This is a genomic window from Streptomyces diastatochromogenes (genome assembly GCF_002242805.1).
Lineage (GTDB): Bacteria > Actinomycetota > Actinomycetes > Streptomycetales > Streptomycetaceae > Streptomyces > Streptomyces diastatochromogenes.
Genome location: NZ_MCGQ01000033.1, coordinates 1 through 56,057, shown reverse-complemented (window position 1 = coordinate 56,057; position 56,057 = coordinate 1). Strand labels below are relative to the sequence as shown.

Genomic DNA, 56,057 nt, shown 5'->3' with positions numbered 1-56,057 from the left:
CCGGCTCCGCGTGGAACACCGGCACCCCGCTGCGCCCCGAGGTGCTGCGCGCCAACATGCGCTACTGCGCCCGGATCACCGGCGAGCGCACCGACGCGCAGGCCAAGGAGGCGTTCGTCTACGACCGCCAGCACCAGAGCTACGCGATGATCGCCGGCCTCGGTCCGCTCGCCGACCTCTACAAGGCGGGCGCCAAGGCGGTCACGTCGATCACCGGCGCGCCCGACGGCACCCCGGCGACCACCGTCAGCGACGCCGTACCCGCGAACGCCCCGGCCGGCTCGGCGCTCGGCGCGGGCGCCCACGACTCCGCGCTGGGCAAGCTCGCCGAGCTGGTCGACACCGTGCGCGGCCCGTACGCCTCCGGCAACCCGGCCAAGTACGCCTACCAGTACCCGCGTCCGTGGCGCATGAACGAGGACAGCGAGGTGGTCGACACCGGTGCGAAGGACGCGCTCGGCTACCCGGTGTACGAGTCCGACGTGGTGGTCGCCCCGCAGCTGCTGCGCCAGCGCGGCACCTCGCCGACCGACGACGGCGGCTTCCCGAGCGGCCACACCAACGCCTTCCACCTGGCCGCTCTCGCGTACGCGTACGCCGTGCCCGAGCGGTTCCAGGAGCTGGTGACGCGCGCCTTCGAGCTGAGCCACACCCGGATCGTGGCGGGCATGCACAACACCGTCGACGTCATCGGCGGCCGCGTCATGGCCACCGCGCTGGCCGCGGCCACCCTCGCCGACCCGGCGAACGCCCCGCTGAAGGCCGCCGCCCGCGCCCAGGCTCTCGCCTACTTCACCGCGCAGACCGGCACCACCGCCGACACCCTGTACGGCTACGCGCACCCGGACACCGACCCGTACGCCGACCGGGACGCCAACGCCCGCTCGGTCCGGCCCCGGCTGACGTACGTGCTGACCCGGCAGGGCCACGGCGCGCCGCTGACCGTGCCGAAGGGCGCGGAGGTGCTGCTGGAGACCCGGCTGCCGTACCTGGACGCGGACCAGCGCCGCGAGGTGCTGCGCACCACCGGGCTGCCGGCCGGGTACGTGCTGCTCGACGGCGTCGAGCACTGGGGGCGGCTGAACCTGTTCGCCGCCGCCGACGGCTACGGCGCCTTCGACTCCGACGTCACCGTCACCCTGGACGCGGCCGCCGGCGGCTTCTCGGCGGCCGACAGCTGGCGCAACGACATCGACGGGTGCGGCGGCCTGACCAAGCGCGGCACCGGCACGCTGACGCTGACCGGCCGCAGCCGGTACACGGGCGGGACGGTGCTGGAGTCCGGCGCGCTGGAGGCCGGTTCCGAGGACGCCCTCGGTCACGGGGATGTGCGGGTCTCGGACGGCACCCTGCGGGTCGCGGAGCGGCTGCGGGTGCGCGGCGGCTACGCCCAGGACTCCGGCACCCTTGAGGTCACCCTGCGCGCGGGCCGCAAGGCGCCGCTGGCCGTGAAGCACCTCGCGGTGCTGGGCCGTTCGGCCGTGCTGTCGCTGCGCCTCGACACCGAGCGGCCGCCGGCCGCGGGCAGCACGCTGCCGGTGCTCGACGTGCCCCGGCTGCGCGGGCAGTTCGACCGCGTCGAGGTGAACTCCGACGCGCTGCGGGCCGTACCCGTGTACACGGCAGAAGGTCTGTCGGTACGACTCGTGAAGCGGTGACGCCCCCGGTGGCGGGAGCGGTGCGACAGTAGGGCTATGGTCCAGCCCCGGCCCGCTCCCGCCACCGCGTGGCCGGTGTCAGCGTGGGGCGGATGATGGCGCGCGCACAGGACACGGCCCAGGTTCTCGTACCCGAGGCACCCGAGGACGACGGCCCCGGGCCGAGTACGGCCCGGGGTCGTCGGCTCGCCCTGCTGAGCCGCCGGCGGCGGTGGCTGGTGCCGGTCCTGGTGGCGCTGCTGCTGGCTCAGATGGCCGCGGCGATGGTCACCACGGCCGTCCGGCAGACGCCCACCATCGACGAACCCGTGTACGTGGCCACGGCCACCGACTACCTGCGTGAGCACCGGCTGCGCTACAATCCCGAGCATCCGCCGCTCGGCAAGCTGCTGATCGCGGCCGGGGTGGCGGTGGCCGACCCGCACTACGACCCGTCGTACTCCGGCACCCAGGGCGAGGTGGGCCGGCATCTGCTGTACGAGTCGGGCAACGATCCCTGGCGTCTGATGCTGTGGGCGCGGCTGCCGGTGATCGCGCTGACCCTGCTGTTCGGGCTGGTGGTGTTCGCGTTCGCGCGTGAACTTGTGGGTGCGGCGGGCGGTCTGGCGGCGCTCACGCTGTACGCCTTCTCCCCGGACGTGATCGCGCACGGCTCGCTGGCCACGCTGGACATGCCGGCGGCCGGGTTCGTGCTGACGTCCGCCTGGCTGGTGCGGCGGGCGCGGGTCCGGCCCCGGTGGTGTCTGCCCCTGGCCGGGGCGGCCCTCGGGGCGGCGGTGGCGACGAAGATGAGCGCGCTGCCCGCGGTCCCCGTGCTGATGCTGCTCGCGGCGGTGTCGGTGTGGGGCGCCCGGCGCGGCGCCGAGCGGCGCCGGAAGGTGCTCCTGGGGCTCGCGGGGGCGGCGGTCGTGGCGCTGGTGGCGGTGGCCGTCGTGTGGGCCACGTATCTGGCGGTCGATCCCGGGCTGCGGTTCACGCCCGCCGAGCCGGTGCCGGCCGTGCACGGGCTGCGCGGGAGCGTGACGGACCTGCTGCCGCTGCCGGAGGCGTACCGGGCCGGGATGCGGGTGCAGTTCGGCCTGGAGGACTACCCCTGGCAGGGCTTTCTGTTCGGGCACCTGTACACGGGCTCGCGCTGGTACTACCTGCCGGCCGCCCTGCTGGTGAAGACACCGCTCGGGCTGCTCGCGCTGGGCGCGGCCGGTGCCGTGGCCGCCGTGGCGGTACGGCGGCTGCGGCCCGCCGCGCCGTATCTGCTGCTGCCGCCCGCGGTGCTGCTGGCGGCGGCGATGACGGGCTCGCGGGACTTCGGGACCCGGTACGCGCTGTTCGTCCCGGTGTTCCTCGCGGTGGCGGCACCCTGCGTGCTCGCGCTGCGGTGGCGCCGGTCGGGGGTGCTCACGGGGCTGCTGGTGCTGTGGGTGGCGGTGAGTTCGCTGCGGACGTTCCCGTACTACCTGCCGTACGCCAACGAGGCGTTCGGCGGCCCGGCGAACACCCACCGGCTGCTGCACGACTCCAACGTGGACTGGGGCCAGGACCTCGGCCGGCTCGCCGACCGCCTCCGGCAGCGGTATCCGGGCGAGCGGGTGTGGCTGGTCTACAAGGGCAGCGGTGTGCCGTCGTACTACGGCATCCACGCGTCCGATCCGCGCACGGTGCCGCCGGGCCGGGTGCACGGGCTGCTGGTCGTGTCGGACTCCGCGGCGGCCAAGGCACGTGGTCGACTGGCCGAATTGATCGAGTCGAGCCGACCGGTCGATCAAGTGGGTCATTCGATCACCTTGTACCGGCGATGAGCCTGTCTGCCCGTCACACCCCCTGGTCATGACGGTCGGTGAGCTATGTTGAGTGGTCGTGGGAGACAAAGGAGAAGGGTCGGTGCCCTCGCCGCAGCAGGCACGCGCCCAGGCATCAGCGATCACCTCGGGCAAGATCGCGCCGGAGGCCGGGGCCGCACCGACCTCCCAGCTCAGGGAACTCTTCGACGGCCCCCGGCTGTCCCCGGGGCAGCGCCGTGTCGCCCAGTACCTGATCGAGCACATCACCGAGGCGGCGTTCCTGTCGATCACCGAGCTGGCGGACCGGGTGGGCGTCAGCCAGCCCTCCGTCACCCGCTTCGCCGCCGCCGTCGGCTTCAGCGGCTACCCGGCGCTGCGGGAGAAGCTCCAGTCGATCGCGCTGAGCACGCTGGCGGGCGGCCCCCCTGAGGTGAACCGTGCCAACGAACTCCAGGCGGCCGTCGACGCCGAGATCCAGAACCTGGAGAACATGCGCCGCGACTTCGCCGACCCCGACCGGGTGATCCGCGTCGGCCGCGCGCTGTCCCGCTCCACCCCGCTGACCGTGCTGGGCCTGCGCATCTCGGTGTCGCTGGCCGAGTACTTCGGCTATGCCGCCCGCCGCATCCATCCCGACGTACGGCTGGTGACCCGCGGCGGCAGCGTGGCCTACGACGCGCTGCTGCAGTCGCGCGAGGCCGGCGGCACCTGGGTGCTGGCGTTCGCCATGCCCCGGCACGCGCAGGAGACGCTCACCGCGCTCCGGGTCGCGCGCGAGGCGGGCCTGAAGGTCGCCCTGATCACCGACCTGGCGCTCGGTCCGCTGGCCGACGAGGCCGACGTCACCTTCGCCACCGGCACCGGCTCCCGCCTGGTCTTCGACTCCTACGCTGCGCCCGGCGTGATGGCCGCTGCCCTGCTGCAGGCCATGACCGACGCCGATCCGGAGCGCACCCAGGCCCGTCTGGAGAAGTACGAACAGGTGGCGGACCATCAGCAGTTCTTCCTGAAGGACTGAACCTTCGCCGGCGGGAGACCCTTCCCGCAGTTCTTCCTGCCGCAAGCCCCCCGCACGGGGATCTTTCGCCGTCCAGGGATCATTCACCGCATATCCCGCATGAATGTTTTCATACGTCTTGCAAACCCGACGGCATATATAAATACTGCTCACGGATCGCGCCCGGTCGACTCCGGGCACGTTCCGCACCCGCGGGACTCACCGCTCGCACCCCGCCCCGAGAAAGCCGACGGACCGCCCATGCGCACGCAAGCACTCCAGCCGCGCAGGTCCTCCGCGCCCGGGGCCCCCGCACGGACACCCCTCAGCCGCCGTCCCTACCCACGTCGGCGATCAGGGTGTTCGGTGGCGCACCGCCCAGGCGATGCGCCCGTGGCGGCCCCGGTCATCCCCTAGGCCGGGGCCGCCCCACACCGTCGGACCACCCTCACGACGCCGCACACCGGAAGCGATTGCCCATGTCCTTGACCACCACCACGCGCCTCAGCCCCGACTGGCCCTGCCAGGTCAAGATGCCCGGCAGCTACGACTGGGAACGCTCGGCGGCCAAGTGGCTGCGCGACCTGGTCCCGGCGCGCTACGCCAGCTACCCGGCGCTGATCAGACACCCCGTCCTGCTCGCCCGGCACGCGCAGATCCAGGTCCAGCAGGAGATCCGGGTGGCCCGGACGGCGCTGCAGACCGCGCGGGCCGAGCTGCCCGTCCTCGGCCTGCCCGAGTCGGTCATCGAGCACACGATCAAGCTGTACGCGGCCGAGGTGCTCCAGCTGCAGCACATCGCGCGCAGTGTCCGTGCAGTCAGCGAGGCGCTGGCGGTACGCGGCATGAGCCGCTGAGCGACTCACTGCCGGGCCGTCGTCGGTCACCGTCGCCCTCGATCTCGTCGGCGTCGTCAATCGTCGTCGCGGTGCCGCACGTACCAGCAGATGCCGACGACCAGGGCCAGCAGGAAGACGGCGGGCACTAGCAGGCCCGGGATGCGGGAGCCGGTCATCGGCGTGGCCTTCGGTCGTGGTGCGAGGTGCGCCCGGCGGCGGACCGCGGGGCGAGTGCCCATGGTGGGGCCTGCCGGCCGGTCGTCCACGAAGTTTTTCAGAGCCGTTGCCCGGTGTTCGAGCGGGGGTGCTCAGCCGCCGCCGTCGAGGCTCGTCCGGGACTCCAGCGCGCGGCGGGTGTCGTTGCCGTAGACGCCGGTCTCGTCACCGCTGATGCCGTACCAGAGCTGGAAGCGGGCCACGGCCGCCGTGAGGACGGCGTCGTAGGTGCCGTCGGTCGAGCCGTCCCGGTAGACGTCCGGGATGCGCAGCAGGCGCTGCTGCAGTGCGGCGACCTCGGGGCCGGTGTCGCCCTGGCGGAGGGTGCCCGCGCCGTCCGGGTCGCCGTCCCGGTCGGCGGCCGGGGTGGTGGCGGGCGCGGCCGGGGTGGTCGTCGCCGGTGCCGTCGTGGCCGGGTGGGTCGGCTGTGGGCTCGCGTCCGCCTCCTGCCGCGTGGGGAGCAGGAGGGCGCAGCCGAAGCCGATGACCGCGGCCGCGCCGACGGCCACGGCGACGGCGGCCCGGCGGAGCCCCGGGGCGGAGCGGCCGGCGTCATGGGGTGAGGCCTGCGGGGTGGCCGCGAAGGGCGGCAGTTCCTGGGTGTCGTCCTCGGTGGCTGATGTCCGGGGCGTGCCGTCACCCGGCCGGGGCCGGGGTGCCGTGCCGAAGGACTCGAAGGTCTCCCGTTCCGGGAGCATCTCGCGCATCAGCTCCGCGAGAGCGTCGAAGCGGCGCAGTCGCACGACGCGGACGGGTTCGAGGACCGGTCCGGGGTGCGGCTGTTCAGGGTCGGGCGGTGTCGGCACCCTGGTCTCCTTCCGTCCCGTGCGTACGGGATCCGCGGTCCCCGTGCTGAGATACGGCGCGCACGCCGGGCCCGTTCAGCCCCACCCTCTCCCACAAACGCTCGAAACGCTCAACTCGGTAAGAAGCATTGAGCGTTTGAGCGAGTGCATGCTAGAAACCGCCGTCATGACGACTCCTTGGTCACGCCGTGGTTTCCTGACCGCTTCCGCAGGCACCGCTGTCGCCCTGGGGCTCGGCACCCGGGCGTCCGCGGACTCGGACGAGTTCGCGACGCTGCGTGCGAAGTGGCGCACCCTGATCCTCGGCGAGGGCTTCGACCCGGCCGCCGAACCGTTCGCGTCCCGGCTCGCCGACCTGGGCGCCACGGCGCGCGGGCTGCTCGCCACGATGGCCCCGGCCACCGGCTCGCTCTGGCCCGACCTGGTGTACGCCGATCCGGACCCGGACACCGACCAGGAGTCCTACGGCTACTCGGGCAACATGAACACCAGTTACACCCGCCTGAACACGCTCGCCCAGGCCTACTGCCGTCCGGGCACCGGCCTGACCGGCGACACCGGTCTGCGGGACGCGATCCTGACCGGCCTCGACCATCTCCACGACGACGTCTACAACGCCGGCCGGACCCGGTACGGCAACTGGTACAGCTGGCAGATCGGCGCCCCGCAGGCGCTGCTCGACGTCTGTGTGCTGCTGTACGACGCCCTGTCGGCGGCGCAGCTCGCGAACTACCTCGCCGCGGTTGACCACTTCGTGCCCGACTCGGCGGTGGCGAGCTACAGCGGGACCAGCACCGGCGCCAACCGGGTCGACCTGTGCCGAGTGCTGGCGCTGCGCGGCGTCGTCGGCGCGAGCGCGGCCAAGGTGGCCTTGGCCAGGGACGCCCTCTCCCCCGTCCTCCCGTACGTCACCTCGGGCGACGGCCTGTACACGGACGGGTCGTTCGTCCAGCACACCACCGTGCCCTACACGGGTTCGTACGGCTCGGTGCTGCTCGGCGGTCTGGGTCTGCTGTTCGCGCTGCTGGCGGGTTCGAGCTGGGCGGTGACGGACCCGAACCGGCAGATCGTGTTCGACGCGGTGGAGCACGCGTGGGCGCCGTTCCTCTACAACGGCCTGGTGATGGACGCTGTTTCGGGGCGGGCGATCAGCCGGGGGCTGTCGGCGTCGGACCCGAAGCAGGTCCAGCAGGACGACCATCTGCGCGGCCATCCGATCCTCGCCTCGATCGTCCTGCTCGGGCAGGGCGCGAGCGCGGCGGAGAACGCGCGCTGGCGCGGCCTGGTGAAGGGCTGGACGCAACGCGACTACTACAGCCCGCCGCTGAACGACCCGGTGCTCGGCCTGCCGCAGCTGGCCCGGCTCAAGGGAGTTCAGGACGACACGTCGGTGACCGCGGTCGCCGAGCCCACCGGGCACCGGCTGTTCCCGTCCATGGCGCGGGCCACGCACCGCAGGCCCGGCTGGGCGGCCGCGCTCAGCATGGCCGACCGACGGATCACCTACTACGAGACGGGCAACGGCGAGAACCTGCGGGGCTGGCACACCGGTTCGGGGATGCTGTACTGGTGGGGCGACACGTTCGCCAACGGCCAGTACAGCGACGCCTTCTGGCCGACCGTCGACCCCTACCGACTGCCCGGTACGACCGTCTCCCGCAAGGTGCTGGCGGACGCGGCGGGCGGGGACTGGGGTGCCTCACTGCCGGACGTGAACTGGGTGGGCGGTGCCACGGACGGGGAGCGGGCCGCGGTCGGGCAGTACCTGAAGGGGCTGCAGTCCACGCTGATGGCGAAGAAGTCGTGGTTCTTCCTGGACGACACGGTCGTCTGCCTGGGCGCGGGCATCAAGTGCACGGACGGCACGGCCGTGGAGACGACGGTCGAGAACCGCAACCTCGGCCCCACCGGCGGCGCCCCGTTCACCGTGGACGGCACGGTCAAGCCCGCGGCCTACCCGTGGTCCGAGACGCTCACGGGCGCGAAGTGGGCGCACATCGGCGGGCACGGCGGTTATGTCTTCCCGGGCGGGGCGACGGTGCGGGCGCTGCGCGAGGCCCGGGACGGCAGCTGGAGCACGATCAACAAGGGCGGCTCGACGACCGTCCTGAACCGCAAGTACCTGACCTTGTACGTCGACCACGGCACGGACCCGGTGAACGCGTCGTACGCCTACCTCCTGCTGCCGGGCGCGACCGCCGCTCGTACGCAGGCGCGGGCCGCCGACACGGGGTGGCTGACCGTCCTCGCCAACACCGACAGCCAGCAGGGCGTGACCGTTCCCTCGCTCGGCTTCACCGGCGTGAACTTCTGGTTCGGCGGAACGGTCGGAACGCTCACCGCGAGCGATCCGTGCTGCGTGATGATCACCGAGAAGGCTGATGGTACGGCGGTGATCGCGGTGAGCGATCCGATGCGCATGCGCACGAGTCTCACGCTGACCTGGCGGCGGGCGATCGCCTCGGTCACCTCCGCGCCGGCCTCGGTCACCTCGGCGGCGACGGGCTCCGCGCTGACCCTGACCTTCGGGGACCTGACCGCGACGGCGGGCGCGACGCAGCGGATCACCGTCACGCTGGGATGAGCGTCTCCCGCGCCTCCTGCGTCCCCTGGGCCGCGTGGACGAACCGGCTCAGGGACGCCGTCAGCGCGGTGACGAAGGCGTCCCGGGCCTCCTCCGGGAGGGCGTCCAGGGACAGGTAGGGGTTGAGGTCCTCCAGCTCGACCAGCAGCAGCTCGCCGTCCGGAGCGCGGCAGGCGTCGACGCGCTGGATGCCGTGGTCGAGGCCGTTCCAGTCGATGAAGTGGCGGGCGAACTCCAGGTCGGCGGCGGTGGCGGCGTACGGCCGCAGCTCCCAGCGGCGCTCCGGGTCGGGTGCGTACAGGGCGTACTGGAAGTCGTCGTCGACGAAGTAGAAGGACACCTCGTAGGCGAAGTCGACGCACGGCTGGATGAGGACGGTGCCGTCGGCGAGGCCGGCGAGCTTGGCAAGGCCGTCAGCGGGGAGGATCCGGAGGCCGAGGGAGTCGGCGCCGGCCTTGGGCTTGACCACGTAGCGCTCGGCCGCGGGCAGCTGGTGCAGGTGCTCGGCGCGGTCGACGGTGGGGATGACCGGGAAGCCCGCCGCGCTCAGGTCGAGCAGGTACTGCTTGCCGGCCATGTCGGCCTTGCCGCTGAGCGGGTTGTACACCCGCGCCCCGCTGCCCAGCGCACGCGCGCGGAAGGCGTCGTACTCCTTCTGGTAGCCGAGGACGGGTCCGCTGTTGCGTATGACGACCGCGTCGTAGGCGTCCATGAGCGCGGTCGCGTCCAGCGGATGACACAGGGCGAGGTCGAAGTGCTCACGCAGCCGCGAGGTCAGGAAGACGTCCTCGTCGCCGTAGCGGCGCCCGCGGGCCGGGTACGCCAGGTCGGTGACGTAGAGGACGCGGGGGCGGGCGGCGGACATGGGGATCTCCTCGGGCAGCTGGGGTGCAGAAAGGTTACGTCGAGGGGTGGACGCTCCCTTCCCCGGCCCGGTTCTCCGTACAATTTGAGGCCGAACGACCTCCCGTGGCCGGCACCCGGCCGTGGGTGTCCCGCGCAGTGACCCGAGGAGCGCCCGTGCCCGGCCAGCGATCCATCACCGAAGCCGAACGGCTCGCGTCAGCGAAGCTCGGCGGCGTCCCGATCCGCCGGGAGCAGATGGCGGCCGTGGCCAACATCTACCGGGCCGCCTCCGCGGTGCGGCAGCACCTGGAGAACTCGGTGCTGCGCGGCTCGGACCTGACCTGGACGGCGTTCGTCGTGCTGTGGGTGGTGTGGGTCTGGGGCGAGTCGGAGACCCGGCACGTGGCGGAGGAGGCCGGGATCTCCAAGGGCACGCTCACCGGCGTGGCGCGCACCCTGGAGTCGCGCGGGCTGATCGCCCGGTCCGGGCATCCGGACGACGGGCGGCTGGTGCTGCTGAGCCTCACCGACAAGGGCGAGGAGCTGATGCGGCGGGTGTTCCCGGAGTTCAACGAGGAGGAGGCGTTCGTCACCGCGGGCCTGAGCGACGCCGAGTGCCGCAGCCTCGCGGAGGGGCTGCGGCGGGTCGTCCTCCAGGTGGAGGAGCACGGCGAGGAGCGTCGCCGGGAGCTGCTCGGCGGGGCCGAGCCGGCGCCCCGCCGCAGTGGGCGGCGCGCCAGGAACTGACCTGCGGTCAGCTGCTCCGTCGCGCGGCGGCGACCAGGGCGTCGAACAGGCCCTGCTGGGCGGGGTCTTCGTGCGCGGTGTCCTCGGGGTGCCACTGGACGGCGGTGAACCAGCCCCGGGCGCCCGGGAGTTCGAGTCCCTCGACGGTGCCGTCGGCGGCGGTGGCCGTGACGGTCAGGCCGTGGCCCAGGCGGTCTACGCGCTGGTGGTGGTAGCAGGAGGCGTCCGCCTTCTCGGCGCCGGTGGCCCCTTCGAGCAGGGTGCCGCGCCGGATCCGTACCGGGTGCACGAGGTGCCGGTGTTCGTGTTCCGGGCCGCCCATGTCCTGTTCCAGGCTGCCGCCGAGGGCCACGTTGACGACCTGCAGTCCCCGGCAGACGGCCAGCAGGGGCAGGCCCGAGTCGAGGGCGTGGCGGGCGACCCGCAGGTCGAAGGTGTCCTGGAGGTCGTCGACGTCGTAGACGCTGTCGTGGGTGGTGGCGGCGCCGTAGCGGTGCGGGGCGAGGTCGCCGCCGCCGGGGAGCAGGACGCCCTCGAAGCGGGTGAGCCGGGCGGCGACGTCGCTCTCGGCGGGATGGATGCTCACGGGTTCGCCGCCGGCCCGCCAGACGGCCTCGATCAGGGCGCGGGCGTTGACCTCGGCGGCGTACCGCAGGGCGGAGGTGGTGGCGGAGAAGCGGGCGGGGACGGCGATCAGCGGGCGGGGCGTCACAGCTGGATCCAGGTCGTCTTGAGCTCGGTGTACTTCTCCAGGGCGTGCGCGGACTTGTCGCGGCCGTTGCCGGACTGCTTCATGCCGCCGAAGGGGACGGTCAGGTCGCCCTCCTCGTAGCAGTTGACCCAGACCGTGCCGGCCTTGAGCGCGCGGGAGACCTGGTGGGCGGTGGACAGGTCGGAGGTCCACAGGCCGGCGGCGAGGCCGTACTCGGTGGCGTTGGCGAGCCGTACCGCCTCGTCGAGGTCGTCGAAGATCAGGACGGAGAGCACCGGGCCGAAGATCTCCTCGCGGGCCAGCCGCATCCCGGGGTCGACCCGGTCGAAGACGGTGGGGCTGAGGTAGCTGCCGCCGGTGTCGGCGAGGGTGCGGGCGCCGCCGGTGCGCAGGCGGGCGCCCTCGGCGCCGGCGGTGGCGACGTGGTCGAGGACGCGGTCCAGGTGGGCCTCGCCGACGAGGGCGCCCATCTCGGTGGCGGGGTCGAGCGGGTCGCCGACGCGGAGTTCCCGGGCCCTTTCCACGACGGCCTCGGTGACGCGCTCGGCGATCGAGGAGTGCACGAGGAGCCGGGAGGGCGCGGTGCACATCTCGCCCTGGTTGAAGAAGATGCCCCAGGCGGCGGTGGCGGCCGCGCGGTCGAGGTCGGGGGCGTCGGGCAGGATGATGTTGGGCGATTTGCCGCCGAGTTCGAGCCAGACCCGCTTGAGGTTGGAGTCGGCGGAGTAGCGCAGGAAGTGGCGGCCGACGGCGGTGGAGCCGGTGAAGGCGAGGACGTCGACGTCCGGGTGCAGGCCGATCGCGCGGCCGGCGGTGGGGCCGTCGCCGGTGACGACGTTGAGCACGCCCGGCGGCAGTCCGGCCTCGGTGCCGATCCGGCCGAGCAGCAGCGCGGACAGCGGGGAGGACTCGGACGGCTTCAGGACGACCGTGCAGCCGGCCGCGAGGGCCGGGGCGACCTTCCAACTCGCCAGGGTGAGCGGGAAGTTCCAGGGGACGACGGCGCCGACCACGCCCGCCGGTTCGCGCGTGACGAGGGCGAGGGCGTCGGGGGCGGTGTGCGGGGACTCGTCGGTGAGCTTGTCGGCCAGCTGGCCGTACCAGCGGAAGGTGTTGATCGCGGCGCGCAGTTCGATGGCGTACGCGTCGGTGATCGGCTTGCCCATCTCCAGGCTGACGGTGAGGGCGAGCTTCTCCCGTTGTTCTTCGAGGAGTTCGGCGATCCGGAGCAGTACGCGGCCGCGTTCGGCGGGTGCCAGGCGCGGCCAGGGGCCGGAGTCGAAGGCGCGGCGTGCGGCGGCGACGGCGTGGTCGACCTCGGCCTGCCGCGCGTCGGGGACTTCGGTGAGGGTCTGTCCGTCGCGGGGCGAGACGACGGCGAAGGCCGTCCCTCCCCCGGGTTCGTCGGTCCCGTCGATGTGGTGCAGCGCGGGCAGGTCGAGAGCCTTGGCCCGGCGCAGCAGTTCGTCATGGGTGACGTCCAGCATGGTGGTCCTGTCCAGGGTAGGGGGCCCGGCTCCTGGCGGAGCCGGGCCTGGCGGGGTGTGTCAGCTGTCCTCGGCGGTCCGGGCGTGGACCACGCGCGCGGTGCCGGCGCCCAGCAGCAGCACGGCGGGGACGGCTGCGACGAGCCAGATGGCGGTGGTCGGGTCGCCGCCGATGAGGGTGGTGAAGTTCGCGAGGACCACCCAGATCACGGCGGCGATGCCGAGGGCGCCGAGGGTCGGGGCGATCAGGGTGTTCCAGCGCCGGGTGTCGAGGCGCTCACGGCGGAAGAAGACGATCACGGAGATCGAGGTCAGGAAGTACAGGAGCATGCAGGCGAGGACGCCGACGCCGCTGAGCCAGGAGAAGAGGGTGAGGACCGGGTCCTTGCCGGCGAGGGCGAAGGGGATCACCAGCAGCACCGCGATCGCCGTCTGCACCATGCCCGCCGCCCACGGCGAGTGGCGCTTGTTGAGCGAGCGCAGCCGGCGGGGCAGCAGGCCCTCGCGGCTGAGGGAGAACAGGTAGCGGTTGGCGGAGTTGTGGAAGGCGAGGATGCCGGCGAACAGGGAGGTGCCCAGCAGGACGGGCAACACGTCGCCTGCCCAGCCACCGAACAGGTCCGCGATGGGTGCGAAGACGAAGACGGTGGCGTCGCCGCCCTCCAGGGCCTTGCCCGCGGCCCCGGTGACCTTCGTGGCGCCGTACGAGGAGACGAGCATCCACGAGGTGAAGGCGAAGAAGCCGGTGACCACGGCGACCGACAGGTAGGTCGCCCGGGGCACCGTCTTGTGCGGCTGGCGGGCCTCCTCACCGTAGATCGCGGTGGCCTCGAAGCCGAACATGGACGCGACGGCGAACATCAGCGCCACGCCCGGGGCGCCCTGCAGGACGGCGCTCGGGGAGAAGGTGTCGGCGACGCCGAGGCCCTCGGGGCCGCCGCCCTTGAAGAGGGTGACGAGGGCGAAGGCGAGCAGGATGCTGAACTCGGCCAGCACGAACACGGCGAGCACCTTGGCGCCGATCTCGATGCCGGCGGCGCCCAGCGCCTGGACGACGACCATGGTCACCAGGGCCCACACCCACCAGGCGAGGTGCACGCCGGCGTAGTGGTCGACGAGGCCGGCGACCGTGAAGCCGTACAGGCCGTACATCGCGGCCTGGACCGTGCAGTAGGCGAAGAGGGCCACCGCGGCGCTGCCGCTGCCGGTGGTCCGGCCGAGGCCCTTGCCGATGTACGTGTAGAACGCGCCCGCGTTCACCACGTGCCGGCCCATCGCCACGAACCCCACCGAGAACAGCAGGATGACCGCGCCGGCGACGGCGTAGGCGGCCGGGGCCCCGGGTCCGTTGCCGACCGCGACGGCGATCGGGACGGCGCCCGCGATACCGGTGAGCGGCGCCTGGGCGGAGAGGACGAAGAAGAGGATGCCCAGGACTCCCAGGGCGTTGCGCTTGAGGGTTCCTGCGGGCTGTGGGGCCTCTCCGGCCCGGGGTGCTGCGTCGACCGTCTGACTGTCCACTCGGATCACCTGCTGAGGAGGGGAGGGAGGTTTTGTTTTGAGCCAAACGAGTTGCCTCATGGTGGGCCCGAACTATCCATCTGACAAGGGGTGCGGGTGCGGAATTTACGGTCCGGAAACCACCTGTGGGATCGCACGAGAAACCCCCCGCCGCAAGCGCGACGGGGGGTTCCCTGGCGGGCACGCTCAGTCGCGGTCCGGGGGCCGCTCGCCCAGGTCGCGCAGGAGGGACCGCAGCTCGGCGAGGCAGGCCTCGGTGTCACCGCGGTCGGCGATCCCGGTCAGCTGGTGCAGGACGAGACCGTCCAGTGCGGCGAAGACCAGCCGGTTGAAGGTCGGGCTCACCCCGGGCGGCAGTATCCGGTCCAGCTCGCGGTGCGAGGCACCGAAGTACTCGTCGTACAGCTCGCGCACCTGCGGCAGCAGCTCGGGGCGGCGGCGGGCCTCCAGCAGCAGCTCGTACTGGTACGCCTGCCCGTCCGCGTCCTCCTCCACCATGTCCGTGAGCCCGGCGACGAAGTCCTCGGGGCGGCCGGTGCCGGGTTCCAGGAGGCTGCTGCTGAGGCTGGTGCGGATCGCGTAGGCCAGGGACTCCTCGATCAGCGCGTCCCGGGAGCCGAAGTGGTGCACGACCAGACCGTGGGTGACGCCCGCCTCCTCGGCGACGGCCCGGTAGGTCAGGTGGCGCAGCCCCCGGGCCCCGACGACCCGCACGGCGGCCCTGAGCAGCGCCTCGCGGCCCTCGCCGTAGCCGAGCCGCTTGCGGGCGGACTGGCGGCGGTCCTGCGAGGTCTCGGCGGGTTCGGTCATGGCCGTGACCCTACCCGCCGCCCGTGCCGCGCAGGGTCCGCGGTTCACCGCCGCGGCGGCCGGACGCCGCGGAACTCCCAGTCGCCGCCCAGCGCGGTGGACAGCACCTCCTCGGACTCGGTGGGCTGCGCTCCGACGTCGGTGCGGATCGGGGTGGGTCCGGTGACGATGTGGTTGGTGAGCCGGCCGAGACCCTCCACCTCCACCTCCACGACGTCGCCGGGCCGGACCGGCCGCGAGTTGGCCGGGGTGCCGGAGAGCAGTACGTCCCCCGGGTACAGGGTGATCGTGCGGGCGATGTCGGCGACGAGGTAGTGCATGTCCCACTTCATCTCATCGGTCGAACCGTCCTGGACGACCTCGCCGTTGACGTACGTCCGCAGTCGCTTGCCGTGGAAGTCCCAGTCGGTGACCAGGCCCGGGCCGAGCGGGCACAGGGTGTCGGAGCCCTTGACCCGGAGCATGGAGCCCGCGTCGGTGTCGCGGAAGTCGTGCAGGCCGTAGTCGTTGGCGATCGTGTAGCCCGCGATGTACTCCCCCGCCTCGGCGGGCGAGATGTTACGGGCGGTCCTCCCGATCACGATGGCGACCTCGCCCTCGTAGTTGAGCCATTTGCAGCCCTCGGGGCGGACGATCGCGCCCTGGTGGGAGTTGAGGGACGAGGTCGGCTTGTGGAAGTAGGTCGGCGTGTCCGGCAGGTCGATCCGGAACTCCTCCACCCGGCTGCGGTGGTTGAGGTGGACGGCGACGACCTTGGAGGGGACCACCGGAGGCAGGTGCCGGGCGTCCTCGATCTTGACGCGGCGGCCGTCACCGGCGACGAGTTCGTCGCCGTCCACGGTGACCTGGACGGCGGCGCCGTCGAGGAGGATACGGCGGTATTCGGGCATGTCGGTTCTCCTGGACGCGGCTGGGCGGGGTTAGACGCGGCTGTGCGGGGTGCGCGGGGACGGTGCGGCGGGCAGGCCGGTGCCGGTCCAGCCGCCGGCCGGGCGGTCGAACCACAGGTGCACCTGGCCGGTGCCGACGGAGTTCTCGTACGCGCCGTACTGGCGGGCCCTGGCGACGCAGGCCTGTTCGCCGAGGGCGCCGGCCATCATCAGGTAGTGGAAGAACTTCGCCTCGGGCTTGAACTTCCAGAACTCGTCCATGGTGTCGAGGACCTTGTCATGGCGGCCCTCCTTGAACCAGGCGATGCGCTCCTCGTCGGCCGCGCGGGCCTCGGGCGTGAAGATGTGCACCGGGTCGCTGGCCTCGTGGTCGCGCAGCTCGCGCAGCGGCCAGAAGGTGTGCGAGAGCGCGCCGGAGGCGATGAGCAGCACCCGGCGCCCCGGGGTGGCGGCGATGCCGTCGGCGAGGGCGCGCCCGAGCCGCAGGTGGTCCTCCATGTCACCGGTCTGGCAGACGCCGATGGTCACCCACCGCTTGTCGGGCAGTCCCTCGCCGAGGAACTTCCAGAGGTTGATGGTGGCGTAGTAGATCGGCAGGTACTCGTCGTCGATCGGCGTGATCCACGTGCCGTGCTTGTCGGCGAACTGCGCGATGTTGTGGGCGAGTTCGGGGTCGCCGGGAAAGTCGTACGGCATCCGGCACATGCCGCGCGGCAGTTCCTCGGAGGTGAACAGGCCGGCCCGTCGCTGCTGGGCGGTGACGACGAACTCGACGGTGGTCGCCCAGTGGGAGTCGAGGACGACGACGGTGTCGTAGTCGTCCCGGCCGAAGACGTCCTTGCGGAGCTGTTCGAGGCCGGTGACGAGGGTGATCTCCTTGCCCTGGTTCAGCTCCAGCCGGTCGGCCTCCGGCAGCACGATGGTGGGGACGTGGGCGAGCAGCCCCGCCCCGACGATCTCACCCATGGTGCTTCCATCCCTTCGGGGCGGTGACGGTGTTCTTCAGGTCGCAGTAGAAGTCGAAGCTCCAGGTACCGCCCTCCCGGCCGACACCGGAGAGGCGGGAGCCGCCGAAGGGTGCCTGGAGGTCGCGCACGAAGAAGCAATTGACCCAGACGGTGCCGGCGACGAGCTGTTCGGTGACGCGTTCGGAGCGCGCGCGGTCGCCCGTGGCGACGGTGGCGGCGAGGCCGAAGCGGGTGTCGTTGGCGAGGCGGACGGCCTCCTCCTCGGTGGCGAAGGTCTGGAGGGTCAGGACGGGCCCGAAGACCTCCTCCTGCACGATCTCCGAGTCCTGGGCGACGTCGGTGAGGAGCGTCGGCGCGTAGTACTGGCCGTCGTTGCGGTGACCGCCGATGACCGCGCGGGCCCCGGCCGCCAGCGCCCGCTGCACGAAGCCGTCGATCTTGTCGAGCTGGCGGGGGTGGATGTTCGGGCCGATGTCGGTGGCCTCGTCCCGCGGGTCGCCCTGCGTGAGCGTGGCCGCCTTCTCGACGAAACGGTGTGTGAACTCCTCGGCGATCGACTCCTCGACGAGGAAGCGGGTGGCGGCGAGGCACACCTGCCCGGCGTTGTCGTACTGCTCGACGGCGAGGTCGACGGCAAGGTCCAGGTCGGCGTCCGCGAACACCAACAGCGGTGACTTTCCGCCGAGTTCGAGGCTGAGCGGGGTGAGGTTGGCGGCCGCGGACTCCGCGATGCGCTTGGCCGTGGGCACAGAACCGGTGAAGCTGATCCGGCGCACGTCCGGGTGCGAGGTGAGCGCGTCGCCGATCTCGGCGCCGTACCCCTGCACGACGTTCAGCACTCCGGCGGGCAGCCCCGCCTCGGCGGCGATGTCGGCGAGCAGCGAGGCGGTCAGCGGTGACCACTCGGCGGGCTTCAGGACCACGGTGTCACCGGCGGCGAGGGCCGGGGCGACCTTCCAGGTGGCCAGCATCAGCGGGGCGTTCCACGGCGTGATCAGCACGCACGGGCCGGCCGGGTCCCAGCTGACGTGGTTGCTGTGCCCCCGCGTCTCGAAGTCCTCGTGGCCGAGCTGGAGCAGCCAGTCGGCGAAGAACCGGAAGTTGTGGGCCACGCGGGGCATGACGCCCCGGCGGTGGGAGCGGAGCAGGGCGCCGTTGTCGGTGGTCTCGACGATGGCCAGCTCTTCGATCCGCTTCTCGACGCCGTCGGCGATGGCGTGCAGGATACGGGCGCGCTCGGCCCGGGGAGTGGCGGCCCAGGCGGGGAAGGCGGCCTCGGCGGCGGCGACGGCGGCAGCGGCTTCGGCGGGGCCGCCGCGGGCGATCTCGCCGAGGGCGGTTCCGTCGATGGGCGAGTGATCGGTGAACGTCTCGCCGGAGGCGATGCGTTGGCCGCCGATCCAGTGCCGGGTGTCGACGGCTACCCCGCCGACAGTGATCTTGTCAGACATGAGTAGGGCTCCTTATAGACAGGGGGGATGAACTTCCTAGGGGCGCGGGGAACTGCGCGACCAGCCACGACGAACCCGCAGCCGACCACGAACCTCACTCGGCAGACGCCCCCGACGTACCCGCTTCGAGCAGCCGCCCGCCGTCCCAGACCACCCCGACCTGCCGGTAGTACGCAGCGATCGGCTCCCGAATCTCCAGCAGGGCCAACTCCTCGGTCGGCGCCTCGAACAACTCCAACTCGGCATCCCCGACCCACGGTTGACCGCCTTCAAACGAAGCCGCCCCCGACTCGATCAACTCGTCGAGCGCAAGCCCCTTACCCTTCTCGACAGAGGGCAGCCAGCGATGATGAACCATGGGATGCCCATTGACGAACCCGTTGGTCTCGGAAGGCTCCCTCAGGGTCACAACCACCTGCGCCAACCGCCGGTCGGCAGCCGCGAGCGTCGCCCCGAACCGTGCCCCCGCCTCGATCCGCGGAGCGGGCCCGTACGGATGCGGCCGCGTCTGGTGAAGGGACCCGAGCTTCTTCGGATACCCCTGGTGCAGCCCCCGCGCGATCGCGAAGTCCTTGTCCACCCAGATGTACACGCACCGCGAGTACGTCTGCCCCCGGTACTTGCACCGGACGACCGCGAAGGCCTCCTTGTACTGCGACAGCACGGGATCGAGCAACTCCGAGCCCGGCTGGGAGCAGGACTGCCAGTCGGCCCAGATCAGGGCGACGGCACCCGGGTCCTCGTCCGCCAACTCCAGTGGCTCGGGCAGCAGTTCACGTACTCGCGAGGGATCCGTGCGGTATTCGACGGTGAGCAGGTCGCCGGAGTAGCGCCAGGGGGGCGAGGGGATGAGCGACGAGGTGCCCGTCGCCGTCTTGGGGTGGAAGTAACCGCGGACACTGGTCACTTGAGGCTCCTTACGCGGTGAGGGCGGGCTGCTTCAGCAGTTCGGCGCGGTAGCGGGCGGCGGCGGAGGCGACACCCGGGCCGCCGAGGGCGACGACGCCGACCAGGCGGCCGCCGGTGTGGTAGCCGGCGAGGACGTCCCCGTCGGCGTCGCCGTCGAGGATCCGGACGTCGGCGAGGCCGAGCGCGGGGGCGCCGAAGGACTGCAGCCGGAAGTCGTGCTGGTCGCTCCAGAAGGTCGGCAGCGGTGCGAACGGAGCGGGTTCCGTCTCGCCGCCACCGACGAGATGGGCGACGAGGGCCTTCGCGGCCTGCTTCGCGGTGTCCGTGGGGATGGACCAGTGCTCGACCCGGCGGGGTACCCCGTCGTAGCGGGCGTTGGGGAAGCGGGCGACGTCACCGACGGCCCCGACCTCCGGTCGGCCCCCGACCCGCAGCAGTTCGTCCGTGAGGACGCCGTCGGTCAGGTCGAGGCCGTTCCCGTCGAGCCACTCGGTGTTGGCGATCGAACCGACCGATTCGACCACCACGTCCGCCGGCACGACCGAACCGTCGTCCAGCACCACGCCGGTGACCGTTCGATCGCCCTCGAAGCCCTGCACACCGGTGCCGAGCCGGAACTGTACGCCTCGCTCCTCGTGCCGCTTGAGCAGCGCCCGGGCGAGCAGCTCGCCGAGCGGGCCGACCATGGGCAGGGGCAGCGGATCGACGACGATCACCTCGGCGACGTCGAGTCCGACGGCGGTGGCGGCGACCTCGCAGCCGATGAACCCGGCGCCGACGACGACCACCCGGGCGCCGGGCCGGGTCAGCGCCTCGCGCAGGCCCTGGGCGTCGGCGAGGGTGCGGACCGTGTGCCGCCCGGCGAGCGGGCCGGGGCAGCGCAGCCGGCGGGGCCGCATGCCGGTGGCGACCACCAGACCGTCGTACGCGAGCGCCTCGCCGCCGTCGAGCTGCACGGTCCGTTCGTCGAGCCGGGCCGCGACGGCCGTGCGGCCGAGGCGCCACTCCACGTCGGCGACGCTCGCCCGGGGGCGGAAGGCCAGCGACTCGAAGGGTGCCTTGCCCGCGAGGACCTCCTTGGAGAGCGGTGGGCGGTTGTACGGCATGTGGGGCTCGTCCCCGACGAGGGTGATCGCCCCGGTCCAGCCCGCCGCACGCAGCTGTTCGGCGGCGCGCAGGCCGGCCATGGAGGCGCCGGCGACGACGATGCGACCGCTCATGGGTCAGTCCTCGATCCGGATGGCCTGGAGCGGGCAGACGTCGGCGGCTTCCTCGACCTCGTCGCGCAGGGCGTCGTCGGGGTCGCTGACGTAGGTGAGGTGCCCGTCGGTGTCGAGCTGGAAGACGTCGGGTGCCGCGAAGACGCACTGGCCGTGGTCCTGGCACTTGGTCATGTCGACGACGACCTTCATGGCCGGTCCTCCTGAGGGTGAGGGCGTCGAAGCGGAGTGAAGGGAGAGAAGTGGGGCCCGTCCTGCGTAGGAAGGGCCCCGGCCAACGGGGTGCGATAACCGCACCCCGAACTCGTTTGGCTGCAAACAAGGTAGACAGGCGACCCCTCTCGGTCAATACCTATCCAGATGGATAAATTCTTGTCCCGGAAACCTTGCGGTACAGCACGACGCTCCTTACGGTTTGGCTTCAAACAACATGCCCCGGGGCCGCCCGGGAGCCGCCCCGCACGGGCCTCTCCCCCGCCGCGCCCCGGTTTTCTCTGCCACGCCACCCGCCTCCCGGACATGCACGTCCCGGAGGTGCCCGACGTCCGCCCCAGGAGACAACGGTGAGCGCTCATGACATCCCGGAAGTCCGCCGCCACATGGACCGGCTCGCCGCCGACGGCATCGACGTCGTCCGGGTGACCTATCCCGATCTGATCGGCACCGACCGGGCGCGCGACGTCCTGTTGGAGGAGCTGACCCGGGCCGTGGAGCACGGGCTGGCCTTCTGCCGGGCCGTCTACCACACCAGCCCGCAGGGGGACGTGGTCCCGGTCAGCGGCGGCCTGGACGCGGGGCTGCCCGACATCGCCGTACGACCGGACCTCGACACCCTGACCCCGCTCCCCTGGGAGCCCGGCGTCGCGACCTGTCTGGCGGAGATCGTCGACCCGGCCACCGGCTCCGCGGCGCCCGAATCGCCCCGCGACCTGCTGCGCAGGGTCCTGGAGCGGTGCCGGGAGCACGGGCTGCGCCCGGTCGTCGGACCGGAGCTGGAGTACTACCTGTGCGAGCCGGACCCCGCCGGCGGCTGGCGCCGCTACGCCCGCGACCCCGGCGTCGTCTACACCGCCGGGCTGCGCGCCGACCCGGACAACCACCTGTTGCGCACTCTGCGCCAGGTGCGCGATCTGAACATCGGGGTGATCAGCGGAAACCACGAGTTCGACGGTGGTCAGTTCGAGATCAATCTGATCCATTCGGACGCCCTGTCGGCAGCCGACCGTTCCTTCCGTTTCAAGGCCGCGATCAAGGAGCTGGCCCGCAGGGAGGGCAGGCTGGCCACGTTCATGGCCAAACCGTTCAACGACTCCGGCGGCTCCGGCTTCCACCTGCACCTGTCCTGCGACGACACCGACGGCCGCAACGCATTCGACGACCCCTCGGGGGCGTACGGTCTGTCCGCCACCGCCCGCCACGCCGTGGCCGGTGTCCTCGCCCACGCCCCGGCGCTCGCGGCGCTGCTCAACCCGACGGTGAACTCGTACAAGCGCTTCGGCCCGGACACCCTCGCCCCCTGGCTGATCGACTGGGGGCTGGACAACCGCAGCGCCATGGTCCGCATCCCGCCGGAGCGCGGCAGCGGAGCCCGCCTGGAGCTGCGGCTGGGCGACGCGAGCGCCAACCCGTACCTCGCGATCGCCGGCACGATCGCCGCCGCCCTGCTGGGTGTCCTGGCCGGCGAGGAGCCCGCCGCCCCGCTGGAGGGCTACGGCTACGACACGGCCAGGTCGGCCCTGCTGCCGACGACCCTGTCCGCCGCCCTGGACGCGCTGGAGGCGGACACCGCCCTGGCCGAGATCCTCGGCAAGGACTTCACCACGTCCTTCCTCACCTACAAGCGCAACGAGGTCGAGCGCTTCCAACGGTTCGTCACCGACTGGGAGTTCACCGAGTACGCCTACCACCTGTGACCCCGAGGAGCCACCTGTGACCACCGAGACCCCGGCCGCCGCCGCGAGCGAGCCGCTGCCCCTGGCGGACGTCGACCTTGCCGACCTCGACCACTTCACCGACGGCATCACCCCGTGGCGGATGTTCCACACGCTGCGCCACGAGGACCCGGTGCACTGGCAGCCGGAGGAGGCGCCCAACTCCGGATTCTGGGCGGTCACCCGGCATGCCGACATCGCCAGGGTCGACCGGGACGCGGAGACGTTCACCTCGACCCGGTTCGTCAACCTCGAAGAAGTCGACGACGACCAGATCAAGAAGCGGGCCTCCATTCTGGAGCTGGACGGCGTACGGCACCGGGCTCTGCGCAGCCTGATCCAGCGGCAGTTCGGCGCGAGCGTGATCAACAGCTACTCCGACTTCCTGCGCGGCCTGACGGCGAAGACCCTGGACGCGGCACTCGCGAAGGGCGGCTTCGACTTCGTCGCGGACGTCTCCGCCGACTTCCCCATCAACGTGCTGGCCCGCCTGCTGGACGTCCCGCCGGAGGACAACCAGCAGCTCATCGACTGGGGCAACCGCATCATCGGCAACACCGACCCCGACTACGCGGACGTCCTGCTGCACAGCGAGGAGAGCGAGAAGTACCGCGACCTGCCGTTCCGTTCCCCGGCGTCGCTCGAAGTCTTCGAGTACGGGCGCGAGTTGGCCCGGCAGCGGCGCGGCAAGGACGGTACCGACCTGGTGTCGAAGCTCGTCAACACCACCCCGCGCGACGGTGTCCCGCTGTCCGCGCAGGACTTCGACAACTACTTCCTGCTCCTGGTGGTGGCCGGCAACGAGACGACCCGGCACACCATCACCCACTCCATGCTGGCCCTGCTCCAGCACCCCGAGCAGCTCGCCCGCCTCCAGGAGGATCCGTCCCTGATCCCCACGGCCGTCGAGGAGTTCCTGCGCTGGGCCTCCCCGGTCTACCACTTCCGCCGTACCGCGACCCGTGACGTCGAGCTGGGCGGCAAGCGGATCAGGGAGGGCGACAAGGTCGTCATGTGGTACGCCTCCGGCAACCGCGACGAGGAGGTCTTCGGCAACCCGTACGACTTCGACGTGGCCCGCGAGAACAACGACCACGTCACCTTCGGCAAGGGCAGCCCGCACCTGTGCCTGGGCAACCTGCTCGCCCGCACCGAGATCCGGATCATGTTCGAGGAGCTGATCCCGCGCCTCGCCGGCATCCGGCTGACCGGTGAAGTCCCGCGTGTGCGCTCGAACTTCGTCAACGGCATCAAGAAGCTGCCGGTGGAGGTCACCCTGGCCTGAGCGCGGGAGGCCTCAGAGCCCCGCCGCCCACAGCTCCTTCCGGTCGATGCCGGTAAGGCCCCGGCGCACCGTGCGCCGGGTCCCTTTCCCGATCGGCGCGTACGACGGGACGGCAAGCACCCTGCAGCCGGCCGCCTCGGCCGCCGCGACCCCGGCGGCCGAGTCCTCGACCGCGAGACAGGCGGCGGGATCCACACCGAGGGCCCGGGCGGCGGCGAGGTAGGGGTCGGCGGCCGGCTTGGTGCGAGGCGTCTCGCCCTCGGCGAAGGTCGTACGGAACCTGTCGGCGCCCAGCACCTTGAGGGCGGCGTCCACCACGGGCCGCGCGGACGCCGAGACCAGTGCCATGGGGAGGTCCAACTCCTTTAGCAAGTCGAGGAGTTCGAGGGCGCCCGGGAGCGGGGTGGCCTCCCGCTGGACGGCATCCAGAAACCGTGCGTCGAGGTCGGCCGCGAGTTCCCGCGGGTCGGCGCCCGTCAGGCGGTGCAGGTGCCGGGCGGTGTCCGCGGTGGAGCGGCCGAGGACGTCGAAGAGGTCGTCGACGCCGATCCCGGGCACCCGCTCCCGGACCGTGCGCAGCCACAGCGACTCGGTGTCCACGAGCGTGCCGTCCATGTCGAGGAGTACGGCGTGCGGCTCGGCCGCGAAGGGGCGGCCGTCCAGGGTCCAGTGCCGGTCGGGGTGGCGGCCCACGGCGGCGAAGACCTGCGCGGCGACATCGGATTGCCGGACCCGCGGGGGTGCCTTGCCGATACCGGGACCCGCTGCCGCCAGCCAGGCCGTGCGCTCCTCGGCGGAGCGGCCGCCGTGGCCGCCCGCGTCGACGTGACCGTGGTCGGTGACCACCAGGTACGTCCACCGTTCGTCGGCGTACGCGCGGCGCGAGCGTACGGCTGCGAGCAGGCGGCCCAGGCGGGCGTCGGCGCGGTGGACCGACGCCTCGTACGCCTCTCCGCAGCCGAGGACGTGCGCGGTCTCGTCGGGCGCGCCGAGGTAGACGAAGGACGCCTCGACATCGTCCTCGGCGAGGACGTGCGCGACGGCCTCGGTGATCCGCTCGTCGCACTCCTCCCATGCCTCGGGGGTGTCGGCCTGCGGAGCGATGAACGTGGTCCGGGACGGCGCCCGGAAGAGGGGCCCGCCGTCGCGCGGCTGCAGCAGGGGCCGCCAGCCGGCGGCGACGAAGGTCCGCCGGCCGTCGTGGTGGTCGAGGCGGGTGGCGAAGTCGGGGAAGACGTCGAGGCGGTGGCCGCTGAGGTCGTTGCTCCACACCCCGTGCTTGGCGGGGCCCACCCCGGTGACGATCGTCGCCCAGCAGGGACCCGACAGGGTGGGTGTGTCGTCGCCGACCTGGACCGCCGTGAGGAATCCGTCGGCGGCGATCGCGTCGAGGTGCGGGGTGGGCCGGCGGTGCAGTACGTCGAGACGTACGCCGTCGATGCCGACGACGAGGACGCGGCGAGCGGCGACGGGCATGGCGCTCCTTACGATCGGTCAGGCGGACCGGGACAGTTCGTCCGGCCCCACTCCATAAGCGAACGGCAGGCCCTGCGCGTAACGCGCCACCTCGTCCGTGGCCCAGTCGGCCATGCGGCCCAGCTCGTTGCCGAGGGAGCCGGCGATGTGCGGGGTCAGCAGCACGTTCGGCAGGGTGTACAGGGGTGAGTCGGCGGGTGGTACATCCGGTTCGGTGACGTCGAGGACGGCGTGGATGCGGCCGGAGACGAGGTGCCGGGTGAGGGCTTCGGTGTCGACGAGGGAGCCGCGCGCGGTGTTGATGAGCGTGGCGCCGTCCCGCAGCAGGGCGAGCCTGCGGGCGTCGAACATGTGGCGGGTCTCGGGGAGTTGGGGGGCATGGATGGTGACCACGTCGCTGCGCCGGGCGAGGTCGTCGAGGCCGGCCGGTTCCGCGCCGAGAGCACGGGCCCCGGCCGGGTCGAGGTAGGGGTCGTGGAGCAGGACGTGCAGGTCGAGCGGGCTGAGGAGTTCGATGACCCGGCGGCCGATGCGGGAGGCGCCGACGACGCCCACGGTGCGGTGGTAGTTGCCGTAGCCGTCGAAATACGGGAGCAGACTGGGCTGTCTGCGGGTACTGGCGTAGCCGTGGGCGATGTCCAGGACGCGCTTGTTGGCGAACAGGATGGCGGCGAGGGTGAATTCGGCGACCGGCAGGGCGTTGGCGGCGGCCGCCGAGGACACGGTGATGCCGCGCTTCCAGACGGCGTCGGTGACGTGGTGCTTGACGGAGCCCGCGGCGTGGACGACGGCCCGCAGGCGGGGCATGCGGCGCAGCGCGTCCTCGGTGAGCGCCGGCGCGCCCCAGTGGGTGTAGAGCACCTCGGCGTGGGCGAGCCGGTGGGCGTCGGCCGAGCTCGCGTCGGTGATCGTCGTGATCGTTGTGGTCGTGTCGACGCGGGCGACCGTGTGGAGGCGGTCGAGGGTGCCGTCGGCGAGGAGGGAGCGGTGGATGTCGGCGCCCATGGCGAGGACGGTGCGCGGACGGCGGCGGGTCTGGGGCACGGTCACCGTCACTTCACCGCGCCGGCGGTCAGGCCGGAGCGCCAGAAGCGCTGCAGGCAGACGAAGGCGACGATCAGCGGGAGCACGGCGACCAGGGAGCCGGTGATCACGAGCGAGTAGTACTCGGGTTGCTGCTGGGTGACGCTGTTCCACATGAACAGGCCCAGGCTGACCGGGTAGAGGTGGTCGTCGTTGAGCATGACGAGAGCGCCGAAGAAGTTGTTCCAGCTGGCCGTGAAGGAGAACAGGAAGATCGTCATGAAGCCGGGGGCGAGCATGGGCAGTGCGATCCGGGCGAACGTGCGCAGTTCGCCGGCGCCGTCGACGCGGGCGGCCTCCAGGACCTCTGCGGGCACGTATCCCTCGGAGAAGACGCGGGCCAGGTAGACGCCGAAGGGGTTGACCAGGGCGGGCAGCAGCAGCGCCCAGTAGGTGTTGACGATGCCGGCCTTGCCGGCGAGCAGGTACATGGGCAGCTGGATGACGGTGCTGGGGACGAGGACCCCGCCGAGGACCAGCCCGAACAGCTTCTCCTTGCCCCTGAAGTCGTACTTGTCGAAGGCGTAGCCGGTGGCCACGCAGATCAGGGTGGAGGCGGCGGAGCCGACGACGGAGTACAGGACGCTGTTGCCGAACCAGCGCAGGTAGATGCCGTCGTTGACGGTGAACACGTGCCGCAGGTTGGCGAGGAGGTCGAAGTGGCCGAGGGTGAAGCCGGAGGTGGCGAAGAGGTCGCGGTGGTTCTTGGTGGCGGCGATGAGCAGCCAGCTGACCGGCATCAGGGTGTAGCAGACGGCGAGGATCAGCAGGCCGTTGACGACGCCCTTGGAGAGCAGGGCGTGCCCGGGGGTGCGGCGGCGGGCGGTCGCCTGCCGGCGGGTGTCCGTGGACGGCTGGGCGGGTGCGGGGGTGGAGTGGGTGAGGGTGCTCATACCGCCGCCTTCCAGCGGTTGCCGATCCAAGTGACGACGAAGGAGAGGGCGACGCCGAGCGCGGCGAGCAGCAGGGAGGCGGCCGCGGCCAGGCCGTAGTCGTGCTGCACGAATCCCGCCTTCCAGATGAACAGGGTCGGCGACCACTCGGTGTCGATCGATGGTGCTCCGCGCTGGTTGAGCAGCTTGGGTTCGGTGAAGAGCTGGATCGCGCCGACGCAGGTGAACAGGACGGTCATGACGATCGCGGAGGCGATCATCGGGATCTTGATGCGCAGGGCGGTGCGCAGGGCGCCGGCTCCGTCCACCACGGCCGCTTCGATCACTTCGCGCGGTACGGCCTGTAGGGCGGCGTAGAAGATGACCATGTTGTAGCCGGTCCACTGCCAGGCGGACAGGTTGACCATGGAGAGCAGGACGTGATCGTTCGCGTAGAAGTCCCAGCTGCCGCCGGCCGCTGAGATCCAGTCGAGCACGGGGCTCAGTCCCGGCGTGTAGAGGTAGATCCAGATGATCGAGGCGATCAGGCCGGGGATCGCGTGCGGCAGGAAGAGCGCGAGTTGGAAGAACCGTTTCGCCCGGGCGAGGGCGGAGTCGACGAGCAGTGCGAGGGCCAGGGAGCCGCCGATCATCACCGGGATGTAGAGGGCGCAGTAGAGCGCGATGTGCGCGAAGGAGGCGCGGAATCCTGGGTCGGAAAGGGCGGCGGTGTAGTTGGCGAGTCCGGCGAAGACGCGTCGGGTGCCGCCGAAGCCGAGCCCGGAGGAACGTTCCTGGAACAGGCTCATCCACAGGGCGTAGCCGATGGGCGCGACCATGACCGCACCGAACAGGACGAAGAACGGGGTGATCAGCAGGGCGGCGGCCCGGCGCTGACTGCGCCTGAGCTGCGTGGCCCCGCCGGGTCCGGCCGGGCCACGGCGGGCGTCGGGCGGTCCGGCGGTGCGGGCCAGGGGTGCTGCCACGGCGGCTCCTTCGGGGTCGGGGTGGCGGGAGAGGCGGGGCGGTACACAGGGGTCAGGGTGCTTCTTGGGCGCCCTACGGGCGCCGGGGCTGTGGCGGGTGCGACGCGCTGTGGTGGGCGCGCCGCACCCGCGCCCCCTCCCCTCGAGGGGCTACTCGGCGAGCTTGAGGCCGCGGGACTCGATGCCGGACTCGGCCTTGTGCTCGCCCGCCTCGACGCCCGCGGTGAAGCCGGACTTGGCGGTGGTGTCCTGGATGGCGGTGTAGACGTCCATCTGGTCGGGGCCCCAGGTCCAGCCGGGGACGATGGTGTCGGCCTGCTGGGAGGCGAGGGCGTAGAGGTCCTGGCCGTTGAAGTAGGAGGTGTCGAACCTGGCCGCGGCGACCTTGCGCATGTCCGCGTTGGCGGGCAGCGCGCTGCTGGGCGAGGCGAGGTCGGCGAGCCGGGCCTCGACACCGGCCTTGTCGGTGGTGAGCCAGGTGATGAACTCGGCGGCGGCCTGGGCGTGCTCGCTGCCCTTGAGGACGCCGTACGAGGTGCCGCCGTAGTTGCCGACGGCCGGGGTGCCCCAGTTGGGCATGGGGGCGGCGGCCCACTTGCCCTTGAGGTCGGGCAGGGCGGTCTTCATCCCGCCGGCCGACCAGGAGGCGCCGAGGAAGGCGAGGGTGCTGCCCTGGGCGCGGGCCTTGGTCTCCTCGGGGCTGTAGCCGGTGAAGGTCTGCACGAGGCCGTCCTTGACCAGGCCGTCCCAGTAGGCGGCGACCTTCTTGGTGGCGGTGTCGTTCACGCCCGTCTTCCAGGCGTCGCCCTGGGTGCCGAACCACTTGCCGCCGGCCTGCCAGGCGAGCGCGGCCAGCAGGGCGGGGTCGTTCTTCGGGAAGGAGGCCAGGCGGACGTTCTTGTCCTGCTTCCTGACCTTCTCGGCGGCCGTCCTGAACTCGTCCCAGGTCTTGGGGACGGCGATGCCGTACTTCTTGAACAGGTCGGTGCGGTAGTAGAGGAGCTGTGGTGCCACGTCGTAGGGGACGGTCCAGGTGCGGCCGCCGAAGGTGACCAGGGACTGCACGGGCTTCGGGAACTTCGTCTTGACCGTTTCACCGGCGTACTTGGTCAGATCGATCAGATTGCCCTGGCTGGCGAACTCGGGGACCATCTGGTACTCGATCGTGGCGACGTCGGGTGCGTTGCCCGCCTGCACGGCGTTGGAGAGCTTGCTGTAGCCCTCGGTGCCGCTGGGGATCTCGGTGAACTTGACCTTGATGTCCTTGTGCGTCCTGTTGAACGCGTCGACGGTCGACTTGGCGCCGAGCGTCCAGGTCCAGTACTCGATGGTCACCGGCTTGCCGTCGGACGCGGCGCCGGTCGAACCGCCGCTGCCGCCGCAGGCGGTGACGAGCAGGCCCAGGGCGGCGACGGCGGCGGTTGCGGCGAAGCGGAACGATCGTGACGTACGCGTCATGGCACGGCTCCTACGAGACCTCGTACGGGAAGAGGCGGTCGCAGGACATCTTTTGTGCACAGCCGATCAACGTCAAGAGCGTTCGTGCAAGATAATCAAAACGATCGCCGTTCGATCATTTCGCTCGCGCGCACCTCTCGGTGGCGTCAGGAGGCGCTGCCGGCGGACGCCCCGCCCCCGCACGAGGAGCGGATCCGCAACTCCGGGAGCAGGTCGAGGTGTTGCCGAGGGCTGGGCCGCTCTCCCGCGGCCCGCTCGGAGAGCCGGCGCAGCAGCAGCTTGGCGGCGAGTTCGCCCACCGCGTGCTTGGGCGGGGCGACGGCGGTCAGGGGCACGTCGGCGAGGCCGGCGACCTCGTCGTCGTAGGCGATGAGCGCGAGGTCGTCGGGCACCCGCACACCGCGCGACTGGAGCCGGGGCACGAGCACGATGGCGTCCTCGTCGCTGTGCACCAGGGCCCCGGTGACGCCGCGTACGACGACAGCCTCGACGAGGTAGTCGACGGAGGCGTCGTAGTCGCCGTGTTCCCGCACGCTGGGGGCGCCTTCGTCGACGTCGATGCCGCGCGAGCGTACGGCCGCCTGGAAGCCGGCGCTGATCTGGACGGCGTGCGGCCCCTCCTGGAGGACGGCCGTGATCCGGCGATGGCCGAGGGCCGCGAGGTGACCGACGGCGAGGGCGGCGCCGTGGGCGCGGTCGGTGCGGACCCGGTCGAGGTCGGCCGCGGGGTTGCCGGGCAGGGCGGAGCGCTCCACCAGGACGGTGGGCACCTCGCACTCCACGAGCCACTTCTCCTGCCCGTCCTCGGGGACGCCGCCGAACCAGCTGGGCGCCACCAGCAGCCCCTGCGCACCGCCCGCGACCAGGTGTTCCGCCTGTACGGAGTCCTCGGTGTCGACATAGCCGGAGACCCCGAGGACCAGCCGTCCGCCCTGGGCGCCGACGGCCTCACGGGCGCCGCGCACGATGTCGGCGAAGATGTAGTTCGTGGTCGGCACGATCATTCCGATCACGGCGCCCTCGGCGGACTCCTGCCGCCGCTCGGGGGTGGCCGCGGTGTCGCCCGGCCAGACCACCGCCCCGTGCAGTCGATGCACCCGGCCCTGGGCCGCCAGGGTCTCCACGTCACGCCGCAAGGTGACCGCGGAGACGCCGAGTTCGGCCGCCAGTTCGGCGACGCGGAGGCTGCCCCGCTCCCGGACGAGTTCGAGCACCCGCTCGTGGCGCTGGTCGACGTGCAGTCGCATGGGGGTCCCCCTGGAACAGTGATCCCGAATTGCTTAACTCTACGCCCACAATCGTATCGATCGTTTCCAATCAAATCGATCGCTCCGGTGTTCGGGGAGCGAACCCCAGAGCACTCAGTTCCCCCTTGACGCCCCTCCTGCTGCACTGAGTGTCACGAATCCGCGCCGGGTGCTACGTTCCCGTTCATGAGCTCCAGCAGCGCGGCGCCGGCCGCGAAGCCGCCGATGCGGGACGCCCTGGTCGCGGCGGCCTTCCAGCTCTTCCTGGAACGCGGGTACGAGCAGACCACCGTGGACGACATCGTGGCGCTGGCCGGGGTCGGCCGCCGCTCGTTCTTCCGCTACTTCCCCTCGAAGGAGGACGTGGTCTTCCCGGACCACGAGCGCTGCCTGGCCGACATGACCGCGTTCCTGGCCGCGAGCGACGAGAAGGACGAGCCGGTCCGGCGGGTGTGCGACGCGGCCCGGCTGGTGCTGCGGATGTACGCGGAGAACCCGTCCTTCTCCGTACAGCGCTACCGGCTCACCAAGAAGGTGCCGGGGCTGCGGGCCTACGAGCTGTCCGTGGTGTGGCGCTACGAGCGTGCGCTCGCCGAGTACCTGCGCGAGCGGTTCGCCGGGCGGCCCGACGGGACGCTGCACGCCGACGTGATCGCGGCCGCGGTCGTCGCCGCGCACAACAACGCCCTGCGCTCCTGGCTCCGTTCGGACGGCAAGGGCGACGCGGGCACGGCGGTGGACCATGCCCTGGGGTACGTCCAGGCGGCGTTCGACCGCCGGCCGCATCCGCACCCCGCCCCGGCCGACGAGCCCGCCGCCGTCGCACACCCCGAGGCCCCGCACCCCGAAGTCATGCACTTCGACGTCGACCATCCCGACGACGTGGTCGTGCTCGTCACCCGCCGGGACGCACCGCTGTGGCGAGTGGTGCAGGAGTTCGAGTCGGCCCTCGGCCGCGCCTGACCCACCCACGCACACAAAGCCTCCGCAGATTCGGGGTACGGAGTGCCTTTACGTGTGACACTGAGTGCCATACTCTGTGGGCGTGCACGGTGGCACGGCAGCCGGGCACACATGCGCGCGGTTCACTCCGAGCGCGGATTCCGGCCGAGGGCAGGGAGTTGACCAGCGTGTACCACTCAGCGAGCGCCTCGCACATGGCGGCAGGCTCCGCGGCGGCGGGTGTCCTCGACCCCGCCGCCGCGGACTCCAAGGACGCCATCCTCTTCCAGCGCTGCACCTGGTGCGGCACCGCGATGTACCACCGGCTGCTGTGTCCGGTGTGCCAGGGCAGCGAGCTGCGCACGGAGCGCAGCGAGGGCGCCGGGACGGTGCGCCATTCCACCGTGGTGCACCGCAACACACCCGCGGCACGCAACGTGTCGCTGATCGAGATGGCCGAGGGGTTCGTCGTACGGGGCCGGGTCATGGGGCCGCCCGTCGGCATCCACAGTGGGGACCGGGTCCGGCTGTCCACGGCCAAGGACCCGGTCCGGGGTGAGCCGGTCTTCCAGCTGATCGACGAGCCGTACCGGGCCTGGACCTGAGGGCACCTCGGCCGCGGTCCCGCGGACTGCGCGAAGATGCCTCCATGACCATGGCATCGACATCTGAATCCGCTTCGGAATCCGCATCGGAATCGGAGCAGGTGAGCGCGGCGATCGCGGGTGAGCTGGCGCTCATGGACCCCCGGGTGCGCTCCTCGCGGGACCTCGCCCGGCAGTGGCTCGACCCGGAGTACGTCGAGGTCGGCGCCTCGGGCAGGCGGTGGACCCTGCGGGACATCCTGGCCGCGCTGCCGGACATGGCGGGCAGCGCGGACGAAGGCCCCCATTACGAGCCCGTGGAGATGACAGGGGTCCTCCTGGCTCCGGGTCTGGTGCATCTGACGTACGAGACGGTGCTCGACGGGCGCCACGCGCGCCGCAGTTCGCTGTGGCGCCGACGGGACGCGCAGTCGGGCTGGCGGATGTACTACCACCAGGCCACCCCGGTGCCGCCCGTGGCCGAGTAGCCACCCAACCCCCAAGTCAGCGGCACTGGGCGGAAGTTGCCGTAAGCTCCGACCGCTGACCCCACAGTTGCCGCGCGCCGGACCGCCGACCGCGAAATGTGATCCAACACCCGCCCTTCACAGGCAACCCACAGTGTCTCCTTCCCGTCCTCCCGGGACGAGGGGCGCCCGGAATCTCCGGGACGCCCGAGGACGGGGTCAGAGGAGGAACTGTGGTCCGTGCCCGGCGCATATGGGTCACCGCCACCGCGTTGCTCGCGGTGGCGGGCGCGTCCCCAGGGGCGGCAGTCGCACAGGGTCAACCACCATCACAGTCAGGGGCGTTGACGGCTGCGGCCGAGGGGACGCTGCCGCCGGGGTGGGGCATCACCGGCGGAGGGTCGGCGCAGCAGCAGCTGGTGTGGCGGTCGGACCGGCCGGTGCCCATGGGCGACGCGCGCGTCGAATTCCGTTCGGGCGAGCGGCTGTTGGGGATACCGCAGCCGGCCAGGGACGGTCGCACCTTCCGGCTGCCGCTCGGCGGACAGCACGCCGGCGACCTGCGCGGGCTGCAAGTCTGGTCCGGCGGAAAGCGCTTGGACACCAAGGGCGCCCTCCCGTCCGGGTCGGCGGTCCAGCCGCCGGCGCCGCTGCCGGCCAACTCGGTGGACCCGGGCAAGCCCGGTCCGTACGGCACCAAGACCGGTGAGTACAAGCTCAAGTCGGTCCGCCTGCCGGGCTTCTCGGCGCCGGTGGAGATGCGCGCGGTGGTCGTCGCCCCGACCGGTGCCCATGGCCCGCGCCCGCTCGCGCTGTTCCTGCACGGCCGCCACTTCACGTGCTACAAGGGACACGACATCACCGGCGACTGGCCCTGCGCGGCCGGGACGAAGGCGGTGCCGAGCCACCGCGGTTACCTGCGCGACCAGAAGCTGCTGGCCTCCCAGGGCTATGACACCGTGTCGATCTCCGCGAACGGCATCAACGGCCAGGACTGGAACGCCGAGGACGGCGGCGCGCAGGCGCGTTCCTCCCTGGTGCGGCTGCACCTGGCCCAGTGGGCCGACTGGACCGCGCACCCCGAGACCGCCCCGGCGGTCGTACGGGACGCGCCCCGCGCCGACCTGTCGCGCGTCCTGCTGGTCGGGCACTCGCGCGGCGGCGAGGGTGTCGACCGGGCCGCGCTGGACAGCCTGTACCCGCCGCCGGCCGCCCAGGACGGCTACCACGGAGCGGTGCGCTGGACCATCCGCGGTCTGGTCCTCATCGGCCCCACCGTCTTCGGCCAGAACCCGGTGCCCGACGTGCCGTCGGTGTCGATCCTGCCGGGCTGCGACGGTGACGTCTCCGACCTCCAGGGCGAGATGTACGTCGACGGCACGCGCGCGGTGAGCCGCGGTGCCGCACTGCACAGCGCGGTGTACGTCATCGGCGCCAACCACAACTTCTTCAACTCCGAGTGGACTCCGGGGCAGGCCACCGCGCCCGCCCAGGACGACTTCTCGGACGATCCGCAGCACCCCGACCCGGTGTGCGCCAAGCGTGCCGCCACCCGGCTGACCGCCACCCAGCAGCACCGGGCGGGCTCGACCTACATCGCGGCCGCCGCGCGGCTGTTCCTCGCCGGTGACGACAAGGTACGGCCGCTGCTGGACGGCTCCGGCAAGCGGGCGCCGTCGGCGGACCCGGCGCGCGTGCTCAGCCATGCGGTGGGCGGGCGCCGCAACGCCGGGTTCCTGCCGGACGGCGGGGTGTCCGTGACCGGCGCCAAGCTGTGCGCGGCGGTGGACCCCGCCCCGGCCAAGGCCTGCCTGGGCCAGGGCGCCAAGGGGATCTCGCCGCACTTCGCCCAGTGGGAGACCGACCGCGAGGCCGGCCGGCACGCGATCGCGCTGCACTGGACCCACGCCGGCACCCCGGCACGGGTGCGGGTGAAGGACCCGGTCTCGCTGGCCGGTGACAAGGCGCTGGCGCTGCGGCTGTTCGTGCCGCCGAACTCCCGTGGCACCCGCCTGGACGTGTCCGTCACCGACGCCTCCGGCCGCAAGGCGGTTCTCGGCAAGGTGAAGGTCGACGGGCTGCCCGGCAGCGCGGCCACCGCCTCCTACTGGGCGCGTGAGATCCGGGTGCCGCTCACCGCGGCCACCCGCGCCGGGCTCGACCTGCACCGGATCAAGTCCCTTGAGCTGACCCCGCGTTCGGGCTCCGGCCGGGCCTGGCTGATGGACGCGTGGGGCTGGCGGGCCGGTCTGCCGGCGGTGAAGGCGGCCGAACTGCCGCGCGTGGACGTCGGCCGTACGACCGTGGACGAGGGCGACTCCGGCACCCGCACCTACCGGGTTCCGGTCGAGGTGTCGGGGCAGGGCAGCGGACAGGTCCGGGTGTACGTCTTCGACCCGGCCACCGGCAAGGTCACGAACCGGCTGGTCACCGTGCACCCCGGCGGTCACGACATCGACGTGCCGGTCGAGGTGAAGGGCAACACGCGCTACGGCCAGGACGTGTCGTACGACATCCTCGTCAAGGCGGTCCACGGCGCGGTCGTCGGCTCGTACCGGGGCGGGATCACCGTGCACGACGACGACCCCGCGCCCAAGATGACCGTCACCCCCGTCGCCGACAAGGTGACCGAGGGGCAGGCCCTGAAGTGGCGGGTGTCGCTGTCCGAGGCCGTCGACCTGGACATGAGCGCGTTCTTCCTCGCCGTGCCGCCCACCGGGACCGAGCTGTCCACCAAGGACGTGTCCGCGCGCTGGCTGCGGGACACGACCGGTGCCTCGCCGGACCCGGAGCGGCCCCTGTCCAAGCTGGCCGGCGGTCTCTACCTGTGGGTGGACGTTCCGGCGGGCAAGACCAGTACGGACGTCACCATTCCCACGGTCAAGGACCGGGTGCGCGAGTCCGCTGAGTCGGTGCTGTTCCAGCAGATCGACGAGCAGACCGGCAAACCGCTGCCCGGCGGGCTGGAGTTGAACGGCACGGTGCTCGACGCGTCGTAGCCGCCCGAGGCCCTTGTCGTAGCCGCCTGAAGCCCTGAGGAAGCGGCAGCCTCCTCAGGGCTTCAGCGTCACCCGGATCCCGACCGTGCCCTCCAGACCGCGCCGCAGCCGGCTGCCCAGCAGGGTGAGACGGCCGACGATGCCGTACTTGCGGGCGACGAGGGTGCGGTAGCGGGCGGTGGTGGCCGCGTCGGCGATCTCGGCGGTGGCCGGGAGCTGGTCGCCGGTGGGGTTGCCGCGCAGGTCGCAGGGGCCGACGAGGACGTCAGCGCGCCGGCGGATCCGCTTGACCTTCCAACTGTCGGCGGCCGTCCACGCTCCCAGGGCGTCCCCGTCCCGGACCACCCACACCGGGGTCGCGACGGGGGTGCCGTCCTTGCGGTAGCTGGTGACCAGCAGGTACTTGCCGGAGCCGAGCCGGTCCAGCTGTGTGTCGTCCATTCCGGCAGTCTAGGAGGCCACGCGCCCCTGGTTCAGCCCAGGGCCGCCGCCATCCGCCGTACCCCCTCCGTGAGGATCTCCGGTGAGGTCGCCAGGTTCAGGCGCACGTGCCCGGCGCCGCCGGTGCCGAAGAGCACGCCGGAGCTGAGGGCGACCCGGCCGCGGTCGAGGAACACCTCGGCGGGGTCGTCGCCGAGGCCGAGGGCACGGCAGTCGAGCCAGGCCAGGTAGGTGGCCTCGGCGGGGCAGGGGCGGACCTCGGGCAGGTGCTCGGCGAGCAGGCCGGTGAGCAGGCGCCGGTTGGCGTCGAGGCCGGTCAGCAGGGCGTCCAGCCAGCCGGTGCCGTCGTTCAGGGCGGCCGTGTGGGCGATGACGCCGAGGTGGCTGGGTCCGTGGCTCACCTCCTCGGGCAGCCGGGCGAGGTCGGCGGCGGCCCCGGGTCCGGCGAGGGCGAGCGCGGCCTTGAGCCCGGCGAGGTTCCAGCCCTTGGACGCCGACATCAGCGACAGGCCGCGCTCGGCACCGGGCACGCTCAGGTACGGCCCGAAGGTGACGCCGGGGGCGACGAGCGGGGCGTGGATCTCGTCGGCGACGACCCGGACGCCGTACCGCTCGGCGAGGTCGGCCACGGCGGCCAGTTCGGCGGCGGTGTGCACGGTGCCGGTGGGGTTGTGCGGGCTGCACAGCAGGAAGGCGGCCCGGCCGCCGCCCGCGGTCGCCTCCCGGAACGTCTCCGCCAGCAGATCGAGGTCGATGCGCAGGTCGGCGCCGAGCCGGGCCTCGACCACGCGGCGGTCCATGTGGGTCACGAACTGGTAGAACGGCGGATACACCGGCGCGTTCACGATCACCGGATCCCCAGGCCCGGTGACCAGTTTGAGCATTTCGACCACACCGAGCATCACGTCCGGAACGATCGCCGTGCGCTCAACGGCGATCCCGTGCCAGTCCCAGCGCTTGGCGGCGAAGGCGGCCAGGGCCTCGGCGTAGGCGGTGCCCGCGGGGTAGCCGGTGTCCCCGAGGGCGAGCGCGTCGGTGACGGCGCGGACGACCGGCTCGGCGAGGGGTACGTCCATCTCGGCGACCCACAGCGGCAGCACGTCCTCGGGGTAGGTGCGCCACTTCATGCTCGTACGACATCGCAGCCGCTCCAGGCCGAGGACGCGCAGCGGGTCGGGTTCGCCGGGTGTGTCGTGCGGGATGCTGGTCATGGGGCTCAAGATAGGTGGCCGTGGCGTGACCGGAAACGGGGCGAGCCGGGCGGGTGGGGCGGCGCATCGAAGACCCGTCAGCGCCGAGTCAGTGCTTCCTGCCAGTCTTTTCCACGTGAAGGCAACGGGGCACCGCCCCGGGGCCGGGAACGAGGAGAGGTGCCCGGAGTGGTTGATCGGGGACCGGCGAGCACGCCTCGAGGTCGGACCCTTCGGGGTCCACGCAGGTTCGAATCCTGCCCTCTCCGCCGAATGGCCCGTCCAGCCGACCGTGCCTACGAGCCTGCCCCTGCAGCGGGGCGCACACGCCGAGCATCAACGACGTCGGCGGACGCCTCCCCATCGTGGTCGCCGAGCGGGACGGCGACGACGCCCTGGTGCACATCGCCCACGCGGCGCCCGGAGCACGCGGCCTGTACTACAGCGTCGGATTCCGAAAGTTCACACAAGACGCACCTCTCGTCGAAACCCAGGGCCAGAGCATGCTTCACCAGTACTCGACGGAAAGCCCCGGACGTGCGGCACAGATCAACTCGGGCGTCTAGATTGCGTCTTGAACGGCGCACCTCTCATCAGGCATCCAGGAGCTGAACCCACGTGACCGACAACCCGGCAGCCACCAACGACGTGGCCGTGTCGCTGCGCGCCCGTATCAACACCAGCCAGCCGCACACGGCCCGGATATGGAACTACTGGCTCGGCGGCAAGGACAACTACGAGGTCGACCGGGCGGCCGGCGACCAGATCCGCCAACTGCACCCGGGTATCGGGGAGTACGCGCGCGCCGACCGGCTGTTCCTGGGCCGGGCGGTACGTCACCTGGTCGACGAGGTGGGCATCCGGCAGTTCCTGGACATCGGCACCGGGCTGCCCACGGCCGACAACACGCACGAGGTCGCCCAGCGCATCGCGCCGGACGCGCGGATCGTGTACGTCGACAACGACCCGCTCGTCCTCGCGCACGCCCGCGCCCTGCTCACCAGCACGCCCGAGGGCCGTACCGACTACCTGGACGAGGACCTGCGCAACGTCGACGCGATCCTCGAACACGCGGCGAAGACGCTGGACTTCAGCAAGCCGGTGGCGCTGATGCTGCTCGGCGTGGTCATCTTCATCGGCGAGGACGAGGACCCGTACGGCCTGGTACGGCAGTTGACGGACCGGCTGCCGTCGGGCAGCCATCTGGTGCTGTCGCACACCATCACCAGCCCGTCGATGCCGGACGTGGACGACGCGGTCAAGTTCTGGAACGAGCACGGCACTCCGAAGCTGACCCAGCGCACGCCCGAGGACGTCACCCGGCTCTTCGACGGTCTCGAGCTGCTGGAGCCGGGCGTGGTGTCCTGCTCGCGCTGGCGTCCCGAGGGCACCGACGGCGCCGAGCCGGAGGAGGTCGCCATGTTCGGCGGGGTGGCGCGCAAGGCCTGACGGGGCGCGGGAGCCGGCGGCGGAGACGAGTCGAGAAGATCACCGCCGCCGGTGAACGCCACCGGGCCGGGCCACGTACTCAGGGTCGGGCGCTCGACGACCGGAGGGCCCCGCGGTGCCGGCACGGGCATCGCGCGTTCGGGGTTCGGGAGCCATGCATGAGGCACGCACGACGACGGGTCGTCCGGCGAGTGACACGGCTGGCGGCGGTCGGCGGACTGCTCCTGGGAGGTGCGATGGTCGCGCAGGCGGCCATGGCGAGCGAGACTCCCCCGGCGTCCGCCAGGCCGTTCAGTTCGGCCGGGACGGCCGGTGACACGGGCGCCGCGCTGGTGGCGAAGCTCGGCACGGCACGGACGGCGGGCAGCTGGATCGGCGGTGACGGGCGTCCGGTCGTGGCGGTGACCGACGCGCGGGCGGCGCAGACGGTGCGGCAGGCCGGGGCCGAGGCGAAGGTCGTGTCGCACAGCATGAACGAGCTGAAGTCGGCCACCACCACCCTGCGTTCGGCGCCCCGGGTGGCGGGCACCGCCTGGTCGCTGGACTACCGGACCAACCGGGTCGTGGTGCAGGCCGACCGTACAGTGTCAGCTGCCGACTGGTCCCGGATGACCCAAGTCGCCGCGCGAATCGGCGGTTTCGTGCAGATGGAGCGGACGAAGGGCACGTTCACCACGCGGTTGAACGGGGCACAGCCGATCCTGTCGACGGGCGGCCGCTGCTCGGCGGGCTTCAACGTCACCAACGGGGGGAGCGACTTCATCCTCACCGCCGGCCACTGCGGGCCCGCCGGATCGATCTGGTTCGCCGACAACCAGGGCAACCAGCAGCTGGGCAAGACGGTCAGCAGCAATTTCCCCGGCAACGACTTCTCGCTCGTCCAGTACAACTCCGGCAAGGCCGGTGACGGTGCCGACGTGGTCGCGGTCGGTGGCGGCAAGGGCGTGCGGATCACCGGTGCGGCCGATCCGGCGGTCGGGCAGCGGGTGTTCCGCAGCGGCAGCACCAGCGGGCTGCACGACGGCCAGGTGACCGGGCTGAACGCGACCGTGAACTATCCCGAGGGCACGGTCACCGGACTCATCGAGACCAACGTGTGCGCCGAACCGGGCGACAGCGGAGGCCCGCTGTTCTCCGAGGGCGTCGCGCTGGGCGTCACCTCGGGCGGCAACGGGGACTGCACCACGGGCGGGACGACGTTCTTCCAGCCGATCACCAAGGCGATGGCGGCGCTGAACGTCCGGCTCATCGTGTCGGCGCAGAACGCGGGCGCCGCACAAGGCACGTCCCCCTCCCCCGCGCCGTCCGGCGCGGCCACGCAGGGCGCCGTCGCGCCGAGCGCGGCCTCGCCCGGTTCCACGGCGCCGGTCACGGGCGCCGCACAGGGCGAGACGCTGCTGGCGCAGCTCACGGACACCCGCAACGTCGGGCCGGGGCTGCTGGTCATCGCGGGGAGTCTGATCGCGCTGGTCGCGACCCGCTACATCCGGGCCGAGCAGGACCGCAAGGCGTACCAGCGGTACTACTCGGCGACGTGGGGCTGACGAGAGAGGTTCAGGCCGCCTGGTGCGGCTGCGGGGCCGCTGCGGCCCACTCCATCACGAGGCGCTGGTACTCCGCGCGCTGCTCGGTGGTCAGTGTCCCGCCCGACCGGCGCCACAGGGCCCTGATCTCCTCGTTGACCTCGTCGGCCGATCGCTCGGAGACGGCTTCAACAGTGGTGGACATGCTGTGAAGCATATGCCGACGGAGGTGAAGGCGCTGTGAGTAAGTACACCCGATGCGGACATTTCGGACCGTGTTACTCATCACGTCAATCTGTCAAGTGCGAGCGGGAGTTCATGCCCGGTCCGCGCCGAGCACAAGGACCTGGATCGCCAACACGGCCGCTCCGCGCGCCCAGTCGTGGAAGTCGGAGACCTTGGTCTCCAGGCCGACCGGATCGGCCAGCGGGTGCCGGTGGTCGGCGATGGTCTCCCGCACCGCGTCCCCCGCCACATCCATGAGGCCCACGCCTTCCCCGGCGAGCAGGATCTTCTGCGGCATCGCGAAGTTGGCGATCTGCGCGACCAGCGTGCCCAGGGCCCGGGCGGCCTCGCCGATCACCCGGGAGGCCATGGGCTCGCCCGCCGCGGCACCGGCGAGGATCTCCTCGTAGGTCGCGTCCCGGCCGGTGGCGGCACGGATCTGGTAGCGGATGCTGGGGATGGCGAGCAGGGACACGGCGCTGCCGCGCTCGCCGTTCGGGGTGAGCGGGCCGTGGGGGTTGATGATCAGGTGCCGGCCGAAGCCACGGTCCTCCTCGGCGTACGGCACCCGCCTGCCGCCGAGGACGAGCCCGTAGCCGATGCCCGCGCCGATGGTCAGCACGACGAAGCGGTCGAGGCCGCGTCCGGCGCCGAACCAGGTCTCGGCCTCGACCAGGGCGGCCACATCGTTCTCCACGACCACCGGCAGCCCGGTGCGCTCCCGGACCAGGTCGGCGAGCGGAACGTCCCGCCACTGCAGGAAGGGTGACTCGCCGACCACCGCACGCTCCCGCACCAGTCCGCCCACGCCGATGCCGATGCCCGCGAGGGCGGGGTGGCGTGCGGCCAGTTCGGCGGTCATCTGTGCGAGCAGGTCGGCTACGGCCGCGGGGTCGTGGCCGGTCAGCGGCCGGTCGAGGCGGGCGACGACGTCACTGCGGAGCGTGGTGACGACGCCGTAGACCATGTCGTCGGTGATCTTGAAGCCGAGGAAGGCGCGGGACTCGGCGACGATGTCGAGCGGCTGCGAGGGCCGGCCCTGACGCACCTCCGCCGGGGCGCCCGCCTCGGGCACCTCCACCAGCAGACCGGACTCGATCAGCGGCTTGGTCAGCCGGGTGAGGCTGCCCTGCGAGAGGTCTAGCCGACGGGCCAGCTCGGTGCGGGACAGCGGGCCGTGCACGAGGATCTCGATCGCCACGGAGCGTTCCCCGGGGCTCAGCGGCAGCCAGCTGCTCATGAGGGCCGACCCCTCCGTTTCTTTTGAGATGGAAGTAACAGACTTACTCTACTGAGACTCAACCGGCATCAAGCCCAGCAGGCGAAAGCTTTGAGCGCCCCCTTGACGGTCTGATTCTTCTGAAGCAAAAGTAATCTGCATGACATTCTCCCTCGGCATCGTCGGTGCCGGCCAGTTCTCCGGTCAGTTCGCCTCGCTCTTCCAGGCCCATCCCGGCGTGAGCGAAGTCCACATCACCGACCTGCTGCCCGAGCGGGCCGAGCGGCTCGCCGCCACACAGGGGCTCGCGGGCACGTTCCCGTCGTACGAGGCCATGCTGGAGTCGCCGGCGGTCGACGCGGTAGCGATCTTCACCCAGCGCTGGACGCACGGCCCGCTGGTCCTGCAGGGCCTGAACGCGGGCAAGCACGTGTACTCGGCGGTGCCGATGGCGATCACCACCGAGGAGATAGCCGCGATCATCGACGCGGTCCGGGCGACCGGGCTGACGTACATGATGGGCGAGACCAGCCAGTACAACCCGGCGACCGTGCACGCCCGCAACCAGATCGCCGAGGGCGCCTTCGGCCGGCTGTTCTACGCCGAGGGCGACTACGTCCACGACATGGACCTCGGCTTCTACGAGGCTTACCAGTACAGCGGCGGCGAGAACTGGAAGGCGACCGCCAGCTATCCCCCGCTGCTGTACCCGACGCACTCGGTGGGCGGGGTGCTCGGGGCCTGGCGGACGCACGCGGTGAGCGTCTCGGCGATCGGTGTGCATGACGATCGCGGCGACGGCGTTTTCGATCGCTCGGTCAGCCAGTTCGACAACGACGTGTCCAACGCGACCGCGCTGTTCGAAGTGGCGGGCGGCGGCTCGTTCCGTACGAATGAGTTCCGGCGGGTCGGCTACCCCTCGCACATCCGCGAGTCCCGCTTCCGCTTCTTCGGGACGGAGGCGAGCATGGAGCAGCTGGCGACGGTGGCGCTGTGGCAGGACAAGAACGGCGTGAAGGACATCAGCGAACTGCTGGAGCCCAAGCCGACCCTGTCGCCCGACGATCCGTCGCTGCGGCACATCGCGCCGGAGCTGCGGGCCGCCTTCACCTCCGGGTCGGCGCCGGTGCACGACCGCGCCCGGCTGCCGCGGGAGTTCGACCAGTTGCACAACGGGCACGAGGGCAGCCACCACTTCCTGGTGGACGACTTCGTCACCGCGGTCAACACCCGGACCCTGCCGTCGGTGAACGCGTGGGTGGCCGCCCGCTACACCCTGCCGGGCATCATCGCGCACGAGTCCGCGCGGCAGGGCGGGGTCCGGCTGCGGATCCCCGACTTCGGGGACGCGCCGGAGAACTGAGCCCGGTGGCCGGGCGCCTCGGCCGGCTCAGGTGCCCGGCTTGCGGCCGTACACGAAGACGTCGTCGCCCTTCTTCAGCAGCGACCAGTACTTCTTGGCGTCCTTCGTGGTCATGTTGACGCAGCCGTGCGAGCCCGGCGGGTTCCACATGCTGAGGTTGACGGAGTGGAAGGCCTGGCCGCCGTCGAAGAACTGGCTGTAGGGCATCGGCACGTTGTAGACGGTCGAGACGTGGTCGATGTCCCGCCAGTAGATCTTCTTCAGACCGGTGCGGGTCTCGTACCCGTCACGGCCGGTGCGCACCGGTACGGGCCCGTAGACCAGCTTGTCGCCGTCCTGGATCCAGCTCAGCTGGAGCGAGAGGTTCACGCAGGCGATACGGCCCTTGTTCACCGGGCACTTGCCGTCCTTGTTCGGGTCGTTCCCGACGGCCTTCTGCTTGTTCATCAGGTCCATCACGCCCCAGGTGACGGGCCCGGCGTAGCCGATGGCGGGCGTGATGCCGTGCTTGTTCTGGAAGGCCTGGATGGCCTTGCAGTCGGCGGACGACTGCTTTCCGTCGACCGGTCGGCCGAGGAACTTCTCCACCTGCTTCTGGTACGGCCCCGCCTGCGTGGTGCAGCTCGCGGCCTGGGCCGGTGCCGCGGTGAAGGCGAGCGTGAGCGGTGCCACCAGTGCGGTGACGCCGAGCGCGACGACACCTCGTCTGCGTATGTCCCCCATATCGGCCTCTTCCCCTTCGCCCCTTGTTCTCCCAGGGCCTCCCCCGGGTGGTTCCCTTCGCGATTCCCGCGCTCTCGGCCTACTAGACCTGCCGCCCGGCCCGACGGTTGTAGTTCCGGCCACGCTGTGACGAAACGGTGAACTTCGCCGCCGCGCGTAGGGGCGGTCAGGCAGTTTCGGGGCTCCCCGAGCACGCGCGCAACAGCCCCACCGCCCGCGTCAGCGTCTCCGGCGTCGCCGTGAACGGCAGGCGCAGGTGCCGGGTGAGGGTGGTGCGGTCGGCGGCGAAGCGCGGGCCGGGGGTCACCGCGAGTCCGCGCGCGGCGGCGCGGGCCGCGAGGTCGGTGGCGCTCGTGCCCTCGCCGAGGCGCAGCCACAGCGTCAGGCCGCCCTCCGGGACGGTGTACGTCCATCCGGTCGGGGCGAGCAGGGCGACCAGGTGGTCGCGCTGGGCGCGCAGCCGGTCGCGGCGGTCGGCCAGGAGGTCCGGGAGCGGTGCGCCGAGGAGTTCGGCGGCGATGAGCTGTTCCAGCGGGGGCGGGGAGAGCTGGGCCTGGAGCGGGTTCAGCCGCAGCTGTCGTACGAGGTCCGCGCTCGCCCTGATCCAGCCGACCCTCAGGCCGCTCCACAGGGTCTTGCTCGCCGAGCCGATCTGGATCACCCGGGCCCCGGCGAGGTGGGGTTCGGTGCCGGGCGGCCTCCTCAGGTCCAGGTCGCGCATCGTCTCGTCGGCGAGGACGGTCAGCCCGTGCCGGTCGGCGAGGGAGGCGATCGTACGGCGCGTCGGTCCGTCCATGTGGGCGCCGGTCGGGTTGTGGAAGTCGGGCATCAGGTAGGCGAGTCGGGGGCTGTGGCGGCGTACCGCGTCCGTGAGGCGGTCGGTGTCCCAGCCGTCGGGTGCCGTGACGGGGACGGCCAGGAGGCGGGTGCGCCGGGCGCGCAGGACGGCGAGGGCGCCCGGGTAGCTGGGGTTCTCCACGACGACGGGTGACCGGCGGTCGGTGTGGAGGTGGTCCAGGAGCAGGGTGAGGGCGGCCTGGGCGCCCGCGGTGACGAGGATCTGCTCGGAGCGGGTGGCGAGGCCGGCGCGGGTGTAGCGCTCGGCGAGCAGCTCCCGCAGACGGGGCAGGCCCGCGCCGGTGACGCCGGAGTCGACGAGCAGGGCGGCGCCGCGTTCGGCGGCCCTGGCGAGCGCGGCGCGGAAGGCCTCGTGGGGTGCGGCGGTGACGGCGAGGGTGAGGTCGAGGTCGGCGTCGGGGGCGCCGCCCCGGTCCTGCGACCAGGGCGTGGTGCGCTCGGTGAGCCGCGTGGGCAGGCGGACGACACTGCCGCTGCCGTGCCGGGTGGCGAGCCAGCCGTCGTCGCGGAGCAGGGTCAGCGCGGCCACCACCGTGCCGCGGCTGAGCTGCAGCACGCGGGCGAGTTCCCGCTCCGACGGCAGCCGGGAGCCGGCCGGGAGCCGCCCGTCGACGACCGCCTCGCGTACCGCCGTGGCGAGGGAGCGGGCGCGGGGGCCGGGCCGGGCACGCCAGTCACCGAGCGCGGCGACGAAACCAGTGTCCACTGGTCCAGTTTCCCTCAACTGGACCAGTCGTACGGACCCCCGCCGGGCCTACGCTGCCGCTCATGCACCGCACACTCGCCGACGATCTCTCCCGGCTTCCCGAACTCCTGCAGTCCGCCCGCGACTTCGCCGCCCGTGAGGTGGCCGGCCTGGCCGAGCGGCCGGTCGCCGCACCCGGGCGGCCTCCCGGGCGTGCGCCCCTGCCGGCCGAGGGCGCGGGCGGCGAGGGCACCCTCGCGCGGTTCGCCGAGCGGTGGGCGCCCGGCTTCTCCGGCTCGGCCGGACCCCGCTACCTGGGCTTCGTCACCGGCGGCGCGACCCCCGCGTCGGTCGCCGGGGACTGGCTGACGTCCACGTTCGATCAGAACATCTCCGGGGCGGGCGGATCCTGGGCGGCGGAGCTGGAGCGGGAGACCGTGGCGTGGCTGCGCGAACTGTTCGGGCTGGGCGAGGCGCACAGCGGGGCGTTCGTGACCGGGGCGACGGTGTCCAACACGGTCGGCCTCGCGATCGCTCGCGAGTGGCTCGGCGAGCGGCTCGGGGTGGACGTCTCCCGGTCGGGGGCCGCCGCGCTCGGCCCGGTCGACGTGCTCTCCGGCAGCCCGCACTCCAGCGTGGCCAAAGCCATGTCGGTGCTGGGCATCGGCCGGGACCGGCTGCGCCGGGTGCCGCTGCTGCCGGGCAACCGGGAGGCCGTGGACGTGGCCGCGCTGGAGTCGGCACTGGCGGATCTCGGCGGTCGGCCCGCGATCGTCGTCGCGAACGCGGGCACGGTGAACACCGTCGACTTCGACGACCTGAGGGCGATCGCCGCGCTGAAGGAGCGCCACGACTTCTGGCTGCACGTGGACGCCGCGTTCGGCGGGTTCGCCGCCCTCTCCCCCGAGTACGCCATGCTGGTCGACGGGCTGGACGCGGCCGACTCGGTCTGCGTGGACCTGCACAAGTGGCTCAACGTGCCCTATGACGCGGCCGTCCAGTTCACCCGCCGCCGCGATCTCCAGGTGGCGGTGTTCCACAACTCCTCGCCGTACCTGGGCCTGCCCACCGGCGAGCCCGACTTCCTGCACCTCACCCCGGAGAACTCCCGGCGGCTGCGCGCCCTGCCGGCCTGGTTCTCCCTGGTGGCCTACGGCCGGGCCGGGCACCGCGAGATCGTCGAGCGCAACGTGGCCCTCGCCCGCCGGCTGGGCGAGGGCGTCGACGCCCTTCCGGGCCTGCGCCTGCTGGCCCCGGTCCGGCTCAACGTCGTCTGCTTCACGCTCGCCGAGGAGGAGCCCACGCAGGAGCGGGTGGACGCGCTGGCGCGGGCGGTCGCCGAGTCCGGGGAGGCGTTCCTGACGCCGACCGTGTACGGCGGAGTGCCCGCCCTACGGGCCGCGTTCAGCAACTGGCGCACCACCGAGGCCGATACCCGCCGGGTCCTGGACGTGCTCGCGACGGCTTCCGGCTGACGTCCTGCGAAGCGCTTGAGGTGGGGTGACCGTAGGGCCGCGGGGCCCGGTTTCACCGGTAGCCGGTCACATCCGCCAGCTTGCCCGCGTCCTGTACCTCGACCAGGTACCGCCAGGCGTCGGGACGGCTTCCGTCGAGGTCGGTGAACCCGTACTCCTGGGCGAGGCCGCCGCTGGAGAGGGACTGCCCGTTGAAGCGGGCCACGTCGGGATCGCCGGCCAGCGCGGCGACGGCGCGACCGACGAAGCGGGGGGTCTCGGAGATGGCGAAGTGCGGTTCGCGGTCGAGGGCGTCGCGCCAGTTGTCCTCGCGCACGCCGAAGGCGTCGAGCATGATCTCCGAGCGCAGCCAGCCGGGGGTCAGTGCGAGGGCGGTGGCGCCGCGTGGGCCGAGTTCGTGGCCGAGCGCGAAGGCCATGCGGAGCACGGAGGCCTTGGCGAGGTCGTAGAAGAGGTTCACGCGGTAGGTGTCGCGGTTGTAGGCGGCGGTGCCGTCCGTGACCTCCACGACCAGGCCGCCCAGGTGGCGCAGCAGGAGCGGCAGCGCGAAGTGGCTGGTGACGGCGTGCGTTTCGACGGCGAGCCGGAGCAGCCGGAGCCCGTTGTCGAGGTCGTGCTCCCACACCGGCGTGTCCCACTCGAAGAGTTTCTCGCCGCCCCAGATGTCGTTCACCAAGACGTCCAGGCGGCCCTGTTCGTCCGCGACACGGTCCACGAGGGCCCGTACCGCGGACCTGTCCAGGTGATCGACGGGGACGGCGATGCCGTGTCCGCCCGCCGCCGAGACGAGGTCGGCGGTGTCCTCGATGGTCTCGGGGCGGTCGTACTCGGAGCGGTGGGAGCGGGTGCTGCGTCCGGTGACGTAGACGGTGGCACCGGCCGCGCCCAGTTCCGCGGCGATGCCCCGCCCCGCGCCCCGGGTCGCCCCGGCGACCAGCGCTACCTTGCCTTCCAGCGGCCCTGACATGTCCGACCTCCCGTGCGGTACGACTCTCATCGTCGTCCACTCTCACGGGAAAGCCGGACATCTCCTGTCGCCTTTTCTTGTCGCCCTTTCTCAGCGGCGCAGGCGGTCGTCCAAGTCCTGGTAGCGGGTGAGGAACCAGAGCTGGCCGCCCTGGTTCGACTCGTACACGAAGTCCCGCAGCGCGTCGCTCGCCTCGACATGGGCCGAGATGTCGCCGACGACGGCGAGCCGCAGCCGGTAGGTCACGAACTTCTGCACGACCGCACCGGCGACGCCCGACCGCAGCCGGAAGAACTCGTCCGCGACGCGCTCTACGGGCACCACCACCAGTTCCGCGCCCTGCCCCATCGCGTCACCGATCAGATCGAGGGCCGCGCGCTCGCTGTCGAGGGCGGGCCCTTCGGGGGCACAGCGCAGAACGGGCACGTCGTGGAGTGTTTCGAGCGTGTTGGTGGTCATGGCCGTGATCGTACGGCCGGGCCCCGGGTCAGTGCCCGCGTTTGATCCACTCGTCCAGGTGGGGCAGTTCGGCGCCGATGGTGGTGGCGTCGCCGTGGCCGGTGAGGACCTTGGTCTCAGGCGGGAGGGTGAGGAGCCGGTCACGGATGGACTCGATGATCGTCGGGAAGTGGGAGAACGAGCGTCCCGTGGCGCCGGGGCCGCCCAGGAAGAGGGTGTCGCCGGTGAAGACGACGCCGAGGCCGGGGTCGTACAGGCAGACGGCACCGAGGGAGTGGCCCGGGGTGTGCAGGACGGTCAGGTCGGCGCCGGCGGCCTCGATGACCTGGCCGTCGGCGAGGTGGCGGTCGGGTTCGCGGTCGGGGTGCGTGAGCTTCCACAGCGGCAGGTCGTCCGGGTGGAGCCAGATGGTGGCGCCGGTGAGGTCGGCGAGGGCGGGGGCCGCGTCGATGTGGTCGTTGTGGGCGTGGGTGCACACGATGGCGGTCAGCCGGCGATCGGCCACCGCGTCGGCGATGGCCTCGGCGTCGTGGGCGGCGTCGATGACGATCACTTCGCGTTCGTCTCCGACGATCCACACGTTGTTCTCGACGTCCCAGGTGCCGCCGTCGAGGGTGAACTGGCCGGAGGTGACGAGGCGTTCGATGCGGGTGGTCATCACAGCACCACCACCGAGCGCAGCACGTCGCCCTGGTGCATCCGCTCGAACGCCTTCTCCACCTCATCCAGTTGGATGGTCTCGGTGACGAACGCGTCCAGCGGCAGGCGGCCCTGGAGGTGCAGGTCGATCAGCATCGGGAAGTCCCGGGAGGGCAGGCAGTCGCCGTACCAGCTGGACTTGAGCGCGCCGCCGCGTCCGAAGACGTCCAGCAGCGGCAGTTCGAGCTTCATCTCGGGGGTGGGAACGCCGACGAGGACGACGGTGCCGGCCAGGTCGCGGGCGTAGAAGGCCTGCTTGTACGTCTCCGGGCGGCCGACCGCCTCGATCACGACGTCGGCGCCGAAGCCGCCGGTCAGCTCGCGGATCGCCTCGACCGGGTCGGTCTCCTTGGAGTTGACGGTGTGGGTGGCGCCCAGCGTGCGGGCCTGCTCCAGCTTGCGGTCGTCGATGTCCACGGCGATGATCCGCGCCGCGCCGGCGAGGTTCGATCCGGCGATGGCCGCGTCACCGACGCCGCCGCAGCCGATGACGGCGACGGAGTCGCCACGGCCGACGCTCCCGGTGTTGATGGCGGCGCCGATGCCGGCCATCACCCCGCAGCCGAGCAGCCCGGCCACGGCCGGGGAGACCGCCGGGTCGACCTTGGTGCACTGTCCGGCCGCGACCAGCGTCTTCTCGGCGAAGGCGCCGATGCCGAGCGCCGGGGAGAGTTCCTGCCCGGTGGCGGCGAGGGTCATCTTCTGCTTCGCGTTGTGGGTGTTGAAGCAGTACCAGGGGCGGCCGCGCAGACAGGCCCGGCAATTGCCGCACACCGCCCGCCAGTTGAGGATGACGAAGTCGCCGGGCGCCACATCGGTGACCCCGTCGCCGACCGACTCCACGATGCCGGCGGCCTCGTGGCCGAGCAGGAAGGGGAACTCGTCCGAGATTCCGCCCTGTTTGTAGTGCAGATCGGTGTGACAGACGCCGCAGGCCTGGACGCGTACGACGGCTTCGCCGGGTCCCGGGTCCGGGACCACGATCGTCTCGACCCGTACGGGCTCGTCCTTCCCCGGTGCGATCACGCCGCGTACTTCCTGCGCCATGGCCTTGGCCCCTTTTCCTCGATGTGCCTTCGGAGCCGACCCTACGCGCGAGGGCCCGGTGGCGGCATCGGCCACGACGACGAGAGTGGATCTTTCGGCCGTCGTCCGGTGCTCCGGACGGGCAGCGATGGAGGGTCGTCCGGGGCGGGCAGTGCTGAAGGGTGATCCCGGACGGACAGCGGTGAAAGGCCGCCCGGGGCAGGCAGCGGTGAAGGACCACATCGGGCGGACAGCAGTGAAGGGCCGTCCCGGGCGGGACGGCCCTCGGTTCCGTGGGCGGCTCAGGCCTCCACGGCGGGCAGCAGGCCGGTCACGGGGGCGACGAGGTCGGTGAGCTGGTGCAGTTCGTTCAGCCGCTGCAGTCCGTTGACCTGGTTCAGCGGGCGCAGCTGGTCCGAGACCCGCGGCATCTGAGCCTGGTGCTCTGCCGGGATGTCGCTGAGGGCGAGCGAGTCCAGTGTGGTCATCGGGTTGATCTGCCCGGTGTGCGGTGCGCCCGCGTCGGCCGCGTTCGCCAGCGGTGCGGCGAGACCCGTGACACCGACGGCCAGACCGACGGCGGCGACGATACGTCGTGTTGAGATCATGCCTTCAGCAACGGCGCCGCGCCCCGCCCGGACACGGTCCCCGGGTGCCGCTCACCCGTCAGGCGGACCGCCTCGGCTGCGCTTGCCGTCGCCGCCGGGGCGGAGGAGCCTCGGAGGTGGGGCCCGTGCGGCCCGCTTCCGCCGGGCCAGGGCGCCTTAAGGAGGTCACCATGGGCGCTGCGACAGGCTCCGCCTTCGACACCGAGACACTGCGCCGGGGCATAGAAGGGAACACCGGGAACACTCTGCTCGCCCTCTACGCGGACGACGCGGAGATCCGCATCATCGACCGCAACACCCAGCCCAGTCACCCCAAGGTCCTGCACGGCCGGCGCGAGATAGCCGAGATGCTCGACGACGTCTACAGCCGCGACATGACGCACAAGCTGGACCAGTGCGTCATCCAGGGCGACCGCGCCGCCTACTCCGAGTCCTGCGAGTACGGGGACGGCACCCGGGTCCTTGCCGAGTCCATGATCACCCTGCGCGAGGGGAAGATCGCCGAACAGATCCTGATCCAGGCATGGGACGAGTAGGAAGGAAGGTCGCGAGGGTCCAGGTCACCTCCCGGCTGACCTGGACCTTCTCGGCCCGGGCGACGCTGGGCCGGGCGCGTCCGCGCCGCCCTCGGTGGCCAGGACCAGTTTCCGCAGCAGGTCTGCAAGTGTCCGCCGCTCTTCTCCGGTCAGCGCTGCGAGCAGCGCGCCCTCACCCGCGTCCTCCGCTGCCGCATGCGCTTCGAACGCGGCATGCCCGGCCTCGGTGAGCCGTACCCGCACCCGTCGGCGGTCGCCGGTCTCGTGGGTACGGGTGATCAGCCCGGCCTCCTCGACGGGCCCGAGCCGCGCCGACAGCGCACCTCGGGTCAGCCCGAGCCGGTCGGCGAGCTGCGAGGGACTGGACTCGTACGGCGGCCCGGACCTGCGCAGCATCAACAGCAGCTTGTACTGCCAGTACTTCAGGCCGTCGGAGTCCAGCGCCTCCCGGCGGGCCTGGGCGGTGTGCCGTCCGAGGATCGCCAGCCGGGCGATGATCGCCTCTTTCACCGGGTCCAGCCAGTCCAGTTCGCGCACCCAGACGGCCACGTGCCGGTCCACCGAGTCCTGCACTGTCTGCCTCCCGCAGTGGTTTTCTTGTGGATCATTTTTCGGGTAACTACTTTGCCCGGCATGACACATGCTGCGCTCGCCTTCGTCGATGTCGATGAACTTCTCTATGCGATAAAGGAGTTGAGTGTCGCGGGCCGCTGGGACCGGGCCACACGGCTGCTGGCCTCGGTCACCGCCGAAGAGCCCGCCGACCGCGCGCGGCTCACCCGGGCCGCCGCCGAAGTCGCCCTGGACCGTGACTGGTTCGCCGGGACGGACACCGCGGCCGAGCGGATCGAGGCAGCCGAGAAGGAGTTCCCGGACGGCGACTGGGACACGGACTTCCTCCGGCTCAGGCACACCTACGCCCGGCTGCTCCTGGTCGACGGCACCCTCCGCATCGGCCCGGACGGCAAGGACCCCGAGGCGCTCGCCGCCCTCCTCGACCGGGCACGGGAGCTGCACGCCGGGGCCCCGGACGAGGTGCGCCGGGGCTGGGGGGCGATGTACCGCGGGCTGATCACGGAGAACCACTTCGCCGACCGGACGGCCGCCGCCACTCACTTCACGGACGCCCTGCGGGCCGGGGAGGACGGCGCGGACGGTCTACTGGCCCGCGAGGCACTGCGGCACCTCGGCGACCAGGACCACGACACCGGCGACCACGAGCGGGCCGGGGAGCGCTGGCGCCGGGCCACCGCACTGGGCGCCCGGGCCGGCACGGTGCCCGGCACCCTCTCCCAGCAACTGCTGCTGGCCGTCCTGGCCCGGGACGCGGGCGACGAGGCGGGCGCCGTAGCGCTGGCGGCGGAGATCGTCCGCTGGGCCGAGACCATCGGCGCGGACCGGCTGGCCGCCCAGGCGTCGGCGTTTCTCACCGGGACGGATCCGACGGCGCTGCCCGCTGCGACGGACACGGACTGAGGACCGCCGCTTGCGTCGGCAGACGCGGGCTGGGCCCGGGCTGACGGGGCCGACACCGTTCTGACGACCAGAGCGAGGGCGCCGGGCATGCCCGTGCGGGGGGCTGCCCTCGCCCTGCTGTTCCCCCGCGCCCGCCAGCGCGGTCTCGGCCCGGGCCGGCACGGCCGACACCGCCCGAGCCATCAGAGCGGGGCGCCGGGCATGCCCGTGTCGGGGGGCCGCCCCCGCCCCCGACATCCACCCACGCCGACCAGCGCGGTCTGGGCCGGGCCGGCGCGGCCGACACCGCCCGCACGCCACCCGCCTCGGTCCACGCAGCCTCAATGCCGCTCGTGCTCTCGGTTAGGCTTTGGGCGGGCCGTGACTGGCGCTGAGGTGGAGTACCACCGGGGAGCGGTCCGTGGAGGATGCCGCGCGCCTGGGCGATGAAGGTCAACCCAGCTCAGGAGTGCAGATGACACAGGCCCGACTTATGGACGGCACCGCCCTCGCCCGCCGCATCGTCGAGGAGACCGCGAAGAAGGCCGCCGATCTCACCGAACGGACGGGCAGCGCGCCCTGTCTGGCCACGGTGCTGGTCGGCGAGGACCCGGCGTCCGTCACCTACGTCCGTATGAAGCAGAACCGCTGCCGCAAGGCCGGCATCGAGTCCCGGCACGTGGCGCTGCCCGCCGCCACGACCACCACCGAACTCGTCGGCACCCTGAGGGAGTTGTCGGCCAACCCGACCGTGCACGGCATTCTGCTCCAGCACCCGATGGGCGACCACATCGACGAGCGGGCCGCGTTCGAGGCGATCGCGCCGGAGAAGGACGTGGACGGCGTCACCTTCGCCTCGTTCGCCACGATGAGCTTCGGCCTGCCGGGCTTCGTCTCCTGCACGCCCGGCGGCATCCTCAGGCTGCTCGACGAGTACGACGTCGACCCGGCGGGGAAGCGGGCCGTGGTGGTGGGCCGCAGCGCCATCCTCGGCAAGCCGGTGGGCATGCTACTCCTGGCCCGCGACGCGACCGTGACGTACTGCCACTCGCGCACCCGGGATCTGCCGGCCGCGGTACGTGAGGCCGACATCGTGGTCGCCGCCGTGGGCCGGCCGCGCCTCATCCGGGGGCAGGACATCAAGCCGGGCGCGGTCGTCATCGACGCGGGCTACAACCCCGGCAACGTCGGCGACGTCGACTTCGACTCCGCCGTGGAGCGGGCCTCGCTGATCACGCCGGTGCCGGGCGGAGTCGGTCCGATGACGATCGCCACCCTGCTGGAGCAGACCGTCGCCGCCGCCGCCCGGCAGCTCGGGGTGTGATCAGCGCATCCAGGCGCTGTACTCCATGACGTCCCCGGCCTTGACCCCCCACTCGGGCTCGTCCCGGGTGAAGGTGGCTTCCAGGCCGAGGACGGCTCCGGTGCGGGGGTCGAGGATCAGCATGCGCCGGCCTCCCCCGCCCTCGCCGCCGTACACGTACGCCTGCCCCGGGCGACCGAGGCGGTCCGTCACCTGCCCCACGGGCCGCAGCCCCTGGGCGTCCGCCAGGACCCGGACGAGCGCCGCCGACTCGCGGGCGCCGAGGGTCCAGTGGTCCAGCAACTCCTTGACGGCGTCGAGGAGTTCGGGGGTGCGCGGGGAGTCGGTGCGGACGGTCTCGGCGAGGTAGGCGCTCAGGGCGGCCTGGGTGTGCGGGGGGCGTGCCGCGGGCGGGGCGTCGCTCCAACTCGGCGGGTAGGTGGTCCGGCTGAGGACATGACCGTCCTCGACCGGTCGCGGCTCGCCGCCCTCGTCGGTGAGGACCGGGCGGCCGCGGTGGCGGGGGTCGGTCGCCACGACCAGCTCGGTGTGGCTGTCGTCCGCCCGCCAGCGCACGACCCGCTCCTCGGGGAGGGTGACGGGCGGTTTGCCGTCACCCATGGCGAGGCTCCACGACTGCACATGCGTGCCCTTGAGCAGGCGCGGTGTGTCGTCCTGCGCGGCCGCATCGGCAAGGCCGGCCAGCTCCTTCAGGGGTACGGGCGTGGAGTGGGCCCGGACGGTCAGCGGGCGCGGCGCGGCGAGGGCCGACGGGGTGCTCGGGCCGCCGATCAGCACGGTCAGGGCGGTGACCAGGACGACGCCGGTGGCGGCGAGGCCCCAGAGCAGCCGGGCACGCGGGACGATACGGCGGAGCGGCCGGTCCTCGCTCATCAGCCGCCGGAGCCGCCGCTCGGCGCGATGGTCCAGCGGCCCGTCGCCGAAGTGGGGGCCGTCGGCCGACACCGGGTTGGCGCGGCGGAGGAGTTCGAGTTCGTCAGCCATGTCGGTGTTCCTTGCAGGGCGTCGCGTCGACAGCGGGCGCGGGTGGGGAGGGCGGTCGCCCCGGGCGGTGTCCCGTGCCGGGCGGAGCGGCGAATGCGAGAGGCGGGACGGGCCGTGCGCCAGCCGTGACCGAACCCCCTCGGCCGCAGCGCATCGACAGCCGCCGAGAGACGCAGAGGGACAGTCGCCGGCCCCCGCGGTGCCCCGTGCCAGACGGAGCGGCGACTGCAAGGGGCAGGGCGGGCCGAGCGCTAACCATGACCGAACCCCCTCGGCGACAGCGCATCGACGGCCGTCGAGGGACGCAAGCGGTCGATCTGCGTCTTGAGTCGCTGCCGGGCCCGGTGCAGTCGCATGACCGCCGCCCGTCTGCCGCAGCCCAGGGCCACCGCGATCTCCTCGGCGCCGAGCTCCTCCCATGCCGCGAGGCGGAGCACCTCCTGGTCCGCCGGGGACAGCCGGGCCAGTGCCTCGTGCACCCAGCCGCCGGGGGCCTCCGCGTCGGGGCTGTCCACGATGTGCCGGCCGTGCGCCGCCTCGTCGTTGCCCAGCCGGTCCAGCAGCCGGCGCCGCCGTCCGTAGCCGCGTACCGCGTTGGCCAGGCAGTTGCGTGCCACGCCGTACAGCCAGGGCAGCGGCGTTGCGGGCAGGTCGGCCCGGCGGCGCCAGGCCACCGTGAACACCTCCGCCACCACTTCCTCCACCTCGTCGGCCCGCCCCTGCAGTCGCCTGGCGACATAGCGGCTGACCGCCCAGTAGTGCTCGCGATAGGCAGCGGCGAAGATCTCGTCGTTGCTCATGCTCGGTTGGTGTCCGGCACTCCCCGGATCGTCACACCCTTCTGCCGTGATGCTCGTCGCGCCGTCCGAGTGTGACCCGCGCGCCGGGCGCGGACACAGGCGGGGTGTGAAGAGGATCAGAGACATCAGGGCCGTACGGTGGCTGACGACCACCGATCACAAAACGATCGGAACGCTCTACTTGGTCACGTCGTTCGCGTTCTTCCTGATCGGTGGCGTGATGGCGCTGCTGATGCGCGCCGAGCTGGCCCGTCCGGGCCTGCAGATCATGTCGAA

52 protein-coding genes, 2 pseudogenes and 1 riboswitch (1 of these 55 running past the window's edge) are annotated in these 56,057 nt (G+C 71.9%); of the genes and pseudogenes, 21 read left to right on the top strand and 33 right to left on the bottom strand.

Annotated features, from left to right (window positions below):
• The 4 genes from BEK98_RS32775 to BEK98_RS32760 form a co-directional block, all read left to right on the top strand.
• A protein-coding gene (locus BEK98_RS32775; RefSeq protein WP_094220369.1) for a phosphatase PAP2 family protein crosses the window boundary here: on the top strand, positions 1-1,658 show its 3' portion. It extends 265 nt beyond the left edge of the window; 1,658 of the gene's 1,923 nt are visible here — the last part of the coding sequence; the start codon falls outside the window, past its left edge; the stop codon is at positions 1,656-1,658.
• A gap of 92 nt (positions 1,659-1,750) precedes the next feature.
• A complete protein-coding gene (locus BEK98_RS32770) occupies positions 1,751-3,457 on the top strand; it encodes a phospholipid carrier-dependent glycosyltransferase (protein ID WP_094220368.1) in 1,707 nt (568 codons plus the stop codon).
• 82 nt (positions 3,458-3,539) lie between these two features.
• A complete protein-coding gene (locus BEK98_RS32765; protein ID WP_094220367.1) occupies positions 3,540-4,457 on the top strand; it encodes a MurR/RpiR family transcriptional regulator in 918 nt (305 codons plus the stop codon).
• Between the two features lie 458 nt (positions 4,458-4,915).
• Entirely contained in the window at positions 4,916-5,293 is a 378-nt protein-coding gene (locus BEK98_RS32760) for a hypothetical protein (RefSeq protein WP_167444307.1), read from the top strand.
• A 56-nt stretch (positions 5,294-5,349) separates the two neighbouring features.
• Here the strand turns inward: BEK98_RS32760 and BEK98_RS49170 are convergent, their stop codons facing one another.
• Together BEK98_RS49170 and BEK98_RS32755 are read right to left on the bottom strand one after the other, a co-directional pair.
• Positions 5,350-5,514: a hypothetical protein gene (locus BEK98_RS49170; RefSeq protein WP_167444305.1), complete on the bottom strand. Its 165-nt coding sequence runs from the start codon at positions 5,512-5,514 to the stop codon at positions 5,350-5,352.
• A gap of 69 nt (positions 5,515-5,583) precedes the next feature.
• Positions 5,584-6,297: a peptidoglycan-binding domain-containing protein gene (locus tag BEK98_RS32755; RefSeq protein WP_094220365.1), complete on the bottom strand. Its 714-nt coding sequence runs from the start codon at positions 6,295-6,297 to the stop codon at positions 5,584-5,586.
• A gap of 166 nt (positions 6,298-6,463) precedes the next feature.
• On the opposite strand from BEK98_RS32755, the gene BEK98_RS32750 reads away from it, so the two are divergent.
• Complete coding sequence (locus BEK98_RS32750) at positions 6,464-8,881, top strand: polysaccharide lyase 8 family protein (RefSeq protein WP_094220364.1); 2,418 nt, start codon at positions 6,464-6,466, stop codon at positions 8,879-8,881.
• Here BEK98_RS32750 and BEK98_RS32745 read toward each other — a convergent pair.
• Positions 8,868-9,746, bottom strand: coding sequence for an ATP-grasp domain-containing protein (locus BEK98_RS32745; protein ID WP_094220363.1), 879 nt, complete (start codon positions 9,744-9,746; stop codon positions 8,868-8,870). The two genes, BEK98_RS32750 and BEK98_RS32745, sit on opposite strands and share 14 nt — an antisense overlap.
• A 155-nt stretch (positions 9,747-9,901) precedes the next feature.
• Here BEK98_RS32745 and BEK98_RS32740 point away from each other — a divergent pair, with 155 nt between their 5' ends.
• A complete protein-coding gene (locus tag BEK98_RS32740) occupies positions 9,902-10,474 on the top strand; it encodes a MarR family winged helix-turn-helix transcriptional regulator (protein ID WP_094220362.1) in 573 nt (190 codons plus the stop codon).
• Positions 10,475-10,481: 7 nt separating this feature from the next.
• Here BEK98_RS32740 and BEK98_RS32735 read toward each other — a convergent pair whose 3' ends face one another.
• The 10 genes from BEK98_RS32735 to BEK98_RS32690 form a co-directional block, all read right to left on the bottom strand.
• Positions 10,482-11,186, bottom strand: a complete 705-nt coding sequence (locus tag BEK98_RS32735) for a gamma-glutamyl-gamma-aminobutyrate hydrolase family protein (protein WP_094220361.1) — start codon at positions 11,184-11,186, stop codon at positions 10,482-10,484.
• Complete coding sequence (locus BEK98_RS32730; protein ID WP_094220360.1) at positions 11,183-12,673, bottom strand: aldehyde dehydrogenase; 1,491 nt, start codon at positions 12,671-12,673, stop codon at positions 11,183-11,185. The genes BEK98_RS32735 and BEK98_RS32730 overlap by 4 nt, the downstream gene beginning before the upstream one ends.
• A 60-nt stretch (positions 12,674-12,733) precedes the next feature.
• The gene (locus BEK98_RS32725) at positions 12,734-14,194 is read right to left on the bottom strand and encodes an APC family permease (protein WP_425276638.1); all 1,461 of its coding nucleotides are present in this window, start codon (positions 14,192-14,194) and stop codon (positions 12,734-12,736) included.
• 186 nt (positions 14,195-14,380) lie between these two features.
• Positions 14,381-15,004, bottom strand: a complete 624-nt coding sequence (locus BEK98_RS32720; protein WP_094220358.1) for a TetR/AcrR family transcriptional regulator — start codon at positions 15,002-15,004, stop codon at positions 14,381-14,383.
• Positions 15,005-15,048: 44 nt separating this feature from the next.
• Positions 15,049-15,894: a fumarylacetoacetate hydrolase family protein gene (locus BEK98_RS32715; protein ID WP_094220357.1), complete on the bottom strand. Its 846-nt coding sequence runs from the start codon at positions 15,892-15,894 to the stop codon at positions 15,049-15,051.
• Positions 15,895-15,924: 30 nt separating this feature from the next.
• Positions 15,925-16,860, bottom strand: a complete 936-nt coding sequence (locus tag BEK98_RS32710; RefSeq protein WP_094220356.1) for a 3,4-dihydroxyphenylacetate 2,3-dioxygenase — start codon at positions 16,858-16,860, stop codon at positions 15,925-15,927.
• The gene (locus BEK98_RS32705) at positions 16,853-18,313 is read right to left on the bottom strand and encodes an aldehyde dehydrogenase (RefSeq protein ID WP_094220355.1); all 1,461 of its coding nucleotides are present in this window, start codon (positions 18,311-18,313) and stop codon (positions 16,853-16,855) included. The genes BEK98_RS32710 and BEK98_RS32705 overlap by 8 nt, the downstream gene beginning before the upstream one ends.
• 94 nt (positions 18,314-18,407) lie before the next feature.
• Positions 18,408-19,220, bottom strand: coding sequence for an acetoacetate decarboxylase family protein (locus BEK98_RS32700; RefSeq protein WP_094220354.1), 813 nt, complete (start codon positions 19,218-19,220; stop codon positions 18,408-18,410).
• 10 nt (positions 19,221-19,230) lie between these two features.
• Positions 19,231-20,442 (bottom strand): NAD(P)/FAD-dependent oxidoreductase, encoded by a 1,212-nt coding sequence (locus BEK98_RS32695; RefSeq protein ID WP_094220353.1) that lies wholly within the window; start codon positions 20,440-20,442, stop codon positions 19,231-19,233.
• A 3-nt stretch (positions 20,443-20,445) separates the two neighbouring features.
• Complete coding sequence (locus tag BEK98_RS32690; RefSeq protein WP_094220352.1) at positions 20,446-20,634, bottom strand: ferredoxin; 189 nt, start codon at positions 20,632-20,634, stop codon at positions 20,446-20,448.
• Positions 20,635-21,005: 371 nt separating this feature from the next.
• On the opposite strand from BEK98_RS32690, the gene BEK98_RS32685 reads away from it, so the two are divergent.
• Together BEK98_RS32685 and BEK98_RS32680 are read left to right on the top strand one after the other, a co-directional pair.
• A complete protein-coding gene (locus BEK98_RS32685; protein WP_094220351.1) occupies positions 21,006-22,355 on the top strand; it encodes a glutamine synthetase family protein in 1,350 nt (449 codons plus the stop codon).
• Between the two features lie 16 nt (positions 22,356-22,371).
• Complete coding sequence (locus BEK98_RS32680; RefSeq protein WP_094220350.1) at positions 22,372-23,658, top strand: cytochrome P450; 1,287 nt, start codon at positions 22,372-22,374, stop codon at positions 23,656-23,658.
• A gap of 12 nt (positions 23,659-23,670) precedes the next feature.
• Here the strand turns inward: BEK98_RS32680 and BEK98_RS32675 are convergent, their stop codons facing one another.
• From BEK98_RS32675 to BEK98_RS32650, 6 genes are all read right to left on the bottom strand, one after another.
• Positions 23,671-25,134 (bottom strand): HAD-IA family hydrolase, encoded by a 1,464-nt coding sequence (locus tag BEK98_RS32675; protein WP_094220349.1) that lies wholly within the window; start codon positions 25,132-25,134, stop codon positions 23,671-23,673.
• Between the two features lie 18 nt (positions 25,135-25,152).
• On the bottom strand, positions 25,153-26,139 hold the full coding sequence (locus tag BEK98_RS32670; protein WP_094220421.1) for a hydroxyacid dehydrogenase: 987 nt from the start codon (positions 26,137-26,139) through the stop codon (positions 25,153-25,155).
• A 47-nt stretch (positions 26,140-26,186) separates the two neighbouring features.
• Positions 26,187-27,110: a carbohydrate ABC transporter permease gene (locus BEK98_RS32665; RefSeq protein ID WP_094220348.1), complete on the bottom strand. Its 924-nt coding sequence runs from the start codon at positions 27,108-27,110 to the stop codon at positions 26,187-26,189.
• Positions 27,107-28,075 (bottom strand): carbohydrate ABC transporter permease, encoded by a 969-nt coding sequence (locus tag BEK98_RS32660; RefSeq protein WP_244202090.1) that lies wholly within the window; start codon positions 28,073-28,075, stop codon positions 27,107-27,109. Before BEK98_RS32660 ends, BEK98_RS32665 begins: the two co-directional genes overlap by 4 nt.
• Positions 28,076-28,225: 150 nt before the next feature.
• Positions 28,226-29,533 (bottom strand): ABC transporter substrate-binding protein, encoded by a 1,308-nt coding sequence (locus BEK98_RS32655; RefSeq protein ID WP_094220347.1) that lies wholly within the window; start codon positions 29,531-29,533, stop codon positions 28,226-28,228.
• A 146-nt stretch (positions 29,534-29,679) separates the two neighbouring features.
• Positions 29,680-30,780, bottom strand: coding sequence for a substrate-binding domain-containing protein (locus tag BEK98_RS32650; protein ID WP_094220346.1), 1,101 nt, complete (start codon positions 30,778-30,780; stop codon positions 29,680-29,682).
• Positions 30,781-30,966: 186 nt separating this feature from the next.
• Between BEK98_RS32650 and BEK98_RS32645 the strand changes: the two genes are divergently transcribed.
• From BEK98_RS32645 to BEK98_RS32630, 4 genes are all read left to right on the top strand, one after another.
• Positions 30,967-31,743: a TetR family transcriptional regulator gene (locus BEK98_RS32645; protein WP_094220345.1), complete on the top strand. Its 777-nt coding sequence runs from the start codon at positions 30,967-30,969 to the stop codon at positions 31,741-31,743.
• Between the two features lie 194 nt (positions 31,744-31,937).
• Positions 31,938-32,327, top strand: coding sequence for a Zn-ribbon domain-containing OB-fold protein (locus BEK98_RS32640; protein WP_167444308.1), 390 nt, complete (start codon positions 31,938-31,940; stop codon positions 32,325-32,327).
• Positions 32,328-32,377: 50 nt separating this feature from the next.
• Positions 32,378-32,794, top strand: a complete 417-nt coding sequence (locus tag BEK98_RS32635) for a nuclear transport factor 2 family protein (RefSeq protein WP_094220419.1) — start codon at positions 32,378-32,380, stop codon at positions 32,792-32,794.
• A 212-nt stretch (positions 32,795-33,006) separates the two neighbouring features.
• Complete coding sequence (locus BEK98_RS32630; protein ID WP_094220343.1) at positions 33,007-35,772, top strand: alpha/beta hydrolase; 2,766 nt, start codon at positions 33,007-33,009, stop codon at positions 35,770-35,772.
• A gap of 54 nt (positions 35,773-35,826) precedes the next feature.
• Here the strand turns inward: BEK98_RS32630 and BEK98_RS32625 are convergent, their stop codons facing one another.
• Together BEK98_RS32625 and BEK98_RS32620 are read right to left on the bottom strand one after the other, a co-directional pair.
• Complete coding sequence (locus tag BEK98_RS32625) at positions 35,827-36,213, bottom strand: PPOX class F420-dependent oxidoreductase (RefSeq protein ID WP_094220342.1); 387 nt, start codon at positions 36,211-36,213, stop codon at positions 35,827-35,829.
• 32 nt (positions 36,214-36,245) lie between these two features.
• Positions 36,246-37,424, bottom strand: coding sequence for a MalY/PatB family protein (locus BEK98_RS32620; RefSeq protein WP_094220341.1), 1,179 nt, complete (start codon positions 37,422-37,424; stop codon positions 36,246-36,248).
• A gap of 153 nt (positions 37,425-37,577) precedes the next feature.
• On the opposite strand from BEK98_RS32620, the pseudogene BEK98_RS49165 reads away from it, so the two are divergent.
• From BEK98_RS49165 to BEK98_RS32605, 3 genes and pseudogenes are all read left to right on the top strand, one after another.
• Positions 37,578-37,672 (top strand): annotated as a pseudogene (locus BEK98_RS49165).
• A gap of 349 nt (positions 37,673-38,021) precedes the next feature.
• On the top strand, positions 38,022-38,852 hold the full coding sequence (locus BEK98_RS32610; protein WP_094220339.1) for an SAM-dependent methyltransferase: 831 nt from the start codon (positions 38,022-38,024) through the stop codon (positions 38,850-38,852).
• A 158-nt stretch (positions 38,853-39,010) separates the two neighbouring features.
• Positions 39,011-40,396, top strand: coding sequence for a S1 family peptidase (locus BEK98_RS32605; RefSeq protein WP_094220338.1), 1,386 nt, complete (start codon positions 39,011-39,013; stop codon positions 40,394-40,396).
• Positions 40,397-40,406: 10 nt separating this feature from the next.
• Here the strand turns inward: BEK98_RS32605 and BEK98_RS49160 are convergent, their stop codons facing one another.
• Positions 40,407-40,592 carry a hypothetical protein gene (locus BEK98_RS49160; RefSeq protein ID WP_101375428.1) on the bottom strand — a complete coding sequence of 62 codons (186 nt, stop codon included), beginning with the start codon at positions 40,590-40,592 and terminating at the stop codon, positions 40,407-40,409.
• 99 nt (positions 40,593-40,691) lie between these two features.
• Positions 40,692-41,840 (bottom strand): ROK family transcriptional regulator, encoded by a 1,149-nt coding sequence (locus BEK98_RS32595; protein WP_094220337.1) that lies wholly within the window; start codon positions 41,838-41,840, stop codon positions 40,692-40,694.
• Positions 41,841-41,979: 139 nt separating this feature from the next.
• Here BEK98_RS32595 and BEK98_RS32590 point away from each other — a divergent pair, with 139 nt between their 5' ends.
• Positions 41,980-43,182 carry a Gfo/Idh/MocA family protein gene (locus BEK98_RS32590; RefSeq protein WP_094220336.1) on the top strand — a complete coding sequence of 401 codons (1,203 nt, stop codon included), beginning with the start codon at positions 41,980-41,982 and terminating at the stop codon, positions 43,180-43,182.
• A 27-nt stretch (positions 43,183-43,209) separates the two neighbouring features.
• Here BEK98_RS32590 and BEK98_RS32585 read toward each other — a convergent pair whose 3' ends face one another.
• Together BEK98_RS32585 and BEK98_RS32580 are read right to left on the bottom strand one after the other, a co-directional pair.
• Positions 43,210-43,905, bottom strand: coding sequence for a L,D-transpeptidase family protein (locus tag BEK98_RS32585; protein WP_094220335.1), 696 nt, complete (start codon positions 43,903-43,905; stop codon positions 43,210-43,212).
• Positions 43,906-44,071: 166 nt separating this feature from the next.
• Positions 44,072-45,469, bottom strand: coding sequence for an aminotransferase-like domain-containing protein (locus BEK98_RS32580; RefSeq protein ID WP_143684191.1), 1,398 nt, complete (start codon positions 45,467-45,469; stop codon positions 44,072-44,074).
• 62 nt (positions 45,470-45,531) lie between these two features.
• Between BEK98_RS32580 and BEK98_RS32575 the strand changes: the two genes are divergently transcribed.
• Positions 45,532-46,923 carry a pyridoxal phosphate-dependent decarboxylase family protein gene (locus tag BEK98_RS32575; RefSeq protein ID WP_094220333.1) on the top strand — a complete coding sequence of 464 codons (1,392 nt, stop codon included), beginning with the start codon at positions 45,532-45,534 and terminating at the stop codon, positions 46,921-46,923.
• Between the two features lie 52 nt (positions 46,924-46,975).
• Here the strand turns inward: BEK98_RS32575 and BEK98_RS32570 are convergent, their stop codons facing one another.
• The 5 genes from BEK98_RS32570 to BEK98_RS32550 form a co-directional block, all read right to left on the bottom strand.
• A complete protein-coding gene (locus tag BEK98_RS32570) occupies positions 46,976-47,890 on the bottom strand; it encodes an SDR family oxidoreductase (RefSeq protein WP_094220332.1) in 915 nt (304 codons plus the stop codon).
• Between the two features lie 90 nt (positions 47,891-47,980).
• A complete protein-coding gene (locus BEK98_RS32565) occupies positions 47,981-48,349 on the bottom strand; it encodes a DUF4180 domain-containing protein (RefSeq protein WP_094220331.1) in 369 nt (122 codons plus the stop codon).
• A gap of 28 nt (positions 48,350-48,377) precedes the next feature.
• On the bottom strand, positions 48,378-49,007 hold the full coding sequence (locus BEK98_RS32560; protein WP_094220330.1) for an MBL fold metallo-hydrolase: 630 nt from the start codon (positions 49,005-49,007) through the stop codon (positions 48,378-48,380).
• Positions 49,007-50,095, bottom strand: a complete 1,089-nt coding sequence (locus BEK98_RS32555; protein ID WP_094220329.1) for an S-(hydroxymethyl)mycothiol dehydrogenase — start codon at positions 50,093-50,095, stop codon at positions 49,007-49,009. The genes BEK98_RS32560 and BEK98_RS32555 overlap by 1 nt, the downstream gene beginning before the upstream one ends.
• A gap of 281 nt (positions 50,096-50,376) precedes the next feature.
• Positions 50,377-50,682, bottom strand: a complete 306-nt coding sequence (locus tag BEK98_RS32550) for a hypothetical protein (protein ID WP_094220328.1) — start codon at positions 50,680-50,682, stop codon at positions 50,377-50,379.
• A 170-nt stretch (positions 50,683-50,852) separates the two neighbouring features.
• On the opposite strand from BEK98_RS32550, the gene BEK98_RS32545 reads away from it, so the two are divergent.
• Entirely contained in the window at positions 50,853-51,218 is a 366-nt protein-coding gene (locus tag BEK98_RS32545) for a nuclear transport factor 2 family protein (RefSeq protein ID WP_094220327.1), read from the top strand.
• Between the two features lie 24 nt (positions 51,219-51,242).
• Here BEK98_RS32545 and BEK98_RS32540 read toward each other — a convergent pair whose 3' ends face one another.
• On the bottom strand, positions 51,243-51,791 hold the full coding sequence (locus BEK98_RS32540) for a MarR family winged helix-turn-helix transcriptional regulator (RefSeq protein WP_167444306.1): 549 nt from the start codon (positions 51,789-51,791) through the stop codon (positions 51,243-51,245).
• Positions 51,792-51,851: 60 nt separating this feature from the next.
• On the opposite strand from BEK98_RS32540, the gene BEK98_RS32535 reads away from it, so the two are divergent.
• Positions 51,852-52,694 (top strand): hypothetical protein, encoded by an 843-nt coding sequence (locus BEK98_RS32535; protein ID WP_094220326.1) that lies wholly within the window; start codon positions 51,852-51,854, stop codon positions 52,692-52,694.
• A gap of 350 nt (positions 52,695-53,044) precedes the next feature.
• Positions 53,045-53,125, top strand: a riboswitch (ZMP/ZTP riboswitch).
• 23 nt (positions 53,126-53,148) lie between these two features.
• Entirely contained in the window at positions 53,149-53,997 is an 849-nt protein-coding gene (locus BEK98_RS32530) for a bifunctional 5,10-methylenetetrahydrofolate dehydrogenase/5,10-methenyltetrahydrofolate cyclohydrolase (protein ID WP_094220325.1), read from the top strand.
• Here BEK98_RS32530 and BEK98_RS32525 read toward each other — a convergent pair whose 3' ends face one another.
• Together BEK98_RS32525 and BEK98_RS32520 are read right to left on the bottom strand one after the other, a co-directional pair.
• The gene (locus BEK98_RS32525) at positions 53,998-54,981 is read right to left on the bottom strand and encodes a CU044_5270 family protein (protein WP_094220324.1); all 984 of its coding nucleotides are present in this window, start codon (positions 54,979-54,981) and stop codon (positions 53,998-54,000) included.
• A gap of 251 nt (positions 54,982-55,232) precedes the next feature.
• On the bottom strand, positions 55,233-55,781 hold the full coding sequence (locus tag BEK98_RS32520) for an RNA polymerase sigma factor (protein ID WP_094220323.1): 549 nt from the start codon (positions 55,779-55,781) through the stop codon (positions 55,233-55,235).
• A gap of 49 nt (positions 55,782-55,830) precedes the next feature.
• Here BEK98_RS32520 and BEK98_RS32515 point away from each other — a divergent pair.
• Positions 55,831-56,057 (top strand): annotated as a pseudogene (locus BEK98_RS32515) (aa3-type cytochrome oxidase subunit I); the annotation flags it as partial.

Coding starts and splice junctions, on each gene's coding strand:
- BEK98_RS32555 (WP_094220329.1), bottom strand. CDS start 50,095: ATGGCGCAGGAAGTACGCGGCGTGATCGCACCGGGGAAGGACGAGCCC.
- BEK98_RS32535 (WP_094220326.1), top strand. CDS start 51,852: ATGACACATGCTGCGCTCGCCTTCGTCGATGTCGATGAACTTCTCTAT.
- BEK98_RS32625 (WP_094220342.1), bottom strand. CDS start 36,213: ATGGACGACACACAGCTGGACCGGCTCGGCTCCGGCAAGTACCTGCTG.
- BEK98_RS32745 (WP_094220363.1), bottom strand. CDS start 9,746: ATGTCCGCCGCCCGCCCCCGCGTCCTCTACGTCACCGACCTGGCGTAC.
- BEK98_RS32575 (WP_094220333.1), top strand. CDS start 45,532: ATGCACCGCACACTCGCCGACGATCTCTCCCGGCTTCCCGAACTCCTG.
- BEK98_RS32645 (WP_094220345.1), top strand. CDS start 30,967: ATGAGCTCCAGCAGCGCGGCGCCGGCCGCGAAGCCGCCGATGCGGGAC.
- BEK98_RS32705 (WP_094220355.1), bottom strand. CDS start 18,313: ATGTCTGACAAGATCACTGTCGGCGGGGTAGCCGTCGACACCCGGCAC.
- BEK98_RS32770 (WP_094220368.1), top strand. CDS start 1,751: ATGATGGCGCGCGCACAGGACACGGCCCAGGTTCTCGTACCCGAGGCA.
- BEK98_RS32620 (WP_094220341.1), bottom strand. CDS start 37,424: ATGACCAGCATCCCGCACGACACACCCGGCGAACCCGACCCGCTGCGC.
- BEK98_RS32605 (WP_094220338.1), top strand. CDS start 39,011: ATGAGGCACGCACGACGACGGGTCGTCCGGCGAGTGACACGGCTGGCG.
- BEK98_RS32595 (WP_094220337.1), bottom strand. CDS start 41,840: ATGAGCAGCTGGCTGCCGCTGAGCCCCGGGGAACGCTCCGTGGCGATC.
- BEK98_RS32565 (WP_094220331.1), bottom strand. CDS start 48,349: ATGACCACCAACACGCTCGAAACACTCCACGACGTGCCCGTTCTGCGC.
- BEK98_RS32530 (WP_094220325.1), top strand. CDS start 53,149: ATGACACAGGCCCGACTTATGGACGGCACCGCCCTCGCCCGCCGCATC.
- BEK98_RS32730 (WP_094220360.1), bottom strand. CDS start 12,673: ATGCTGGACGTCACCCATGACGAACTGCTGCGCCGGGCCAAGGCTCTC.
- BEK98_RS32635 (WP_094220419.1), top strand. CDS start 32,378: ATGGCATCGACATCTGAATCCGCTTCGGAATCCGCATCGGAATCGGAG.
- BEK98_RS49160 (WP_101375428.1), bottom strand. CDS start 40,592: ATGCTTCACAGCATGTCCACCACTGTTGAAGCCGTCTCCGAGCGATCG.
- BEK98_RS32710 (WP_094220356.1), bottom strand. CDS start 16,860: ATGGGTGAGATCGTCGGGGCGGGGCTGCTCGCCCACGTCCCCACCATC.
- BEK98_RS32525 (WP_094220324.1), bottom strand. CDS start 54,981: ATGGCTGACGAACTCGAACTCCTCCGCCGCGCCAACCCGGTGTCGGCC.
- BEK98_RS32665 (WP_094220348.1), bottom strand. CDS start 27,110: ATGAGCACCCTCACCCACTCCACCCCCGCACCCGCCCAGCCGTCCACG.
- BEK98_RS32715 (WP_094220357.1), bottom strand. CDS start 15,894: ATGCCCGAATACCGCCGTATCCTCCTCGACGGCGCCGCCGTCCAGGTC.
- BEK98_RS32545 (WP_094220327.1), top strand. CDS start 50,853: ATGGGCGCTGCGACAGGCTCCGCCTTCGACACCGAGACACTGCGCCGG.
- BEK98_RS32570 (WP_094220332.1), bottom strand. CDS start 47,890: ATGTCAGGGCCGCTGGAAGGCAAGGTAGCGCTGGTCGCCGGGGCGACC.
- BEK98_RS32520 (WP_094220323.1), bottom strand. CDS start 55,781: ATGAGCAACGACGAGATCTTCGCCGCTGCCTATCGCGAGCACTACTGG.
- BEK98_RS32590 (WP_094220336.1), top strand. CDS start 41,980: ATGACATTCTCCCTCGGCATCGTCGGTGCCGGCCAGTTCTCCGGTCAG.
- BEK98_RS32550 (WP_094220328.1), bottom strand. CDS start 50,682: ATGATCTCAACACGACGTATCGTCGCCGCCGTCGGTCTGGCCGTCGGT.
- BEK98_RS32675 (WP_094220349.1), bottom strand. CDS start 25,134: ATGCCCGTCGCCGCTCGCCGCGTCCTCGTCGTCGGCATCGACGGCGTA.
- BEK98_RS32560 (WP_094220330.1), bottom strand. CDS start 49,007: ATGACCACCCGCATCGAACGCCTCGTCACCTCCGGCCAGTTCACCCTC.
- BEK98_RS32750 (WP_094220364.1), top strand. CDS start 6,464: ATGACGACTCCTTGGTCACGCCGTGGTTTCCTGACCGCTTCCGCAGGC.
- BEK98_RS32655 (WP_094220347.1), bottom strand. CDS start 29,533: ATGACGCGTACGTCACGATCGTTCCGCTTCGCCGCAACCGCCGCCGTC.
- BEK98_RS49170 (WP_167444305.1), bottom strand. CDS start 5,514: ATGGGCACTCGCCCCGCGGTCCGCCGCCGGGCGCACCTCGCACCACGA.
- BEK98_RS32670 (WP_094220421.1), bottom strand. CDS start 26,139: ATGGGCGCCGACATCCACCGCTCCCTCCTCGCCGACGGCACCCTCGAC.
- BEK98_RS32650 (WP_094220346.1), bottom strand. CDS start 30,780: ATGCGACTGCACGTCGACCAGCGCCACGAGCGGGTGCTCGAACTCGTC.
- BEK98_RS32760 (WP_167444307.1), top strand. CDS start 4,916: ATGTCCTTGACCACCACCACGCGCCTCAGCCCCGACTGGCCCTGCCAG.
- BEK98_RS32720 (WP_094220358.1), bottom strand. CDS start 15,004: ATGACCGAACCCGCCGAGACCTCGCAGGACCGCCGCCAGTCCGCCCGC.
- BEK98_RS32585 (WP_094220335.1), bottom strand. CDS start 43,905: ATGGGGGACATACGCAGACGAGGTGTCGTCGCGCTCGGCGTCACCGCA.
- BEK98_RS32695 (WP_094220353.1), bottom strand. CDS start 20,442: ATGAGCGGTCGCATCGTCGTCGCCGGCGCCTCCATGGCCGGCCTGCGC.
- BEK98_RS32690 (WP_094220352.1), bottom strand. CDS start 20,634: ATGAAGGTCGTCGTCGACATGACCAAGTGCCAGGACCACGGCCAGTGC.
- BEK98_RS32640 (WP_167444308.1), top strand. CDS start 31,938: ATGGCGGCAGGCTCCGCGGCGGCGGGTGTCCTCGACCCCGCCGCCGCG.